Origin of the sequence: Vibrio sp. 99-8-1 (assembly GCF_013114595.1) — a bacterium.
GTDB lineage: Bacteria > Pseudomonadota > Gammaproteobacteria > Enterobacterales > Vibrionaceae > Vibrio.
The window spans coordinates 1-57,671 of sequence record NZ_VTXE01000006.1; the positions used below are offsets into that span (position 1 = coordinate 1).

A 57,671-nucleotide genomic window follows, 5' to 3' on the forward strand; every position below is an offset into this window, starting at 1 on the left:
CGGCTTCACGAGCAAATGCTTCTAGAGCTTTCTTATCCATGTTGCTTATCCTTAGCCATGACTGGCTTAATTATAAGCAGATACACAAATTAAATTACAGTCTCGGATAAAATAGCGAAAGCAGGGCTGGTAAATCAGGGTGGATATTACTAGCCCAAAGGATAAGTACTCGCTATAGACACTTTGCCGGTTTTGGTAAGCCTGCTAATTTGGTTGCTTGCTTGGCGGGTCCTTTCCGAAATAAGGTAAATAGATATTTGCTACTTCCCTTTTCTTCACCGTACTCTTTTGCCATCGCTTTTACTAACATTCTAATCGCTGGCGATGTGTTGAATTCTTGATAAAAGTTACGCACGAAGTGGATCACTTCTTTATGCGAATCTGTTACTTCTATTCCCTCTGTCTCGGCCAGTAGAGGGATCATTCCTTCGTCCCAATCATCGACATTAAGTAAATAGCCTTCAGGGTCTGTTGCTATTTGTTTGCCCTTGTACTCGAACATATAAATATCCATTGATTTTTTTCAAGAGAATATCGTGTTTTTAGCCAATAAAAAAGCCCGGTATTAAACCGGGCTTTAAAATAGCAGTAATCATTTAGTCGTCGTTCATTACACCTAAGATGCTTAGAAGACTAATGAAGATGTTATAAATAGATACATACAAGGTAATCGTTGCAGAGATGTAGTTTGTTTCTCCGCCGCGAATGATGCCTTGAGTTGTTAGCAAAATAGCGCCAGTAGAGAACAGAATAAACATTCCGCTCAATGCCAGAGACAGTACCGGCATTTGCAAGAAGATATTTGCAATCACACCAACGACCAGTACAACGAAACCAGCAAGCATCATTCCATTAAGAAATGAAAGGTCACGTTTAGTTGTTAACGCGTATGCCGACGCAGACATAAATGCTAATGCTGTACCACCTAACGCTGTTAAAATAACATCACCCATACCTGCACCGATGTACATGTTAAGGATAGGGCCGATGGTATAACCTAAGAAACCAGTAAATAGGAAAGTGAATACCAGTCCCATACCGTTATTACGGTTTTTCTCTGTCAAAAACAGTAAGCCATAAAAACCAACCAACATAATGATTAGGCCTGGGCGTGGTAGATTAAGTGCCATGGAAAATGCTGCAACAACGGCTGACCATAGTAGCGTCATTGATAGCAAGAAATAAGTGTTGCGTAATACTTTGTTTGTTTGAATCACGCTTTGTTGTGTAGACGAGCGAGAAACCATTGGACTGTTCATAATCTTCCTCAAAATGTAACTGACTAATTACTTAGTGTATATATTGGACTGAAAGTTGCATTTTTCAAGTCCTATTTATATAGGAGAATAAGTATTATCCTATATATTGAAAAGGTTAGTTGTTATTGTAGTTGTAACAAAATATTTCGTAACCCCAAAATATCATGATATTTTTGAAAACATCATATTTTTGAAAAAAGGCAGCTAAGCTGCCTCATCTCTATTGTGATGCACTTTAATCAATGACTCAAGATTTGACTCAAGAAGTTTTGAGTTCGATCCGATTGTGGATTTTCAAAGAAGTCTACAGGGTTGTTTTCTTCAATGATCTCTCCTGCATCCATAAAAATAACCCTATCTGCCACCTCTTTGGCGAAACCCATTTCATGCGTGACACATAGCATGGTCATGCCTTCCTCCGCGAGCTCAACCATAACGTCAAGCACTTCTCTCACCATTTCTGGGTCAAGTGCTGAGGTAGGCTCATCAAATAGCATGATCTGAGGGTTCATACATAGTGAGCGAGCAATAGCAACACGCTGTTGTTGACCACCTGAAAGCTGGCCGGGGAATTTTTCGGCCTGATCTGGAATTTTAACGCGTTCTAGATATTTCATAGCAATTTTTTCCGCTTCTTCCTTAGGCATTTTCTTTACCCAGATAGGTGCAAGCGTACAGTTTTCTAAAACGGTCAGATGAGGAAACAAATTAAAGTGCTGGAAACACATCCCAACCTCTTTCCTTACTGCTTCAATATTCTTAAGATCTTCCGTCAGTTCGTTATCTGCTACAACAATCTTTCCTTTTTGATGCTCTTCTAAACGGTTAATACAACGAATCATAGTTGATTTACCGGAACCAGAAGGGCCACAAATAACGATTTTTTCACCTTTCTTAACTTTTAAATTAATGTTTTTAAGCACGTGGAACTCACCGTACCACTTATTCATATCTTCTAATCGAATTACGTAATCTTGTTGCTGCGTCATAATACGTCCTTGAATTCTTAACTATCGTTTGTGACCGGTGTGGAGTTTGTTTTCTAGCCAAATCGAGTATCTCGACATACCAAAACAGAACACCCAGAACACTAACGCGACAAATACATAACTTTCTATGGCAAAACCTAACCACTCAGGGTCGGTGTTCGCCGCTTGACCTATACCTAACACGTCAAACATACCAATTATTAATACCAAACTGGTGTCTTTGAACAAACCAATAAAGGTATTTACAATCGATGGAATGGTAATTTTCAATGCTTGAGGAAGAATGATTAAACCCATTTTCTTCCAGTAGCTTAAGCCCAACGCATCGGCTGCTTCATACTGTCCTTTTGGAATAGCTTGCAAGCCACCGCGAATAACTTCTGCCATATAAGCAGCACTGAACATGACAACGCCAATTAACGCTCTAACTAATTTATCCGTTTCAGATCCTTCAGATAAGAACAGAGGCAACATAACCGATGCCATAAATAGAACGGTAATCAGAGGTACGCCACGCCATACTTCAATGTAGGTGGTACACATACTTCGAATGATTGGCATTTCAGAGCGTCTTCCTAGCGCTAATGCGACGCCGATTGGAAGGGAAACAACGATACCAACAATCGCGATAATTAAGGTTACTAGAAGGCCTCCCCATTTGTGAGTCTCGACGACTTCTAGACCAAATATGCCGCCGTATAAAAGAGCGGTAATGATAAAGGGATAAACATTAACAAAAAACAGCCAGATCCAAGTCCGCTTAGGCGTTTTTTCGTACATAAGTGCTGCGACAAATAGTGCTAATGTTGCGTAAAACAGGCGAGGGCGCCACAGTTCAGCTTCAGGATAGAAGCCATACATAAACTGATCCCATCGAACGCTAATAAATACCCAACATGCCCCGTCACGGCTACAAGCATCTCGAGTTGTACCAATCCAATCAGCGTTAACAAATGCCCAGCCAACAATAGACCAAATCATGCTGATGGCGAGGTAACCAAGTATCAGGGTAACGATGCTATTGATTGGACCGTTAAATAAATTTTTCCTAAGCCAACTCACTAAACCAACGGTATTCGAAGGGGGTGGGAGGTCAGGTTGAAATTGATGCACTTTCATCGTTATCTCTCCACTAAGGCTACTTTTCGGTTATATATATTCATCAGCGCAGAGGTAACGAGGCTGAGAGTAAGATATACCGCCATGGTCATTGCGATGATTTCAATCGCTTGACCTGTCTGGTTTAGGGTCGTTCCTGCAAATACGGAAACTAAATCTGGATAACCAATCGCCATTGCTAATGATGAGTTTTTAGTTAAGTTTAAGTATTGGCTGGTTAGTGGTGGAATAATTATGCGCAATGCTTGTGGTATGACAATGAGCTTAAGTGTTCTATTTCGAGGCAAACCTAAAGACATTGCGGCTTCTGTTTGTCCATGGTTCACGGCATTGATACCGGAACGAACTATTTCCGCGATGAAGGAGGCCGTGTATATACTTAATGCCAAAAGTAACGCTGCTAGTTCGGGTAAAATACTGATACCACCACGGAAGTTAAATCCTTTTAGTACTGGAAGTTCAGCAGAGATTGGTGAACCAGCCATGAAATAAACCACGGTTGGAAAGAGAATGCATAACAGTAGTACAACACGCCCAATTGGAAGTTGCTGTCCGGTTAGCTTTTGTCGGTTTTTTGCCCAAATATTAATAAATATTGTCGCAACAACGCCAATTAAAAATGTTGCTACAACAAAACCACTTCCTTGTTCAAACACTGGCGCCGGAAAGTAAAGACCACGTACATTGAGGAAAATAGCTTCACCTAGGCTCATACTATCTCTGGCGGAAGGGAGGGCTTGTAATACAGCAAAATACCAAAAGAATATCTGTAGTAATAATGGAATATTTCGGAAAATTTCAATATATACAGCGGCTAGACGACTTACCAACCAGTTAGAAGATAATCTCGCTATACCAACGGTAAAACCAACGACCGTGGCGAGAATAATACCTAAGAAAGATACTAAGGCGGTGTTGAGGAGGCCAATGATGAATGTTCGACCATAAGAGAATGTTTCATCATATTCTACCAGCGTTAAACCTATGCCAAACCCGGCTTCTTGACTCAAGAAATCAAAGCCTGTCGCAATACCTCGAGCTTCAAGGTTACTTAATGCATTATTTACAATGGTATAAAAAAAGTAACTTAGAGCCAGTATCGCAATAAGTTGAAAGACGACAGATCGAAACGTAGGGTTATACAGGAGGTTGGTGTTTTTGGGTACCAAAGATGTTGAATCTGGTACATTTGTATTAGTGGGTTTCATACAGCTTTAACCTCAAAAATTCATTGAATAAAGGGCGGTTTTCACCGCCCATCACTACTATCCAATTAACGAATTGGTGGAGCGTACATGAAGCCACCATTGTTCCATAAGGCATTAACGCCTCGAGAAATCTTAAGTGGAGATCCTTCACCTACAGTTGCATCAAATAGCTCACCGTAGTTACCTACTTGTTTAATTACCTGATAACCCCAGTCATCACTGATACCAAGAGCTTTACCTTTTGGTCCGTCAACGCCTAAGATACGTTTGATGTTAGGATCTTTCGACTTCAACATTTCATCCGCATTTTGTGATGAAATACCATACTCTTCAGCATTAATCATGGCTGAAAGTGTCCACTTAGCAATGTTGAACCACTGATCATCGCCTTGACGAACAACTGGGCCTAGCGGCTCTTTTGAGATGATCTCTGGTAGAACTACTGCTGAGCTTGGATCTTTCAAGTTAAGGCGAAGTGCATATAGACCAGACTGATCGGTAGTTAGCACGTCACAACGTCCTGAATCAAACCCTTTCGATGTTTGAGCTGCTGTATCGAATACAACTGGCTTATAAGACATATTATTGTTGCGGAAGTAGTCTGCTAAGTTAAGTTCAGTTGTCGTTCCTGACTGCACACATACTGATGCGCCATCAAGTTCTTTCGCACTCTTAAGACCAAGTCCTTTATTTACCATGAAGCCTTGACCATCATAATAAGTTACCCCAACAAAGTTTAATCCTAGTGCGGTATCACGATGAAGAGTCCAAGTTGTATTTCGAGAAAGAATATCAATTTCACCAGATTGAAGAGCGGTAAAGCGTTCTTTTGCGGTAAGAGGGACATACTTAACTTTCGTTTTGTCGCCAAGTACTGCAGCCGCGAGAGCCTGACAGTAGGCAACGTCAATGCCTTCCCACTCACCTTTAGAGTTAGGGTTAGAGAAGCCAGGTAGACCTGTACTCACGCCACACGTCAAGTAGTCTTTAGATTCGACTTTAGACAGCGTACCTTCAGATGATGACGCGACTGCAGCAGGAGCAGCAGTGCTAGCGCTAGATTGGCTTTTCATTTCTTCGATTTGTTTTTCAAGAGCGCTAATACGATCCTTATCAGCTTGACTACTGGTTTCTCCACATCCCGCTAATGCAAGCAGTACTGCAGACGAAATTAAACCGATTTTAATCTTAGATTGCATATAATATCCCTATCTTATGTTTGAGCTAACTTACTCTTACGGACAAAGCACCCATTTAGTATGTTGTTAGGTGCATTAAGTTAATTGCGTTAGTATTGTCTAATTTGTTGAGCGCGATTCTTAACTGACATTAGAATGACGAAATGTAGCATATTTGTAAATAGTGCAATGGTGTCACTCATAGTGCATCTCGTTGTTTAGTCTGAATATGGAGCTATTTGTAGACATATATGCTGCTTTATTGCGATAAATTAACGGGGATATCTGCAATGAAACGGAAATTTAATAGTTAATAGTTTCAAATGTAAACATTGTGTTAATTTTATGCCCGATTTTGGTGCGAAACCTTCTAGTTATGATGGAGTATTAAGAGCAAGATGCAGTATTTTCCACTTTTTTATGATTTAAATGGTAAGAATGTCTTGGTTGTTGGCGGTGGTGATGTGGCCACACGTAAAGTGGATATGCTAGTGAGGGCGGGGGCTAGAGTGACGATTGTTTCACCTCAGTTAACATCTTCTCTGCATGAACTTGTTGATTCAGGCGTTTGTCAGTGGCTAAGTCAACCTTACTCATCTGATCTGATGACGGGTTTTGTTCAAGCTTGGGCTGCGACTGATGACTCAGAACTGAATCACGAAGTGCATAAAAATGCCAAAAGTAGTGGGGTAATGGTTAATGTCGTGGATGACAAACCTTATTGTGATTTTATTACTCCATCTGTGGTGAATAGGGGGAGAATTCAAGTTGCAATTTCTAGTGGAGGCGCCTCTCCTGTACTGGTACGAAATATAAGAAAAAAGATTGAGATGCTGCTAGAGCAGAATATCTCTCTATACGCAGAATATGCTGCAAGAAAACGACAAGAGATTCAGGACGAATTTGTGACGGTTGCTGAACGGAGAGCATTTTGGGAACGATTTTTTGACGATAAATCAATAAGTTTAGTGAGCACAGAGCAAGAGCTTGATGAGATATATTATCGAGTGTTACAAGGCAAAATAAAAGAGACAGTGTCACATAATTGGATAGAGTTTGGTGAAGATGTTGAACTGATTTCTATCAAGACTTTACGAATAATGCAGCTTGCAGACATTGTCTATTACCCAACGTCGTGTCCATTTGACTTTGTTGACCTGTGTAGGCGAGATGCGGATAGAGTCGAGTATCAGGATTTGCAACAGCTTTCCGAGTTGTTGACGAAAAAATGCTCTGAGGAAATGCGACAAATATGCATATTTATCCCAAAAGGTGACTTGGATGTTGATGATCTTAAAGGTATTAACCGTTTAAATAATAACCTGTTTAAGGTTGTAGGTTAGGGAAGCGAGGCTTCCCTAGATGTGCACTTATCAACGATTTATTAGTCTCTAAAGTTGTCAAACTGGAACGGTTGGCCGAGTTCAGTTTCTTTAATTAGTGCGATTGCTGTTTGTAAGTCGTCACGTTTTTTGCCAGTGACTCGCACTTTATCACCTTGTATTGAAGCTTGAACTTTTAGTTTGGCGTCTTTTAGTGCCTTAACCAATTTCTTAGCAACCGGTGTTTCGATTCCCTGCTTGAACTGAACGTCTTGATACCAGTTTTTACCAGACTGATCTTTGTCTTTAGATTCCATTGCTGAGGCATCAACACCTCGCTTAGCGAGATTCGCACGCAAGATATCCAGCATTTGTCTTAGCTGAAAGTCATCTTGTGCCGCGAGCTTTACCGTTTCGTCTTTCAACTCAAAACTGGCTTCAACGTTACGAAAATCAAAACGAGTAGATAGCTCACGGTTTGAATTATCGACAGCATTTTTTAGTTCAACTAAATCGATTTCCGAAATAACATCAAAAGATGGCATAGTTTTACTCCTATTTATTTACGCTTTTTATCGCATCTGCCAGCTCATCGAGCATAGACACAGTATCTTGCCAGCTTAGGCAAGGATCGGTTATGGATTTTCCATAGGTTAATGAAGAGAGGTCATCCATTGGTTGATTTCCTTCTTCTATAAAGCTTTCAGCCATAATGCCAGCGATATTCTGGCTACCAGAACGAATTTGCTGACAGATATCTTTGGCGACATCCAATTGTTTACGATGCTGTTTTTCGCAATTAGCGTGACTAAAGTCGACCACTAGCCTCTCTGGCAAATTAAATTCTGCCAATCTATCGCATGCGGAACGAATGGATGATTGATCGAAATTAGGGCCCGTGTCACCGCCTCTAAGAATAACATGTCCCCATGGATTACCGCTGGTGCGATATACGGTCATACGGCCATTTTTATCTGGAGAGTAGAAATAGTGGCTAGCATGAGAAGCACGGATAGCATCTATGGCTGTTTTTACATTACCATTGGTACCGTTCTTAAATCCTACAGGACAAGAAAGAGCCGATGCCATTTCTCGGTGTATTTGAGACTCAGTCGTTCTTGCTCCAATCGCGCCCCATGTGATCAAGTCGGCAATATATTGTCCGGTGATCATATCTAAAAATTCAGTCGCTGTTGCGAGGCCAAGTTTATTGATATCTAGTAACAATTTACGGGCTCTATTTAAGCCAGTTTCTAAGGCATAGGAGCCATCTAGATTTGGGTCGGTAATGAGTCCCTTCCAACCAACAACAGTACGCGGTTTTTCAAAATAACTACGCATAACAATAAATAGTTCGTCAGAGTAGTTGTCTTGGATATCCGCTAATCGACGAGCGTAATCTAAAGCAGCATCAGTGTCGTGTATTGAGCAAGGACCAACGATCACTAACAAGCGATTGTCGTGGCCGTTTAATATTTTGTCTATTTGCTTACGAGAATATTCGATTCTTTCTGCAACATCATCGGTAATCGGGTGTTGAGCAACTAGTTCTGCTGGAGTGGGCATCGGCCCGAGTGGCTGAGTTCTCAGCTCATCAGTTTTTAATGGCATTTGTGCAACTGTATTTCTTATGGCGAAGGGCTAAAGATAACGGAAATAGAATCAGTAATAAACTATGTTTTCGAATCATTTAAAAAAAAATCTTCTTTAAGGTGTAAATATATTCATGAGACCGATAGACAAGGGATTTGGAGCGGTCGTTCTATTAAGTTTCAAGCGATAAGTAACAGGAGTGAGCGCTGTTGATGTATCTAAATAATGCATTTACACACCTTTTTGGGCGAATGGTCGTTTTCTTGAGTAATTAGTCTAATGTTTGCAGCATTTTGTTAACATTGTATTGACAATTAAAACTTTCATCGCTTTACTGGTCCAATCAGTTATTAATTTGGTGTTTATATGCTCTCTAACTTAACGAAAATGAACTTATATCTAAATCTATTTGCCTTTACTAAAGTCCCGTTAATTTGGTTGTGTCGGCCAAAAATCATTGCGATAGATGAAGAGAAAGTGGTGGTTAAAATTCCATTGCGAAGAAGAACAAAGAATCACCTCAATAGCATGTATTTCGGCGTATTGGCTGTGGGCGCAGATGTTGCCGGTGGTTTTCTCGCCATGAGCAAAGCAAAAGAGAACAATAAGAAAGTTTCTTTGGCTTTTAAAGAGGTTCAAGGGCGTTTTCTTAAACGACCTGAGGCGGATGTTGTATTCACCTGCAGTGAGGGGAAATCAATAGATACTCTTTTAGAGGAGAGTTTTCGTACTGGGGAGCGTGTTAACCGCTCTGTTAAGATTATTGCGACATGTCCATCTATTAATGGTGACGAGCCAATGGCAGAGTTTGACCTGACACTCTCAATTAAAGTTATAAACTAGGGTGTTGACCATACGAGTAATGGTTTACTGACTCGTGATAACGAATGGAAGAGAATAGGGCGTGATTGGCGCTAAGCCAAAACAGAGCTCTTCGGTGCTCGCTTCTTATTATGGATTGGGTATAATCCTCCCCTCTAATAAAGTGACGAGTATAGATAGATGATTAAAGTTGGCCAGGTAAACACCTTAGAGGTCGTTAAAGTAGAAGATTTCGGTCTGTTTTTAGACGCTGGTGATTATGGCAGTGTTATGTTACCAAAACGTTTTGTTTCACAAGAAGTAACGATTGGGCAATCTTTAAATGTCTTTTTATATTTTGATTCAGACAGCCAGTTAACGGCAACAACCGAACAACCCATCGCTCAAGTTGGTGAGTGGGGAATGATGGAAGTTGTTGGTGTCAATAACACGGGTGCCTTTGTAGACTGGGGAATTGGTAAGAAAGATCTTCTTATTCCATATAGTGAGCAACGATCTCGATTAAATGTAGGACAAAGCATTTTAGTCTATGTATATAGTGATCGTGCTTCAGGTCGTATTGTAGGCACTACCAAGTTTAATAAGATACTGGACAAAACGCCTGCTAAATATAGTCACAATCAGCGTGTTGAATTACTTATTGCAGAAAGAAGTGAACTCGGTTTTAAAGCGATCGTTGAAGGTATGCACTGGGGAATGATTTTCTCTTCAGATGTATTTGGTAAACTCTATATCGGCAAGAAACTTAACGGTTATATAAAAAATATCCGTGACGATGGAAAGATCGATCTTTCATTACAGAAGGTCGGAGTGAGTAAGATGGATGATTTAAGTGAAAAAATAATTGATCTACTCAATAAGAAAGAAGGATTTTTGCCACTGAATGATAAATCTTCACCTGAGGCGATATTTGCTCTATTTAGAACCAGTAAAGGAACATTTAAAAAGAGTATTGGTGGGCTATATAAAGCTGGCAAGATTACGATAGAGAAAGATGGCATTTATCTCACGAAATAATATCTGTTTTTTACCAAATTAAGGCTCTCAATAGGGCCTTAATTATTTGTATTATGTTTTGAATAGGCTGGTTAAAAAATTAGCGTTTTTGCCTCTGTTCAAAAAAGAGCCCAGCATTTTCAATGGCTGGGCTTAGGGGAAAGGTTCTAAACTGAGTATTTGAAGAATAGAACCTACGCTTAATTGAGTAACGCTAAACTTCCAAGTAAATTGCTATTTAATTACTATTAGTTTAGTACAGCTTTGGCGCTTTACCAGTATATACTTGGAACAGTACTCTAATTACTTAAAATAGATTAGCGTCGCGCACCAGTTCTCTGGGTAGACCATTTTTTACTCGGTTTCCTACCCACTTGCCTAACCCTATTATGTCTTGACCAAGTTTAACGATCACTTCGCCTTTTCCGCTAATATTCTCGGGGCGAATATCTCTTCCCATGTACCACTCTCTGGCGTTATCGGTAGAGACCTCAATCGCACTATGTTCTTCCCCTGTTGCCAGTGCCATTACCATTTCATGCTGCCATTTGTAGCCTTTCTTGTGAGTTTCCGCCAGCTTTATACCCATACGTGAAAAACGGATCTCGCCAATAAAATTGTCTAGCTGAGCCGGAAATAGCCATACTTCTTTATCTCTAATCCACAGATGTCCATCAGTTGGTAAAGATATGTCTAAGTCGTCTTTGAGCGATTGAATAATATCTTGTTGCTCTTTTACTGATGCTTTTGAAAATGGAAATTTTCCAAGTCTCTTGTTCACCTCTGGGGCTTCAGTACTGGCAAGTTTAACAATGCTGGCGATAAAGAAACCTTCGCTATCGAAACATTGAGGATAAACGTGCAAGAATCCTTCTTCAGTTAATGCGTCTTGGCAACCGTCGAATAAACCAGACAGAGACTCAAATTGTACCTGATCGGGAAATCGTTGCTTAAGGTGATGACAAACTTGCTGGTTCTCTTCTTCACTCAGTGTGCAAGTAGAGTAAATTAATCTGCCGCCGGGTTTGAGGGCGTGAAAGGCGCTTTCAATAAGATCCTTCTGCGTACGTGCGATGTCTAGCACAGATTCATGACTCCAGTTTTTCATGGCATCAGCGTCTTTGCGAACCGCGCCTTCGCCGGAACAGGGTGCATCTAATAATATGGCGTCAAACTGTTCAGGTAACCAGCCACCAAATACCCGGCCATCAAAGTGTGTTATAGCGATATTTCGAACGCCACAACGTTGGATGTTGGAGTGCAAAATTTTAACTCTGCTAGCGGAAAACTCGTTTGCAACCAGCAGACCTTCATTGTTCATGGCCGCGGCAATTTGTGTGGTTTTGGAACCGGGTGCTGCGGCAACATCTAGTACGGTATTCAACAGGTGTTGATTTAGATGAAACAGTGCTGTCGCAGGCATCATTGAGCTTGCTTCCTGGATATAATACAGTCCTGCCATATGTTCAGCTGTGTTACCTAATGGTGTTTCTGACGACTGGTCATAATCGATCCAAAAGCCAGTGTCACACCAAGGTACAGGCGTAAGTTTCCAGCCTTTTTTCTTTGCTCTATCAATAAATTGCTTAACAGAGATTTTAAGCGTGTTGACTCTAATGCTCTTTCTTAATGGCTGTTTACAAGAAGCGATAAACTCATCCATATCTAAGTGAGCTGGGAGTTGTTGCTCAATATGAGAGAGAAATTCGTCAGGAAGTTGTATGTTTGCGTGCACTGCAGTTACTCAGCAGATTAAATAGTGCTGGCTATTCTATCTTTATCACCAAGTTAGCTCAATTGAATTAACAGAGTAAACCTTGAGCCCCTTAGTCGGTAACAAGTACTCACTAAGGGGCAGGAGATTAGGATTGGAGCGTTATTGAGGCTTTGGAATAGCGGTACGCCACTGAGTCCACTGCTCGAGAGGTTGTTCATGGAGGAGAAAAGAGTGCTCTTTAGCCGCAGGAGGCGCTAAGTTGCTCTTTTCTGGAGTAGCAAAGGCAATGCCGCCGCGAAGTAGGCTATCGAAAGTGCCTGCTCTAATTTGAGCGCCTGAAAGGCCAATGGTCACATCAACACCGGACACGTTCCAGAAAACAGTATCTTCCCTTACTAAATACGCATACTCATTATCGATCTCTATAGTGGATATTACCCGGTCAGCAAATGTTCCAAGTTCGACTTTAGTTACTCGGCCAACTTCTATATCTCTATACAATACAGGAGTATCAATATTTATAGAGTCGCGATGCTGGCTTTGTAGGGTAAACTGAACACTGTTGGTCTTTTTAGCTTGAGCATGGAGAACAAATTGGCTGCTATTTTTGCCTTCTCCTGGAGAAACCTGAATATAACTGGCAATTAAAGAGTCTAAATTCTTGATGCCATTAAGGCCAACTTCTGGTGCTGCGACCCAAAAGTAACTGGTTTTTCGAGTTATGTTATCTGTGTATTCAGGTTTAATACGAGCAATGATCTGCGTTGATTTTTGCGCGAAGTTAGCTTTTGTCGAGATCACTTCTCCGACAATGACGCCTTGATATTTTATTGCCGTGCCTTTTTGAATACCGGTTGATTCTGTCGTGACCAGACTGATGGTCGCACCATATTTGCGTGCTTGTTCGATGCTATCGTACAACCGCCATGATTTACCGTGTTTGTTTTCTACGCCCGCAATAGAGTCAAATGCGATACCGCCTTGTAATAAGGATTTCAGTGGTGCAGTTCTTATATTAACGCCGGTTAAGCTTGCATTTACCTCGATACCTGAATGGTTCCAAAATACCGTCTCATCAGTAATTAAGTTGCGGTAGCGGTTTTCGATTTGAACATTGATGTTTACTCCCTGAGTCGTCAATGTATAACCAGATACCTTGCCCACTTGTAAATTCCTATATAAAAGAGGGCTTCCTTTACTTACTGGCGGTAATGTGTCGGCCATTAAGGTGAGTGTTTTTGAACCCGTTTGATTATAAATAGCGATTTCAGCGAGAGGGCGGTTAGCATATAACTGGTAACTATTTTTAGGCTTATCTGTACCGTCGCTAATAAAGCTGATAGAACCAGTGAGAAGTTGTTTTGCTGGTGGAATCGAGACGCTAACGCCGGATTCAGTGAGCTCGGCATTCGCACTGCCGTTTACATAAAAGCGGTTTCTCGATTTTAGTAAATAGCGATAGTCGCTATCGATTAATGCCGTGATTGATACCTTCTCATCGATAAGCTCCACATGAGAGATATAACCTACCTCTATCCCTTTATATAAAATATCTGTACCGGATGAGAGCCCATAGGATTGGTCAGAGACTAACGTTATGGCAATAGAGTGTGCGTTTCTCTTTAGTAGTTCATCTTTTCTAATCGCAATAAATTGTCGAGATTTCTCACCTTCGCCCGGGATAACAGAAAGAAAGTTACCGGTGACCAGATTAGAGAGGTTATTGATCTCGGTAATAGAAACTTTTGCTTCCTCAAGCATAAATTGTGAACCCGTATTTAACATATCGGAAAACGACGGTTGAATGGCCGCAGAGGCGATAATGTTGTTTCTACCTTCGCTAAAAGATAAGTCGGTTATTTGGCCTATTTCTAATCCACGATACATTATCGGTGCGCCGCTATGACGAATCTTATTGTCATCAGGCAGTTCAATCTTGATTGGAATACCTCGGCCAGCAGTTTTTAAGTCTCGGTATAACTTAAACTCTCTATTTTGTTCGATCGACGCGCCGCCATCAGGTGAGTCTACGGCGATAGCACCTGTTATAAGGGCGCTCAAACTTTCAAATTGGACATCAACCCCATTGAAGCCAATTTGCGCCCCAGCACCACTGACATTCCAAAAACGACTTTCGTCGGTAATAATGTGGGCATACTCGTTTTTGATAAACGCTTTAATAAGCACAGAGTCGCCATTATCATCCAATTTATAACTGTAGACTTCTCCGATAGGGATTTTACGGTAGACAATTTGAGAGCCGATAGAGAGAGAGCCTAAATCACGAGATTTTAAAGTGATGTTTAACCCTTGCGAGGCTTGTAAATCCGCCGGTCTTCCTTCAAGTGCGGTATATGTTTTAGGAATGTCGTCACCGTCATGAATCTCAGAGGCTGGCTGAATAGAAATATAGTTACCTGAAACGAGCGCATCCAGACCGGATATTCCCGAAATACTCGCGGTAGGTTTTACTAACCAAAAACGAGTGTCTGCGCCGAGGAGTTTGGTTGCTTCCGGATAAATGTCAGCATCTACATATATACTTTCTAAGTCTGGGGACAAGGAGATATCCCTTACCATTCCCACTTCTAAACCTTGATAGCGAATCGTCGTTCTTCCAGCAATCAGCCCTTGAGCATCAGAGAAATAAATTTGCACACGTTGGCCAGCTTCATTGATTGCATTCAGTACCAACCATCCTGCGAGTACTAATGTAATGATAGGCAGTATCCATAGTGGCGACACTCCGTAATCTTTTTTAACATTCGGTTTGTATATTTGAGACTCAGAATCACTCATTTAAACACTCTTATAATTATTCAGGGGTAGACCAAGGTATTTATGCCAATAAGCTAATTATGTACTAAGACAATGCGCCATTTGAATTACTGTGAAGTGGCTGACTTATCTTTATTTTTTTGATCCCAAATTAGCCGCGGATCAAAATTTTCTGTCGCTAACATGGTTAATATTACAACGACACCAAATGCAACGGCACCAAATCCAGGGGTGAAGTTTAGTATTTGACCTCTATCCACTAGGGTCATCATAATTGATATTACAAATAGATCCATTACCGACCATTTCCCAATCCATTTCACTACAAAATATATGACCATCCTCTGTTTTTTAAAACTTTTTTGGCCAAGTTGGATAGAAAGAAGTATGTAACTCATACCAATAATTTTAGCGACTGGAACGATGATACTGGCCACAAAAATGATCAGTGCGATACCATACATGTCTTTAGTAATTAGACCGGCGACGCCGGAAAAAATGGTATCTTCGATTCTCTTGCCGTTAGTAAATAAAATGGAAATCGGAATAATGTTTGCTGGAATAATAAATGCCGCAGCAGCCACCAATAGCGCCCATGTTTTTTGTACGGAATGAGGTTTACGCTTAGTTAACTTGCTACGACAGCGGAGGCATTTATTCGAGATAGGTTGAGATAAGTTGCATTGGTCGCACTGTTCTTTTATTTCGGTGAGTTGGTAACTCTCTTCTGACTGCCACGCTTCCCAGTAACGCCTGACACTGATTCGAGTAACCAGCATCAACATAAATAGCTGAAGTAAAATAATACCTAATAACCCGGGGCCAACAAAAATATCTGAGTAATCTCGTAGTTTAAAGCAAGAGATAGCCAAACTAACTAAGAATACATCTAACATCATCCACTGTTTGAGTTTTTGCATCACCATCAATGAGTAACGAAATGGTTTAAACCAACGTCTACTCAATGATAGATGGTTGATGATGACAGCAATACATACTGATAGCGGTGCGATTGAGCTGCAAAATAGGATGAGAATGCCTAAACCGACAAAACCTTCCTGCATTAAGGTAAATGTACCAGAGGGTAGCGTGGCTGGAATCATCACGCCAACCAAACGAATACTGATAAAAGGAAAAAAATGAGAAGGGATAAATAAAAGTAAGCAAGTTAGTGCCAGAGCGAGGTTGCCGATTATTGGTTGCAGCCCCCCTTTATACAACTTGGTTCCGCACCGCGGGCAGTAAGCACTTTTTCCTGCTTCAATAGCTTCAGTTGATATTGTTAGCTCACACCCTTTACATAGTCGAGCATGCGTTGGGTGATCACTGCTGTCTGCTTGTTGAGTCGTAGAGGTCATAATAAATTAGACGATAGTCCATTTGTCTAGTTAAGCCAATTAAATAATCTGCGTACGCAAAATTATTTTAGATGATATTTTTCAAGTATTCTGATGTGAAAGTTGTTTGTACGCTTACTTAATGGCCATTTGTTGGTTTCGCTTGCTTTACGAGAGTGTCACTGAGTGACATCAATTCGTTGTTAGCTTTACGCTTTAGCAGAGTAGTAAAGGTACTTCAATTTTATATGATAAATCAACTGCTCCTATTTAATAACTAACTGTTATTTGAGGTTAGATACGTTTGTGGGTATCGTGATTGCGGTCGTCTTTAAGCTATTGACCAATAATCGCTTGTAAGCACATTATGACTCATTACATTTTCTATGCTTTAATAATCCATTCAATGGACTGAATCGTGATCAGTTCCAATGAGTAGAATTTAACACTTTCAGTTAAGGTAGTTGTACCTAAAGAGTTTAAAGTGGCATCACCATTTATAGCATCTAATGCAGAAATGGCGTTATGAATCGACTTAAACTCCGGACTAATTAACTGAACCATATAAATACACTGTTAAGACATCAATATATTATGCAAATAGAGCACTACCAAACATTAACTAAACAAGCTGTCGCGTTACTCGAATCTGAATCTGATCTAATCGCTAATCTGTCTAATTTATCAGCGTTACTGAACATGTCGCTTGATGAAATCAATTGGGTTGGTTTTTATCTTGTTAAAAGTGACGAACTGGTTTTAGGCCCATTTCAAGGTTTACCTGCCTGTGTAAGAATTCCAATGGGTAAGGGCGTGTGTGGTACAGCCGCAGCAACAAATAGCGTACAACGTATAGCGGATGTGCATTCATTTGCGGGACATATTGCCTGTGATGCGCAAAGTAACTCAGAAATTGTTATCCCATTTTCTATTAACGGAAAGCTAGTTGGTGTACTGGATATTGACAGTCCAACCATCGCTAGATTTGACGAAAATGACCAGCAAGGATTGGTTTATCTTATGAAAGAAGTCGAAAAGCTGCTTAATTCGCACGCTAACGATGAATAAAATGAGTGAACATAGTGGTTTTTCATAAGCATCTCACTATAATAGCCCAAATATTTGTAAGAACGATCCGCGGATAAACCGCAAAAACCAGGAACCGACATGGAAAACACTGAAAAGTTAAAAAACAGCAAAGAAGTGATTGCGTATATTGCTGAATGTTTCCCGAACTGCTTTACTCTAGAAGGTGAAGCTAAGCCACTAAAAATTGGCATCTTTCAAGATCTTGCCGAAAGACTGGCTGAAGACGAAAAAGTAAGCAAAACTCAGCTTCGTGCTGCATTGCGACAATATACTTCATCATGGCGATACCTTCATGGTGTTAAAGCCGGCGCTGTACGTGTTGACCTAGACGGAAATGCATGTGGTGAGTTAGAAGAAGAACATGTCGAGCATGCCAAAACAGCACTTGCTGAAAGTAAGGCTAAAGTACAAGCTCGTAGAAAAGAACAAGCAAACAAAGCTCGTGAAGAAGCAAAAGCTAAAGCGAAAAAGCCTCAACAACGCCGTGCTAAGCCGACTAAACAAGCTAAACAAAATACTAAGCCTGCAGCACCTGAAACTCGTTTACTTACATCAGATGAATTAATTGTTGGATCTGACGTGAACGTGAACATGGGCAAAGGAAATATGGCTGCAACGATAGTTGAAATTAATAAGGATGATGTGCGTGTTCGCCTAACCAATGGTCTTCAAATGGTGGTTAAAGCGGAACACCTGCGCGCATAAAGGAGATAATCCTACGCATGAATTGCCGTTTAAAACTTACACTTATAGCCGCTAATATTGTTTTAGCGGCTTCTGCTCAGGCTTTAGAAAGTAAAATATCTAAAGACGAAATCCCTAATCTTAGCGCTGAAGCGCAACATACCACAGCAAGTAAAAGAGTTACTTCTCGTTTTACCACAACGCACTATAAGCGTTTTAGCCTCAATGATGACTTTTCTAAAGCGATGTTTGATCGTTATTTAGAATTGTTAGATTTCAATCGAAATATTTTCACTCAAAACGATATTGATTCATTTGCAGCTTGGTCAACAGAGTTAGACGACCAATTAAAGCAAGGAAATAATCAAATTGCGTTTGATGTCTATAATCTTGCTCTTGATAAACGCTATGACCGTTATGTTTATGCTTTGTCATTACTTGATAAAGAGATCACATTCGACAGCGATGAAAGAATTGAGCTAGATCGCTCTGAGGCGGCATGGCCAAAAGACGAAAACGAGCTAAATGAGTTGTGGCGTAAGAGGGTAAAATACGACGCGTTAAGTTTAAAGCTGACAGACAAAGAGTGGCCAGAGATTAAGGAGATGCTTGAGAAGCGATATAATAACGCTATCAAAAGGATGACCCAATCTCATAGTGAAGACGCATTTCAACTCTATATGAATGCCTTTGCTCGGCAGATCGACCCTCATACCAGTTATCTATCTCCAAGAAACGCAGAGCAGTTTCAGTCAGAGATGAATTTATCGCTAGAAGGCATTGGTGCTGTACTACAGCAGACAGATGATTATACCGTAATTCGTTCCTTAGTTGCTGGTGGCCCGGCGTCTAAGAGTAAAGAGTTAAGTGAAGGTGATCGAATTGTCGGTGTCGGTCAACAAGACGAAGATATTGTTGATGTTATCGGCTGGCGACTGGATGACGTGGTGCAATTAATAAAAGGTCCTAAGGGAACCGAAGTTAAATTGCAGATATTGCCAGAAGGTAAAAGCGCAAAAAGTCACACTGTAACAATTGTCCGAGATAAAGTGAGACTTGAAGATAGGGCGGTTAAATCCAGTATCATTGAAAAAGACGGTAAGAAAATAGGTGTGCTTGAAGTGCCTAGCTTCTACGTTGGATTATCAAAAGATACTGACAAGCTCATTCAAGAATTAAAGGCGCAATCTATCGACGGTATTATTGTTGATTTACGAAATAATGGTGGTGGGGCGTTAACGGAAGCAACGGCTCTTTCCGGTCTGTTTATTTCAAAAGGGCCGGTTGTTCAAGTTCGTGATAGCTACGGACGAGTAAACGTAAATAGTGATACGGATGGTTTGATCAGCTATCAAGGTCCTATGACTGTGCTGATAAATCGATACAGCGCGTCAGCTTCTGAGATATTTGCGGCAGCAATGCAAGATTATGGTCGGGCAATTATTTTGGGAGAACAATCTTTTGGTAAAGGAACAGTTCAGCAGCATCGTTCACTTAACCATATCTACGATTTGTTTGATAAAGAGCTGGGTTACGTCCAATACACAATTCAAAAGTTTTATCGCATTAATGGCGGTAGTACGCAGAATAAAGGTGTAGTACCTGATATCTCTTATCCTACTCCAGTTGATCCTGAAGAAACGGGCGAAAGCGTTGAAGATAATGCGCTACCGTGGGATAGCATTGATCGTGCTAACTATGGTGTTCTAAAGCAGCGCGATGAACAAATAGCGTTTCTAACGGCTAAACATCAGGCTCGTATTGCTACCGATATGGAGTTTGCGTTTATTGATCAAGATATTGAGAAATATAAAGCAGAGAAAGATGATAATAGCCTGTCGTTAAATGAGCAGGTTCGTCGTAATAAGAGTGATGAGCGTGATGATCAGCGTTTAGAGCGTGTTAATAAGCGTCAAAAAATGGCGGAAAAAGAACCGTTTAAAACGCTAGAGGATATTCCTAAAGACTACGAATCTCCTGATGCTTATTTAGATGAGTCAGTAGCCATTACTCTTGATATGATTAATGCTAAAGATTAATAGCCAATAATTCTGACAAAAAGTAAAAAGCGAGCATAATGCTCGCTTTTTTTATCTGTTAATTTTATTGTGATTTATGTCAATAATTTCGCGTTATGGGCTAACTGAACCTACTCTTATAAAAAGTGGAGAGGGTTTGAGTTATGAGATGGCTTATTATATTTCTTGCTTGTACATCGTTTTATCTATCCAGTTCCGAACTTAGTGAGAAAAGAACTGATCTTACTCAGTTCGATTATCCATTCTTGTTGGGCGATTGGTATTTAGTTAATCCATTTCCTGATGAAGCGGGTAACGACTTTGTTGTCATCCGTTTGCATATTGCTTCAAACTACTCGTTTGCCATAGAGATTCAAAAATATGATGATACCTATGAGTATTGGGCTGGCGAGTATATTGTGGATCGAGATACATTAGTATTAGGCGCGGATATCGACAACCAACAAATCTATAACTACACCGTTAGCCACAATCAATTGATGCTCAATGGCATCTATTTTTCCAAAGGCTATCATTCTGAATTAGTCGGAAACTGGACCAGCGAAGCGATACAAGGAGAGGATATTCTGGCTAGTAAAGTGAGTAAGTTAAACTTAACCTTGCAGCCTGATTTCATGTTTCTATTTATGGCGGAATCTCATGATGGCAATATGGCCGCATACCAAGGCGTTTACTACTTTGAGGGGGATAGTTTAGTGCTGATGTATGAGAAAGGTGAACAGAATTCTCGATATAGCATTGATGAAGGCCAATTGACTTTACAAAGTAATGACTTTGATATGCTCGCTGTTATGAATCGATCGGAGTGATTTATACTGTTGAGTATATTTATTACTGAGTAATTAGGTTGCTATTAAATGGATGTGTGGTCAGATATTTTTAAATATGGTTATTTTGCAAAATAACTGCTTTGGTGGGGTTGTAATTCGGCTTTGGCAACCAAAGATATAGAGACAGACGAAATTTACTTGCTTTGCCAAGCACATAAGGAACTATCATGTCTCAAGCTACCGAGAGTCAGGCTCCCGAAGCCAAATACCGTAAAGATTACCAATCTCCCGATCATACTATTTCTCATGTTGATCTTGATTTTGATCTGGATGACAACGTGACGACCGTGACGGCTACTTCAAAAGTACAACAGTTGAAAGAGAACTCGACTCTGGTTTTGCACGGAGAGCATATTGTTCTTAAATCCATTTATGTAGATGGTGTTGAGTGGGATGATTTCGCGACCCACAAAGGTGAATTGCGAATACATAACCTTCCAAAGCAGTTTGAATTGACCATAGTTAATGAAATAAACCCAAGTGAAAATAGTGCGCTTGAAGGTTTATACAAATCAGATGGTGCATTTTGTACTCAGTGCGAAGCTGAGGGATTTCGAAGAATTACTTACTACCTAGACAGACCAGATGTGCTGGCTGTTTTTACTGTAAAAGTTACTGCTGATAAAGAACAGTATCCTTACTTACTGAGTAACGGTAATAAAATTGAGCAGGGTGAACTAACCGATGGAAAACATTGGGTAAAATGGCATGACCCTCATCCAAAACCGGCTTATCTTTTTGCGCTTGTTGCTGGTGACTTTGATGTCTTGAATGACAAGTATATAACTCGATCTGGACGCGAAGTTGCGCTGCAAATTTTTGTTGATAAAGGCAACTTAGACAGAGCTAATCACGCTATGCTGTCATTGATTAATTCGATGAAATGGGATGAGCAGAGATTTGGTCTAGAGTATGACCTCGATATTTACATGATCGTTGCGGTTGATTTTTTCAACATGGGGGCGATGGAGAACAAAGGATTAAACGTCTTTAACTCCAAGTTTGTTTTAGCAAATGAGAAGACTGCCACGGATACCGATTATCTTGGTATTGAAGCGGTTATCGGTCATGAGTATTTCCACAACTGGACCGGAAATAGGGTTACCTGCCGAGATTGGTTTCAGCTTAGTTTAAAAGAGGGTTTGACCGTATTTAGAGATCAGGAGTTTTCATCTGATTTAGGATCTAGAGCGGTAAACCGAATTAATAATGTAAGAATCATTCGCGGCCCGCAATTTGCGGAGGACGCGAGTCCTATGTCTCATCCAATACGCCCAGACAAAGTTATTGAAATGAATAACTTCTATACATTGACTGTATATGAAAAGGGCAGTGAAGTAATTCGAATGATGCATACTCTACTGGGAGAAGAGAAGTTCCAACAAGGAATGCAACTCTATTTTGAACGTCATGACGGCACGGCAGCAACGTGTGATGACTTTGTTGCGGCAATGCAAGATGCCTCTAATGTTGACCTGTCACAGTTTAAGCTATGGTATAGCCAGTCAGGAACCCCAACCGTTAAAGTGATCAGTCACTATGATGAAAATCTCGCTCAATTTACCTTAACACTTGAACAGTCCACTGCTGCAACGCAAGAACAGCAAGAGAAACAAGCGTTACATATTCCTTTTGATATAGAACTATACGGGAAGAATGGCAGTGTGATTCCGTTACAGTGTGACGGGGAAGCTGTCGATAATGTTGTTAATTTTAAACAAGATAAGCAAACATTTGTTTTTGATGGTGTTAAAGAGCAACCAGTGATCTCTTTGCTGCGTGAGTTTTCTGCACCGGTTAAAATAGAGTATGACTATTCTGATCAGCAACTTATGTTTTTAATGGTTCATGCTAGAAATGATTTTGCGCGTTGGGATGCCAGCCAAATGTTATTGGCAAAATATATTCGTAGCAATGTGGCCAACCTTCAGGCTGGTAAAGCGTTTGATATTTCCAATGATGTCATTGATGCATTTCGTGGTGTGCTTCTCAATGAAGCATTAGAGCCTGCATTTATTTCCGAAGTACTTTCTCTTCCAAGTCATAATGAAGTGTCAGGTTGGTTCAAGCCAGTAGACGTTGATGCAATTGCGAAGGTCATTAAATCTCTAAAAGTGGCTCTTGCTACTGGATTAGAAGATGAACTAAGTGCTGTTTACTCTACACTAGTTCAAAAAGAGTACGATATTAGCCATGAATCTATTGGTAAACGAGCGTTACGAAACTGTTGTTTGAGTTACTTAGCTTATCTGCCTGAAGGAAATAACAGAGTAGAACAACAGTACGCATCGTCAACCAATATGACAGATACCATAGCGGCATTATCTGCCGCGAATCAGGCAGAGCTAATGTGCCGCGAAAGTTTGATGGCAGACTTTAGTAATACATGGAGCCATGACGGTCTGGTCATGGATAAATGGTTCGCACTACAAGGAACAAACCCAGCTAATAATGCGTTAGACACGGTTAGAAAAACCATGAATCACGCTACGTTTAGTTTGAAAAATCCAAATAGAATTAGAAGTTTAATCGGATCATTTTTATCGGCAAACCCAGTCAATTTCCATGGAAAAGATGGTAAGGGTTATGATTTTGCAGAAGAAATTCTGACATTGTTGAATGATAAAAATCCACAAGTTGCCTCTCGACTAATTGATCCTTTGTTGAAATATAGAAACTATGATGATCAAAGAGCAGAGCTTATGCGTGAAAAATTGGAGTCTTTATCTAAACTGGATAACTTAGCAAAAGATCTATTTGAAAAAGTGACTAAAGCGCTAGAGTCTTAGTAGACGGCGATTTATTAATTGGCTGCGACTCATGTTTGGTCGCAGCCTTTACTAAATTAACTTATCTAATATGAAACAATATACATTTCGATTAAACATCTCTTATCAACATTTTTTACAGCATTATAATGGTGTTGCCAGTCATGTTGTTGTCTATTCTGACCAAGGTTTAAAGCTGCAGATACCAGCATCTCGATTGCGTCCATTTATTAGTCAATTGGGCTTAAAAGGAAGGTTTAGATTAACAACTGACCAGACAAACAAATTTGTAAAGTTAGAATCACTATAGTTCTCTTTTTTTTCAGTCAGTTAAACCGTAAGACCTATCACAAAAATAGACATTTCATCTTATTATCCCTCTAAAGCTGTTAACTAAAATACAATATTGCTTTTACAATGTAGATACACACTAACAAAGATTGGTGTCGGTATTTTCCCCTGAATCGACTAAATTTGGAGCGTTAACATGACCGCACGAGAGCCAGTAGTACCGGTTCTACTTGAAAAAGTTTACCAATTAATTCAAGACAAAGTTGAACTTACACAGAGACCTTTGGTTACGCAGCTTGCACAATACATGTTCAATAACATTGCACAAGACGATTTGATTCATAGAAATGAGTCGGATCTATATGGAGCAATAGTTAGTTTATGGCAACATGTTTTAGAAACAAAACAGCAACAAATTTCCGTTCAGGTGTTTAACCCAACGCTTAGTCGACATGGTTGGCAGTCAACCCATACCATCGTAGAGATTGTTGTTCCAGACAGTCCATTTCTCGTTGACTCAACAAAAATGGCTCTGGATAGATTAGATCTTAATTGCCACTTTATTCTGCATGGTCCTACTCAAGTAGAACGCGATGAACAAAACGAGAAGATTGTTGGCCTTAATACCGGACAGGGCAAATACCAGTCACTCTTTCATATCGAAGTTGACCGTTTAAATGAAAAATCAGAAATGGTTGGGCTTAAACAAGAGCTTATCGATGTGTTAACAGATACCGGACTGGTGGTTTCTGACTGGAAACCGATGGCGGAAAAACTTCAGCAAGTGACGAAACAGGTAGAGAAAAGCGTCGACTCTATTCCGCTACCGCCAGAACGCTTAGGGGAGAGTTTGCAGTTTCTTCGTTGGCTCGGAGACCATAATTTTACCTTTATGGGATATAAAGAGTATGACTTGGTGGAAGTAGACGGAGAGAAACAGTTAACGCCAACCAAAGAAAAAGGGCTGGGACTATTTGCCGTAGATCGTCGTGTTAGAACGGTGAAGCTTTCCGAGTTCGCAGAGTCAGCACAAGCTGAAGCCACCAAACCTTATTTGTTGATTTTAACAAAAGGTCACGCTGCTTCACGAATTCACCGACCAGCGTATACCGATTACATCGGTATTAAGAAATTTGATAAAAATGGAAAGGTGATTGGTGAGCATAGATTTACTGGACTGTATACCTCGGTTGTCTATAACCAGAGCGTGTTTAGTATTCCGTTAGTAGGACAAAAAGTTGAACGCATACTGGCAGCTAGTGGTTACCAGATCGGTTCGTACTCTTATAAAGCACTGCACAATATTTTAGAAAACTTCCCTCGCGATGAACTTCTACAAGCTAAAGAAGAAGAATTACTTGAAGTAGGAACCGGTGTCGTTCAAATGCAAGAGCGTGATCTTGTGAGACTGTTTGTCCGGAAAGACCCGTTCGGCCGTTTTTTCAGCTGTATGGTTTATGTTACTAAAGAGCGATACAACACTGAGTTAAGAAGACAAACCCAGCGATTACTCAAACAGTACTGTCTGTCTGATAGGGACGTGGAATTCACCACTTTCTTCTCTGAGAGTTCATTAGCGAGAACACACTATATTGTTCGCGTTGACAATAACAACATTAATATAGACGTAAAAGCGATAGAGCATAATTTAATGGAAGCATCTTCTACTTGGGACGACAGACTAAAAAGTGCCATTATTGCCAACCTTGGTGAGAGTAAAGGGGTACCGATTTCAAAGAGTTTTAAACGTGCATTTCCTAATTCATACAAATCGGATGTAATGCCAGGTACCGCGGTTGCCGATATTGAGCGATTAGAAGCGTTAAGTGATGATAATAAATTAGGAATGCTGTTATATCGTCCGCAAGAAGAGGCGTCCAACTCAAAAGTAATACATTTAAAACTCTATCATCGTGATGAGCCTATTCATCTATCTGACGTGATGCCTATGTTAGAAAATTTAGGTCTGCGAGTTGTTGGAGAATCACCGTATGAGATCCGAAAAGCCAACGGCACCGTTTATTGGATCTTAGACTTCTCCATGTTGATCCGAAGTGATACTCGAATAGATCTAAGAGAAGCGCGAGATCGTTTTCAACAAGCATTTGCGGCTATTTGGGATGGTGAATTAGAGAGCGACGGCTTTAACCGGCTCATATTAGGTGCAGGATTAACCGGCCGTGAAGTGACGATATTAAGAAGTTATGCTCGTTACATGCGCCAAGTTGGTTTCCCATTTAGTCAAAACTATATCGAGGATACATTAACCTCTCATGCAGAGCTTGCTCAAGGTTTGGTTGCGCTGTTTACTAAACGTTTTGATCCGAAATTTAAAGGAAGCAAGAAAGGACAAGCCGATCTCATTGCCAAGTTAACCGATCAGTTAGATCATGTTGAGAGCTTGGATGATGATCGTATCATTCGACGTTATATTGATATGATTTCGGCGACATTAAGAACCAACTATTATCAAACTGATCAGTTCAACCGCTGCAAAACTTGGCTTTCTTTAAAGCTTAAACCTAGTGATATTCCAGAGATACCGGCGCCAGTACCCGCATTTGAGATTTTTGTTTATGCCCCGGATATTGAAGGTGTGCATCTACGTGGCGGAAAGGTTGCCAGAGGTGGCTTGCGTTGGTCTGATAGACAAGAAGATTTTAGAACAGAAATTCTTGGTTTAGTGAAAGCACAACAGGTAAAAAATACTGTTATCGTTCCAGTTGGCGCGAAAGGTGGTTTTGTCTGTAAGAAACAGCATCTTTTATCTGGCAGAGATGAAATTTTTGCTGAAGGACAACGTTGCTATAAAAAGTTCATTCGAGCACTACTTGATGTATCTGACAATATTGTCGATGGTCAGGTATCTCCGCCAATAAATGTTGTTCGTCATGATGAAGATGATGCGTATTTAGTTGTTGCCGCAGATAAAGGTACAGCGACATTTTCTGACCTAGCTAACTCAGTATCTGAAGAGTATAACTTTTGGTTAGGAGATGCATTCGCCTCCGGTGGATCAAATGGCTATGACCACAAAGCAATGGGAATTACGGCGAAAGGGGGCTGGGAATCCGTTAAGCGCCACTTTAGAGAAATGAATATTGATTGCCAGACAACCGATTTTACCGTGATTGGTATTGGTGACATGGCGGGAGATGTATTTGGTAACGGTATGCTGCTATCTAAGCATATACGTTTACAAGCCGCGTTTAACCACATGCATATCTTTATTGATCCTAATCCAGATTCGGCAAAAAGCTGGAAAGAGCGTGATAGATTGTTTGCGCTGCCACGATCCAGTTGGGAAGATTATGATGCGAAATTGATCTCTAAAGGTGGTGGTATTTTTTCTCGACGATCCAAGTCGATCAAATTAACACCTGAGATCCAAAAATTATTGGGCACACGAAAATCATCGGTAGCACCAAATGATCTCATTAAGATGATCTTGCAGATGAATGTCGATTTACTTTGGAATGGCGGCATAGGCACTTATGTTAAAGCCTCAACAGAGACAAGTGTTGATGTTGGTGACCGAGCCAATGACGGTCTGAGAATTGATGGCAAAGATGTCAATGCCAAAGTGATCGGCGAAGGGGGCAATTTAGGTTTAACTCAGATGGGGCGTATAGAGTACGCGCTTAAAGGTGGACGAGTTAATACTGACTTTGTTGATAATGTTGGTGGTGTCGATTGTTCTGATAATGAAGTAAATATTAAGATCTTCCTAAATGGCTTAGTAGCAAATGGCGATCTCACTATAAAGCAGCGCAATGAAATCTTGGTTAAGATGGAAGATGAAGTTGGTGAAATTGTTTTGGATGACGCCTACTGCCAAGCTGAATCCATTTCCGTTAGTGAATCACTTGGTGTGTCAGTCGTTAAGGAACAGATTCGATTTATTCATCATCTTGAGAAGGCTGGCCATTTAGATAGGGCACTTGAGTATATTCCTGACGATGAAACATTGCTTGAGAGAGAAAAAAGAGGCTTGGCGTTTACTCGTCCAGAATTATCTGTTCTCGTTGCTTACGGAAAAATGGTTCTTAAAGAAGAGTTGGTGTGTGACGAAATTGCTTCGGACAGTTTCCATAAGCAACTTTTGGTTAAGTACTTCCCAGAGGAGTTACGCCGTAACTATATTAAGCATGCTGATAATCATCCACTGAAATCAGAAATTGTTGCTACTGCACTTGCCAATCAAATGGTAAATGAAATGGGCTGCAACTTTGTTACCCGCTTGCAAGAAGAGACGGGAGCGACGGTTGCAAGTATCGCAAACGCCTATGCTGCGGCAAGAGAGATTTATAATTTCGAAGATACTTTAAAAGAGATTCGTAAATTAGATAATAAGGCCAATACGACAGCGCAGTATGAATTGATATTTTATGTACGAAGAACATTGCGTCGTTTGTCGCGTTGGTTGATCCGAAATCGTGTGGGTAATCCTTCGGTTAATGATCTTATTGAGCAGTATAAGGGTGATGTATTAGCGGTAACTAAAGGATTGGATCGATTCTTAGTGCCTGAAGAAGTAAAAGAGCATAATGATCTGGCACACTCTTGGGTAGAAAAGGGAGTCGATAAGACATTAGCAAACCATGTTGCTCGTCTTTCTAGCTTAAATTCAGCAATGGATATTTCTGCAGTTGCTAAAGAGAGCGGCAAATCCATAGAAGGTGCAGCAAAATTGTACTTCACTCTTGGTGATAGAATTTCTCTTCACTGGTTCCTAAAACAGATTAATGGTCAAGGTGTAGACAATAATTGGCAAGCGTTAGCAAGAGCTGCTTTTAGAGAAGATCTCGATTGGCAACAGAGACAGTTAACTGCGCAAGTTCTTAATTGTGGCTGTAATCCTGAGCAGTTCGAACCAATCAAAGCGCTTGATGAATGGATGGAGAGTAATCAAAATTCATTGCAAAGATGGGACAATATTCTTAACGAATTTAAAGTCGGTACGGTACATGAATTTGCAAAATTTTCTGTGGCACTTCGAGAACTGATGTTATTAAATTTGAATTGTTCAACAAATAAGTAAATAATACAGCCCCGTTTATACGGGGCTTTTTTCTATCGGAGGCATAAATGCTTTACCGTCTAGCCAGGACTGGCTTTTTTCAACTTGATGCCGAAAAGGCACATGATCTTGCAATTCAAAATTTTAAACGTGTTCAAGGTACACCTCTCGATCTATTTTACCGTCAGCATTTGCCTCAACGGCAAGTCACTTGTATGGGATTAACATTCAAAAATCCCGTTGGACTTGCTGCCGGTCTTGATAAAAATGGTGAGTGTATTGATGCGTTTGGTGCTATGGGCTTTGGTTTTATTGAAGTTGGTACCGTCACACCGCGACCACAATCGGGTAACGACAAACCTAGACTATTTCGATTAAAAGAAGCAGAAGGCTTGATTAATCGGATGGGCTTTAATAATGATGGTGTCGATAAGCTTGTCGAAAACATCAAGGGCGCAAATTATGATGGTGTTCTTGGTATCAATATTGGCAAAAATAAAGATACGCCTATTGAAAGCGGCAGTGAAGATTACTTAATCTGCATGGATAAGGTTTATCAATATGCTGGTTATATCGCTGTTAACATCTCTTCACCTAATACACCTGGATTACGTTCACTTCAATATGGTGAGACTTTAGATCAATTATTGTCGGATCTGAAGACTAAGCAGCTTGAGCTTGAAAAAGTCCACAATAAGTATGTGCCTCTTGCGTTAAAAATTGCGCCTGATTTAAGTGATGATGAAATCATTCAAATTTGTACCTCGTTAAAGAAACATCAGTTTGATGGGGTCATCGCAACAAATACTACATTGGATAGAAGTGTTGTGAGCGGATTAAAGCATGCAGAAGAAACGGGTGGGCTAAGTGGTCGCCCGGTACAGAAACGTAGTACTGAAGTGGTTCAAAAACTTTATCAACAATTAGCGGATGACATTCCTATTATTGGTGTAGGTGGTGTTGATAGTTATGTATCAGCAAAAGAAAAACTACTTGCTGGTGCCAAGCTTGTACAAGTTTACTCTGGGTTTATTTATCACGGCCCAGTTTTGGTAAAAGATATCGTTAAAAATTTATAGTTAAACCTGCTTTATTAATGAAAAGAGGAATTAATTTTCCTCTTTTTTTTTTCTCATCCGTTTGTAAAATTATCGAACAGTTGGTGCAGGGTAGTTATACAGCTTAGCTACTTTTAAATATTATAATTAAGAGACGGAACGATGTTAAAACCAAATGATACATGGACGTGGTTCTTCGATGAACGCGAAAGCGCTCTTATGTTGGATCTTGGCGATAATATGATGTTTAAAGTTAACTTAGCAAAAAAGTTACTGGTAGATTGTGCTTATAGCAGAAGTGATTTTACCGTTGATGACGCCTCTTCCTTCCAAACCTTTAAAGACCAAGCTGCATTGCTTGATCTCTCTGTACCTAGACAAGCAGAGTTGATACTTAACTGTGTCGCTAATAAAAGATTTCACAAACCTGTGCAGCCAAAAAGTTGGTTTTTTGAACCAAGCGGCACAGATTACGTTCCAAATGAAGGTGATATCGTACATCTACATAATAGATATGGAGAAGGCTACTTCATTGTTATCGATGTATGTGAGACAGCTAGTCTGTGTGCCTATATAGAACAAGGTGACTTTGTTCTTGATGGACGCAAAGCGCTATCATTTGGACAACCGATAAAAGTGATGCACGACCGCATGTTGTGTGCAAATCAGAATTTTGCTGACATGCCGATTGCGTTAGTTGGCTAAAATCTATATTCGTTCCTTTGTTATTTTTATATCGACCTATTTGGTCGATTTTTTTTGCCTATAAAAGGCCAATTTTCTCCAATATCTACCTCCCCATTTCCATCTTAACTCCTCATAAATCCATTAATAAAAGACATATTCATCTCTATAGGGTGAATTGCTAGTTATTACAAATGAGACATTGTGGGCAAATGACAGAAAAATTCTCATAAACTCTATCAATAGAATTACCGATTTTTATCTATTCAATCGTCAAAACTTCCTGTTTTAAGCCGTTTTGTAATTAATTTACACTGTTAATTCCTCTCTGGTCTATACCAAAACCGAAGTGAATAAGTAGTCACTTACTTGGCGGGTCATTAAACTCGTCCAGAATGAAAAGGGAGTAAATGCTCACTTCATTTTTTGCGTAAAATTAGATTTTTCGTTAACAGAAAAGGATATAGAGGGAAAATTGTTCAATTAGAACGTTCAGTACGATTAATTACGCTTTATTTTCTGAATATTGGAGATTCTCAGGTATAATCAAGCTCATTTTTTTGCCGACAAAGAACGATATGAATCAATATTTAGCGATTACTTCGAATGGATTAGAAAATCTGCTCGTAGATGAACTTATTAAATTGGGTATTAATGACCCAAAACCAGTGCAAGCAGGTGTGCGTTTTAAAGCAAGCGCAGAACAAATTTATCGTTGCTGCATTTGGAGTCGAATTGCTTCAAGGTTTGTACGAGTACTATCAGAATTTAACTGCCAAGATGATATGGACCTCTATTTGTCGGCTTCTGCTATTAACTGGCCAGCACAATTTAAAGCCAATAAAAGTCTCGTTGTAGACTTTAACGGTACAAACAGAGAAATACGCAATAGCCAGTATGGTGCGATGAAGGTGAAAGACGCCATAGTCGATAGTTTCAATAAGAAAAATCTTCAGAGACCGACGATCAGTAAAGATCAACCTGATCTTCGAGTTCATGTTCGCTTGCACCGAGATAAAGCAATACTTGGTATTGATATGGTAGGCAGCGGCTTGCATCAGCGAGGTTATAGAACTGAGGCTGGACGTGCGCCTCTACGTGAAACATTAGCAGCGGCCATCGTTATGCGCTCTGGCTGGAAGGCAAACACTCCTCTATTGGACCCTATGTGTGGTTCTGGAACGTTAATCATCGAAGCTGCTCTAATTGCGTGCAATGTTGCGCCAGGTGTTAAACGTGCTCGTTGGGGCTTTGAAGCACTAGAAGATTTCGATGCGGAATTGTGGGCTGAAGTGAAAGCAGAAGCGAATGTGCAAGGTCGAAAGGGTGTCAAAAATAATGACACTAGATTTTTCGCTTTCGATAATGACCCACGAGTATTAAAAACCGCTAAAGATAACGCTAGACGCGCAGGAGTGGAGCAGTTTATCCAGTTTGAACTTGGTGATGCTGCTCAGTTGGTTAAGCCACAAGGTTTTGATCAAGGCACTATTGTTTGTAATCCACCGTATGGTGAAAGGCTGGGGACAGAGCCGGGCCTAATTGCGTTATATACTGCTTTTGGTGCTCAAATAAAACAGCAGTTTCCAGGATGCTCGGCTTCTATTTTCTCTAGTTCTGATGAGCTATTGAGTTGTTTACGTATGAGGGCAGATAAACAGTTCAAATTGCACAACGGTGCGTTACAGTGTCACCAAAAAAATTATTCGGTTTCTGAACGAAGAACAGATCAATCAAGTAATGACAACGAGCAACAGCTTGCGGTTATTGCCCCTGACTTCTCAAATCGACTTAAGAAAAATCGTGCAAAATTGGCTAAATGGGCAAGAAAACAACAACTTGATTGCTACAGGGTCTACGATGCAGATTTGCCTGAATATAATGTTGCAATTGACGTCTATTTAGATCAAATAGTGATTCAAGAGTATGCCGCGCCTAAAGACATTCCTGAAGAGAAAGCGAAACGACGCCTAACGGATGTTATTAGAGCGACGATTCAAGTCATGGGTGTCGATGCCAATAACGTGGTATTAAAAACCCGTGAGAAGAAGAAAGGCTCGTCTCAGTATCAGAAGTTAAACCAAGGCTCGAGTAATTTTGCTGTAGAAGAATACGGCGTAAAGCTGTTGGTTAATCTGCATGATTACTTGGACACGGGCTTATTTTTAGATCATAAAATTACACGACGAAAACTATCAGAGATGGCGAAAGGGAAAGACTTCCTTAATTTGTTCGCCTATACCGGCTCTGCTACGGTTCATGCAGCTTGTGGTGGCGCTAAATCAACCACAACAGTCGATATGTCAAAAACTTATCTAGATTGGGCGAAAGATAATCTTAAGCTAAACGGTCAAGTAGGTAAGCAGCATAAATTTGAACAAGCAGATTGCCTTCAGTGGATATCCTCTTCGGATGAGCAGTACGATGTTATCTTTATTGATCCTCCTACGTTTTCAAATTCTAAACGCATGGAGGCAACATTTGATGTGCAGCGTGACCATGTCGAATTAATGAAGAGTTTAAAACAACGACTACGTGCAGACGGGACCATCGTATTTTCAAATAATAAACGTCATTTCAAAATGGATTTAGAAGGGCTGAAAGCACTTGGCTTATCTGCAAATAATATCTCTTCGCAGACCCTTCCTTTGGATTTCCAAAGAAACAAGCAAATACATAACTGTTGGTTGATTACATATGCCAGCGAATAATATTATTTTATATAGTACCGAAGGGTGCCATTTATGTGAGTCTGCAAACGCTCTGCTAATTCAGTGTGGTATTAAAGCAGATATTACCGATATTGCGTTTGATGATAATCTGTTTTTTCGTTACGGGGTAACAATACCTGTGGTGAGATATAACGACTCCGAACTATTTTGGCCTTTCGAATTACAACAACTTCAACAGTGGTTAGAGAATAATGGCATTACTTACCATACATAATGGTCAATTGGCTTTTGGTGATCACCCTTTGCTGGATAAGTCTGACTTTGCACTACAGACGAATGAACGGGTCTGTTTAGTCGGGCGCAATGGCGCCGGTAAATCTACCTTAATGAAAGTGCTTGCCGGAGAAGTCATTATGGATGACGGCAAGATGAAAGTGACTCAAGACGTTGTTGTTTCACGTCTAGAACAAGATCCACCAAGAAACCAGTCTGGGACGGTATTGGATTATGTGGCTAGCGGGTTAGAAGAGACAGGAAAGCAGCTGAAGATCTATAAAGATCAACTGGATCTTGTTGCCAATGACCCTAGTGAAAGCAACATTAATAAATTGGCCAAGATTCAAGAGCAGCTAGAGCACTCCGGAGCTTGGCGATTTGAAGATAGAATTAAAAACGTTCTTACCGCCCTCAGTTTGGACGGTCAGGTCGAACTGACCTCATTATCAGGGGGATGGCAGCGAAAAGCGGCATTAGCAAAAGCTCTTGTTTGTGATCCTGATGTGCTGCTACTCGACGAGCCAACCAACCATTTAGACGTTACAACCATTGAATGGCTAGAGACATTTTTAAAGGATTTTCGTGGTTCTATTATCTTTATTTCTCACGATAGGGCATTTATTAAGTCGATGGCGACGCGCATTGTGGATCTTGATCGAGGAAAGCTGAGTTCATTTCCTGGTGACTATGACAATTACTTAATTGAAAAAGAAGAAGCGCTTCGCGTTGAAGAGATGCAGAATGCCGAGTTTGATAAAAAACTCGCTCAAGAAGAAGTTTGGATTAGGCAAGGTATTAAGGCTAGACGTACCCGAAATGAAGGTCGTGTAAGGGCTCTAAAGCAGTTAAGGCGAGAGAGACAAGAGCGGATAGAGGTTCAAGGTAAAGCTAACTTGCAGATCGATACGTCGGCGCGTTCAGGTAAAATCGTTTTTGAAGCAGACAAAATCGGCTTTAAGTATGACGGTAAACCAATTGTCACAGATTTTAGTTTTAATATAATGCGCGGTGACCGAATAGCGTTGATTGGGCCAAATGGCTGTGGGAAGAGCACCGTACTTAAGTTGTTACTGGATCAGCTACAACCTCAAACGGGTAAATTGCGGTGCGGTACAAAGTTAGAAGTTGCCTATTTTGACCAATACCGAGAGAAGCTGGATCCAGAGAAGTCCGTAATCGATAACTTAGCTGATGGTAAGCAAGAAGTAATGGTTGGCGGCCGCCAAAGGCATGCATTAAGCTATTTGCAAGATTTTTTGTTTCCACCAAAGAGAGCTAGAACACCGGTGAAAGCGTTATCCGGTGGTGAAAAAAATAGGCTATTGCTGGCTCGAATCTTCCTTAAAGCAAACAATTTGCTGGTCTTAGATGAACCAACGAATGATTTAGATATCGAAACTTTGGAACTTTTAGAAGATTTGCTTGCCAATTATGAGGGCACTTTACTTCTTGTTAGTCACGATCGTCAATTTGTAGACAATACTGTGACCACAAGTTGGATTTTCGAAGGTAATGGCATTATAGAAGAGTTCGTTGGTGGCTATCACGATGCACAGCAACAACGAAAGCAAGCTATTGCTGCTAGAACAGATCAATCGCAAGAGAAAACGAAAAAAGCAGCAAAGGCAGCTCAAAGTAACAAACCTGATGGAAATCGAAGTAAGCCTAAAAAACTCTCTTATAAATTGCAGAGAGAGTTAGAGTCATTGCCACAGTTGTTGGAAGAGTTAGAAGAGCAGATAGATTTATTACAACAACAGGTAAATCAGCCAGACTTCTTTTCAAAGTCTGTCGACGTGACACAACCAGTTTTAGACAAGCTTTCAGCTAAAGAACAGCAATTAGAAGCCTCTTTTGAACGATGGGAAGAGCTGGAAGCGATGCAACAGGAATATAATAGTTAACATGCGTAATGATATTTTTAAATTATCCACATTAGCCGCTCTCGTTTTAGCATCAACCAGTGCCAATGCTGCGATATATCGGGTTGTTGAAGTAGATTCTTATGAAAACTTGATACCAGATAGTGTGAGAATTAATAATCCTCAGTATCAGGGGACTTATGGAAGGGCTATAGCAGAAGATACTACAACGGTATTCCCTCTCCCTAGTGATAGTTGTTTTACCGTGGATTGTGGTGATGGTGCTAACAGCGTACTTGCTGGTGAAGCCATTAAAGGCCCTAAGGGGTACAACTATAGACAAGAAGCGCCATTTGGTATTGATAATGGTTTTGTCTATGACACGTTAGCAGAGTTAGAAACCTATTGTAATAATGAGTTTAAATTTGCGACTTGTGGTAACTGGGCAACGAGAACTTGGTCAGGAATAACAGATAAGGGTGTAGGCGGTCTTGAAAGAGAGTTAAATGCATGGGGAGGTGGATATCCCTCTAATGCTTCTGCATTTGTTGAAACAACCTTGCCAGCTATTATCTCGCCAAAAGAGTCCAGCGTTTATGTAGTGGGAGAGCGAACTGCTGATAGCGTAAATACGGTGATTAACGCAATGAATGGTGCCAACGCCATCGGTAATACCAGTAGCGGTATATATAACAAAGCAAGTAACGAAAGAATATATAGAAACCGTGGTTTTTATAGTAATAATATCCAGTTACTGCCGCGACAGGGTGCGACTAGTATAGTAGAGAAAATGGGTCGAACCACTGCGTTTGACTCATTTTCTCATGGTCTCAATACTTATGTTGTTGGTTCTGCTGCTGTGGCTCCATATGATACAAGTGAACGTATTGCGAAAAACACATGCATAGCGGACGCTACTCCTTATAAGCTTAGTGAGTGTCAAGATTTTGCTTTTGCAATGAAACCTTATATTTGGCAAGTAAATGGTGCTGCTGGTGATGTTGTTGGTAAAGTTGTTTCTCCATGGACCGGTATAGGAGATGCTGCTGGTGCTGATACTCAGGCAAATTCGAACAGTAATAAGTTGTCTGGCATGGGGAGTGTTAAAGGCGCAGTAAAAGCTGTTGGTGGCATTTACGATGGTTTGCCAGTTTTGGTTGGATATAATACCGAAAATGTAAGTGGTTACCCAAAAATGCAGGCTGCTGTGTTTATACCTAAAATACCATTTGACATAACTAGAGACAATGAATGGGAAACCAAGTTTGTTACTAATGCTACCTATAACGTAGGTGGTTCTGCTGTACACAGTAACTCTATAGCTAAAGATATTAATGATGATCTTATTGTTATTGGTGAAGCAAAACGACTAGGATCTGTTCCAGAAAATGGTTCAGCTAATAATCGTTTATTTGTTGCTGATGCGAGCTCTGGTGCGCCAGTAGCGAACTTCTTAACTGGTGGTATTTTCTTTAGTGGCGCCGGTGGTGAAGCGAATGCCATTAACAACGACAATATCATTGTTGGTCAAATTGATGCTGAGACTAGCCGTGAAGTTGATGGTAAAAAACGACGTCGCAGAGGGTTTGTTTATCCATACACAGGTTCTAGCGTGAGTGGCACTTTTAATAATAAAGCGTGGTGGATTGACGATCTGACCAATGGTGGCACATATAGCTCTAATAACAATAAGTATCGTATTATCAACGCATCAGACATAAATGAAGCAGGGGTTATTGCAGCTACTGCTATAAAATGTACAACTTCGTTAACCAGCGATGTAGCCGTTGAATATGAATCGACAGCGCACAATGCCTATTGTGGAGCTGATGCTTCGGGTATTGAGAAAATTGTGTCTGTTAAACTTGTTCCACTTCCAGACGGTCAACGTTCTATTAGTACTCGAAGTACAGCTAAACCTCAGGTCTCCAGAAAAGGAGCCGGTTTTGGTTTGCTGACTTTGACCGCTTTAGCGCTAATAAGTTTCAGAAGAAGAAAATAATTTTTACTTCAATAAGGCACAGGTTCAAGTTTTTGAGCCTGTGCTTTTTTTGTGCTTGAGAAATAACGCTGATTCACTCATTCTTATTGGTGGAGTAACACTCACTCCGAGTAATAGTAGTAAGTTAGTAAAATCTCAAGGTACGAGGAACTGCACTATGAAAAGACAGAAACGTGATCGCCTAGAACGAGCACAGTCTCAAGGCTATAAAGCGGGTCTAAATGGAAGATCGATGGACGATTGTCCATATCAACAAACAGATGCTAGGTCTTTTTGGCTAGGTGGATGGCGTGATGCTAGAGATGACAAACAAACGGGTCTCTATAAATAATAAATAAGTCATTATTATAACCCCTTTTTAGGGGTTATATAAGTCAATCTAACGCACTATAACTAAATATCTAGATAAGAAAAAAACAGCAAATCGCTGCTTTTCTCTTAAACTTAAAAGCTAGAAGTGTCTTGGAACAAACCTACTTTTAAATCTTTCGCGACATAAATTTCTTTACCGTCAACAAGTACACGGCCATCAGCCAAACCCATAACAAGCCTGCGATTTACAACACGCTTCATGTTTATTTGATAGGTTACTTTCTTAGCTGTAGGTAAAATCTGACCTGTGAATTTGACTTCGCCAACACCCAACGCACGTCCTTTACCTTTGCCTCCAACCCAACCAAGGAAGAAGCCCACGAGTTGCCACATAGCGTCAAGTCCAAGACAACCGGGCATTACTGGATCACCAGGGAAGTGGCAGTCGAAAAACCATAGGTCAGGAGAGATATCTAACTCAGCTTCAATATAGCCTTTGCCAAACTCTCCACCATCTTCGGTCATTAATGTCACTCTATCCATCATCAGCATATTAGGTGCTGGTAACTGAGGATAGCCAGGGCCAAATAGTTCCCCGCGGCTAGAAGCTAAAAGATCGTCACGGTTATATGAACTGCGCTTGTTTTGCATATTGTCTACTCCAATAATTCGTACCAGCATCTTAGTGAACACGTGTACGCTAATCAAGTCCGATCAGTTAGTTAGTAGCTTGTTTTTTAGTCGTTGAAACAAACTTGGTCGAATTTCTCCTCGATTAAACAGATCTATTCGCTGAGAAATTCTGTCGAGAATGGTATCTTCGTGTTCGCCTCTGAATACTTTATTAGTTACCAGTGCTATCGCTTCGTCTACATTTTCTACTGACCAGATATGAAACTGGCTATTTTTAATACTTTCTACAACGTCTTTGTGAAGCGATAGATGTTTTAGATTTGATTTAGGTAAGATAACACCTTGTTGTCCGGTGAAGCCTTGGTGCTCACAAACACGGTAAAAACCTTCTATTTTCTCATTAAGTCCACCCACGGCTTGAACTCTTCCGAACTGATCAATAGCACCAGTTACTGCAATTTGCTGGTTTATTGGGCACTCAGATAACGCACTAACTAAGCTGCACAGCTCGGCTAATGACGCACTATCACCATCGACTTCGCAGTATGACTGCTCAAAAACGACCGACGCAGCAAAGGGGAGTGGCTCATCAAGATCCAAGGCCGAGCTTAACAGCGCTTGCATGATCATCATACCTTTGGCGTGCAGGTTGCCACCTAGCTCTGCTTTACGTTCAACGTCCGATACATCACCATCACCGAAGTGGATGACACAGGAGATCCTAGCAGGCTCTCCGTATGAGACTGGATGACCCGGAACATCGACTACGGTTAATCCATTGACCTGACCAACTTGTTCTCCATCTGTTTCGATTATTACTTGTCCTTCCAAAATATCGTCTAACGCTCGCTTAGGAAGATAAGACTCTCGATAGTATTTTTTTTCTAACGCTTGGTCGATGTCACCAGCAGTAATACTTTTACCATCGCTTTCTAATGCGGCTTCTGAGAGTAAAGAGTTGTGCCATTGCAGACACAAAGGGACAGCGTGTTGGTCTTCTGTTTCTCTTGTTCCGGCTAGCAATAGTCGTTCAACACCACAATTTGATAGATTAGGTAAGGAGAATTGATTGATTAAACCCTTAACATAAGCGAGATAGGGAGAAATCAGTTTATCATTAATTTTCGTTTCAAGTTCTATTTCGCTAAAAATACAGAATCCGGAGTGAATATCTGAGTCAAAGTAATCTAATTCGCTCATTTGCTCTCTATCGCCAATAACAATCAGTTTTACATCAAACTTTTCGCTCGGGGGATTTACTGCTAAATGTTTTTGATCGGCACTTACTGGAGAGACCACTTCACCAAGTAGTGCTGATTTTAATATCATCCAACTCGATGGATTTGCCATTATGAGGTTTGCAGATACAACCAGGTAGCCACCATTGGCCTTAGACAGTAAGCCTTGAGAAGTACTATCTACATTGCCATTTTTCGCCTTATACTCACCTAAGATCGACTTGATCTCTAATGTTTCAGCTTTTACTACCACTCTATCATCAGGAACTAAATGAGCTTGACGAATAGCATCAATGACCGCATTTCGGTAAATCGCATTATCTGGGGAATTAATAAGCAGTACTTTCGTCCAGTTTTTTAACTGTTCAAACTGGATAAGAGCCGCTTTCAGTCTTGGTTGTAGATCCAAAAAGGATAGGGGAGTAATAGAGTCATAATTAGCTATAACGCTACTATATTGATCTATATTTGGTACGACTGAGCGCCAATCTTCTTGATTCATGGTGTCTAGCTGTTAGAAAAAGGACGTTGATTATATATAAATTAATGTAAGGCGTGTACTGATATAAACAAACTATTTAGACGTATTTATCTAAACAGGGAATAAAGTTATTCTAGTTAACAGATTTTTATATTAGCAATAAAAAATAATTGTACGCACCTAGATGATGGGTTACGCTGTCACCATGTTGAGCTATGGAAAATAGTATGAAATACCAACAACTTGAAAACTTAGAGTGTGGCTGGAAATGGCAATACTTAATTAAAAAATGGAAAGACGGTGAACAGATCACCAAGTATATTGATAGCAGTGATATCGAACTGGCTGTCGCGCAATTAGTCGAAATTGAGTATGAACCAGTTAAAGTTATTGATTGGATTGAACATAATATGGCTCCCGAGCTTGAAAACAAGCTTAAACAAGCCATTAGAGCCAAAAGAAAAAGGCATTTTAACGCTGAACAAGTTCATACAAAAAAGAAATCTATCGATCTAGATTATCGAGTATGGGAAAAGTTATCTAATCAGGCCAATGAGTTAGGATGTACACTTTCTGATGCTATCGAGTATTTATTAAGTGAAGCATCTCGTACAGAAAAGGCAGCAAAAAGAGTCAGCAGCTTAAAACAAGATTTAAGTAAGTTACTTGGCGAGTAACCAAAAGGAGAAGCTTTATGATGTATGTAATTATTGCGGGTGCTCTAGTTGTATTTTGGCTGGTTGCAGTAGATAGGCCTATCTTAAAAATGGATTTTAAGGATGGTGAGTTAATTAAGCATAAAGGTAATCTACCACATGGCTTTGGCCATAACTGTCGTGAAATAGCACATAAAACGCCATTTTCAGGAACTGTAAAGGTCTACATGACGCGTTCAGGAGCAAAAATAAAGTTTTCTAAGTCAGTTCCTCATAAAACGCAGCAAAGAATCCGAAACGTGTTTCCTCATCAAGGTTTTTCAAGTAAAGGCAATAAGAAAGCTCATTAGGATTACAGAACAATTAACAAACAAAGCCCACAGTTGTGGGTTTTTTAGTGTCTAGATTTAGTGGAGCGTACGAATCTAGATTGGTATTTTAGTTCAGATATCGTTAAATTGTTCTCCTACCTACAAGTTCGCATTAGGTATATTATGTTAAATAGGATTTGTGACGGGATGTGATTGCCTCGCCCCTCTATCAGTCTTGAATCAACCCTTTGATTTTGCGTTGTAAATAACATTACCTCTGATTTGAGTTTTTAGCCTGCTCTTGCAGGTCTACTGCTCAAAATCATCAAATTTAATGGGGCTTGTTTTTTCTTCTGAGTTTTGTGAATCTTCGCGCTTTTTTACCAGCAGCACTGAGTTTCTTTCTCATGGCTGCAGCAAACTTCTTGTTTGTTTTCCATTTGCGTTTGGTCGCGTTCCCGCCTTTTCGCTCTGCTTGTTTTGCGGACCTGCCTATTTAATTTTTAATTAGTTTGATTAAAAGCGCACTGACGATAACCACAAAAACTACTGTTGCCATGCTGCGATCGAGTTTTAGTTCCAAGGGCTGGAATGCCGATACGGAGTAAAACATGGCTGTATATTGATATAAATTAATACCAACTATGCTTGCTACCCTGTCTTTTTGATAACATTTATCTACTTTGCATTCTATACGCTAATTGCGTACACTTGTCCTATGAAAAGTGTATTTGTTGAATCAACCATATTTGAAAAGTACCGAAATGAGTACCTTAGTGATGAGGAGTTTCGGCTGTTTCAAGCGGAACTTATGTCCAACCCTAAACAAGGTGATGTGATTCAAGGTACAGGTGGTTTGCGTAAGATTCGAGTCGCAAGTAAAGGTAAGGGAAAACGCGGTGGATCTCGTGTTATCTATTACTTCCTTGATGAGAATAGACGTTTCTATTTACTTACTATATACGGTAAAACTGAAATGTCGGATCTAACGACAGACCAAAAGAAGCAGTTAAAAGGTTTTATGGAGGCGTGGCGTTATGAGCAATCGTGACTTATTTTCAGAATTAAGCTCAGCTCTTGTAGAAGCAAAAGAGCACTCAGAGGGAAAACTTACTCTGAAAACCCACCAAGTTAGTGAAACAAGCGCTCTTGATATTTCACCTGATGAAATCGTTAATATCCGAGAGCAGTTCAATATGTCTCGCGGTGTATTTGCTCGTTTACTTCATACATCATCAAGAACGTTAGAAAACTGGGAACAAGGGCGTAGCGCACCTAATGGACAAGCTGTGACGCTTTTAAAATTAGTACAACGTCACCCTGAAACTCTAACCCACATCGCTGAGCTGTAATTTAGAAAACCGTCTGTGGTGGGCTTTAAACAAACATGATTCGCATTGTTTGACTAAGTATCAAAAACCATAAAAGTTAGTCTGCCAAGACGTTCCATTTGTTTTTTTCTTTAAGTCTGCATTTAACATGTCCTCTATCTTTCCACCATCCCCATAGTCAAATCTCGGTAACGTTGTCCTATCTGAAAGGATTTTTTCTTCATATATATTATGAGAGGCTGTAATTTTGTCGCTTTTTATATTCATTTTTGCGACGGCATTGATAATTCGTGTTTCATCATATATTGAACCGTTGGAAGTAACACACCTTATTTGATTTGTAACATAGAAGCCGGGTTTAATTGAATGAAAAATAACGTAAGAATTAACTTTATTGGGCTGAAATCCAAGGATAATTGGTTCGTCACTAAATCCTCCTCCTGCTATCATTTCTTTCACTGTTATTTCAACGTTTTGACAATTATATAAATTTGTTTCTGTTCTTGGCTCTAACCCGATGACGAGTGCTCCTTCACCAGTAGGTTCAGGAAGATCATGTATAGAGTAAGTTGCATTATCTACTGCAACATATTGTGGTTTATTAGCACATGCTTGTAATAGACTCACTGCACAAAGGCATAGTAGTGTTTTCTTCATGTTTATGTGTCTCAAAATGGTAATTTTGAGCCTTAGATATGGCCTTTAAAAAAACTAAGGTGACAACGTAAGGTTTATATCAAGTAATGAATCCCTTACCTTTTGATTTTTTGGTGCCGGAAGTACTTCAACTTGTTCTATTGCAATAACTGATTGTTCGCATAGTTCATGATCACCAGATATTACTTTAATACTTTCAACAACATTCTCTTTTTCATTCTCAGATTTTGAGAGAGTAATTTTAATTCTACATTCTTTACCAACAAACTTTTCAGGACTCCTATCGAACCACTTCTCTTGTTCTTAATATGACTGTTCTATGTTGCTCTAGTGCTTTACGGAATTATTTACTATTAGGGAAGAAATAGAATTACAACTTTTGGATTTACGAAAGGAAGAGCTGCTTGTGAGCATGTAGTGACATAATCTCTTAATGTAGCTCACTATGCGTATCTGGATTGAGAAATAGCAAGGGAATGATAAGCTTCATTCCCTATCTCTATAAGTTAATCACTACACGAGTTATTTTTTTCTGCGTTTTGGCGGCTCTGGAAGTTCATCTTCTGTGATATAACCGTCCCCGTTTTTGTCAATGCGGTTGAAATCATTTTTCAGTGGTCCTTGCACTTCAGACTTTGATAGTTTGCCGTCGCCATTTCTATCCATATTGATCATCGGATTACCACGCTGGTCTTGCGGTTTTAGGCGTTCCGAGTCACCAAATTCTTTGACGGCAGGCTTCATTCCGCCCTGCACTTTCATATCCATGCCCGCTTCTGTTCCATCCAGTACATACTGTTTACTATCACGTTCAATTTGACTTGGGTTTTCGATAAATTGAGTATTGCTATCCGTCACGCAACGCACATAGTTTTTATAACGAACAGCATCACCTTGCGGACCATGGCCTTGTGGATAATCTTGCCCTGCATAGGTTTTAGGGTCACTTCGCTGCGCTCCCGCCCCATGAACATCTACCCATTGGTTATTCATGTAACCAAGTGAACGGCCAAAAGCGATATACGACGCATTCTTGCTGTTTTTGAGGTTTTGATGAGTGGTGCTACTCCAATAGTTGGGATAATCAATTTTTTCGCCTTCATTGATTATGCTCGTCACCGAAAAACTCGAATCTATGGCTGCACTATTGCTGGTATCCGGTGATTTAGTGTAATCAACGATGGACTGCAGTTCTTTTGCATTCGGTAAACGCCAGTCATTGCTGCCAGCTAATTCTAAGTTTTCACAATATTCCAGAGCAGAAAACCACTCCATACCGTGTTCACTATCACCTTGCTGCCATGTCAATCCTGTTGCTTTATCATTAACGGTTTTATTACCATTATCAACAAATTGGTTAATGCCATAATCTGTGTTGCCCCGAACAGTTAATAGGTAAAACGTCTTATCACCACCACGAGGAGAGGTAGCGCCATACCCTTTAATTCGGCCATCAATAAAATTAACCCCAAAAATGGTCTCATCTCCATTCATGGTGGTTGAAACATATTTGGTGCTGCTTAGATATTGGGAATCAATCAGTCGTTCACCGGCATCTAAATCTCCTGACTCAAACGCAAACATAGAGTGATCGATGAAAGGTCGGATCGTGTACGTCCCTGCTCCATTAATGCCACTAGGATCTTCGCCATCAAACATCATCAATGAATAGAGTTCTTTGATCGTAGGAACACGCCAATCGCTATGGCCACCAAGTTCTAGGGACGCGGCATACAGTTGTCCTTCATTATAACTCACCTTATCAGCAGCAGTTATATTGCCATCACCGTTAATATCTGTTGTTTGTGCCCATTGTAGCCCAGTGTTGTTGTCGAGCACTGTTCCGTCATTATTTAAGGTGTAGCTTGGGGAATAGCCTTGATATTGAGCATCTTGACCTGCGCCCTGCTTACCCGCCATAGCGCATTGATTTAGAACATTTGAGGTGTCTGAGCACTGTGTCTGATTTGTATCAACTATGGTGTAACGGTAAGGGGATTCTGTCGCAGAAACCCCACTGCCCCACATTAAAGCCATAACTGATGCAAGTATTGAAAAGCGCGGTAATGAATGTTGGGTGTTTGAATTTATAGTATGACTCATAGTTTTCCTCGTTATAGGATATCTTTTGTTCTGTTAACTATGAGCTGAAAATGTGTAGCTAATATGGAGAAAATAAGGAGGTGCAATTAGGATAACTGAATCTTTGTATGCCAAATCGCTTTTACTTTATCTCAAACCGTTTTTACTCTATTTCAAACCGATAACCGACACCGTAAACCGATTTAATCCAGTCGTATTGCTCATTCACACTAAGGATTTTTTTGCGAAGATTTTTAATATGGCTATCTATTGTTCGGTCGGTGACAACTCGGCCATCGTTATAGATCTGATCCATTAGCTGATCACGGCTAAACACTTGTCCAGCATGATTATAAAAATACCCTAGTAATTGAAATTCAGCAGGCGTGAGTGGTAAAGGACTCTCATCAATCCAAGCCTGCATTTTCAGGTCATCTACTTTTATCGGATGAGCAGAACATTCTTGGTTAAAGGGGAGCTGTTCTGCGTTTTGAAAACGACGTAGTACGTTTTTTACTCTTGCAACTAACTCTCTTGGACTGTATGGCTTACAGACATAATCATCCGCTCCAAGCTCTAACCCTAATAAACGATCAATTTCATCAACTTTAGCGGTTGCCATTATTACTGGCACATTACTGAACGTTCTTAGTTCACGATAAATATCGAGTCCATCTCGATTCGGTAACATCAAGTCGAGCAAAATGAGTGCCGGGGAGTTTTCCTTGACCCAATCGATAACTTTCGCACCATCATCAATAATGAAAGTTTGGTATCCATTGTGAGTCAAGTAATCAGACACTAGCTGAGACAATGACGGTTCATCTTCAACAATCAGTATCATTGCTTTCCTTATATGCATTTAATTTTGGTATGTTTATCATTACGTTAAAGGTAATTGTATTGTAACTTTAAGGCCACCTAACTGAGACTTCTCAACTTGCGCTGTTCCAGCATGTGCTTGGATAATTCCTAGGCAAATCGAAAGCCCTAAACCAGAGCCACCAAATTCTCGGCTACGGGACTGATCTACACGATATAATCGTTCAAACAGCTTCGGCAGCGCTTCATTAGGTACACCAGGTGCACTATCTTCAACAATAATCAAAACGTTATTGTCGTATTGGGAAGTGTGGATATGCACTTCTCCTCCCTCATCCGTATAACGATAGCTGTTTTCTAATAGATTGTTCAGAACTTGGGTCAATTTTTGCTTATCTCCCTGAATAAAAGCGTCACAAGAGTGTAAATCACAGCTCAGGTCAAGGTTCTTACTTTCAAAGCGGTTAATGTGACTGGCAAGGGCGTTCTCAACGACATCTTTAATACTGACCTTCTGAAGGTTTATCTGTAACTGAATTTCCGCCTTGCTTGCTGAACGCAAATCCTCAACTAACTGAATAAGAGTGAGAACCTGTTGATGAAGGGATTCTATGTAAGTTGGCTCTGGTTTTCTAATACCATCTTGCAGTGCTTCTAACTCCCCTCGCAATACTGCTAAAGGGGTACGAAGTTCATGTGAAATATCAGAGAGCCAACGTTCACGCAGTTCTTCTTGGTTTTTTAGTGATTTAACCAGTAGGTTGAATGCGCTTATTACATCAGCTATCTCATCGTTATTTCGATGCTCAATCTGATAATCTAAGTTACCGTCCCGGACAGCATTTGCGCCTTGGTGTAATGCCCGCAAAGGTGTTAATAAATATCGAACACAAACAACGGCGAACAGCAGACTTAACATAATGGTGGCAAAACTGATGGTGATAATATGTTTAGTTTGCGAATGAAGAAAACTCTCTGCCAATGAGTTGGTAAGAGATTCACTCTGAACAACGGTTACATAGCCTATAACCTGTCCATTTTTAGTAATATCCAGCGTAACACTGTTCATGCCATCGATAGAACTGAGATTATCAGGTGGCCCGAGTAGTACGTTTCCATCGGCATCCAATAAGTTAAGTCGTACACTCAATGGTGCCATTATGGATTGTTTTGGTAGTAACGCTCCTGTAGGGCGCCGCTTATCTCTCGGAGGAGGAACTTCGCCAAGTTGTTGTAGTAATCCTGCCCAAATATGGGGGGCCACTTCTAGTCGATGCCAGCCGTATGTTTCAGAATAATAATCACTTACCCGAGCAGCCAACGTTTTCGCCTTGGTTAGCTCTTCTTGGTTAAGATATTGCTGAAACCCCTCTTTAAAACTCGAGTTAACCAGTACCGCCATGGTAGCAATAACCAGTGTGCTACTGAGTAACAAAGCTACAAATAACTTTTGAAACAGTGAGATACGCATAGAGGCCTTTTAATTGTTATCTACTTCTTCATTTTACACCTATAAATGTATAGGGATACGGACTTAACATTATTTCGTTACCACAATCTATGTTGCTACGATAATCCACGTGGTCAAAATTATAGCGGCTACGACATAACGATGATAATTGAGACGTCTTGTTTCCCGCTAAAAAAGAGTGGATATTTTTAACGGGTTATCTTTCTTATAGAACTATGGAAATTTAAATAGCTCGACTGACTTTAAATTGTCCCATTAACGAACGTAAATCTTCGGCTAAATTAGCCAAGTGTTCACTCGATTGAGCAGTAAGAGTTGAACCACCAAGTACCTCTAGCCCGGATTGGCTGATACTCACGATACTTTGGTTTATTTCTTCTGCTGTCGCAGCTTGTTGCTCACAAGCGGTAGCAATTTCCATGTTCATACAGTTAACATCATCCACTGATTTATCAATAATATTTAGAGAGCCGCTCGCCTTTTTGGCATTATCAGCACTGCTATCGACCATATGCCTACTTTGATCTATCGCTTGCACAGCTTGTGTCGCTTTGTCCTGAAGATCAGCGATTAAACGATGAATATCGGAAGTTGTCGCTTGAGTCCGCTGAGAAAGATTTCTTACCTCTTCCGCCACAACTGAAAATCCTCGTCCTGCTTCGCCAGCTCTAGCAGCCTCAATTGCGGCATTAAGGGCAAGCAAATTTGTTTGGTCTGCGATTTCACTGATGCTTTTCACAAACCCACTAATAGCATTGCTTTCGTTACTAACAGATTGAACTTTATTTGAAGAGAACTGAATTTGGGAAACCAGCGTATTTATCTCATTTGAATTTGACGAAACAACGTCGCTGCCTAACGAAACTTCACGCTTAGCTAATCCCGCAGTAGTTGATGCTTGTATAGTGCTGTCGGCAACCTGTTGAACGGTTGTTGTCATCTCCATCATAGCGGAAGCGACACCATCGGTATTAATTTGTTGAGACTGAATGGCTTGATTCGTTTGTTCAGTAGCCGCCGCAATATCTTGTGCGACGCTAGTTATCTGTTCACTTGAGAACAGTACTTTACTAATGGTAGCGTCTAATCTTCTGGCCATAACGTTGATGTTCTCTAACAGAACACCAATTTCGTCTTTACTATTACTATGGATTGAAACATTGAAATCACCGTTGGCGACTTGCTTCGCTGCGTCTACAGCAACATGTAAAGAACGTACGATTCGTCGAGCGAAGAGGCCCCCAAGTAAAACTCCGATGATAATACTAACCACGCCAACGATGACCATACCTTTTACCGCTGCGATTTCATGCGCTTCTGTTTGCAGCAAAGCGTTTTTGGTTAGACTTTCAATGCTCACCAGAAAGTTTTCAAGGTGAGTATTAAACAGTTGTTGATTATGTTCGATCGTTTTGAGTTGTTCTTCCGCCGCTTCCACGTTACCTAGGTCAATATTAACTAATAAGCTTTCAGCAATAGAGTGATAACTACTGTGTTCATTCTTTAATTGCTCTAACCCACTTTCCAATGCTTGGATTTCATTTAACAACTCGACTGTATTGGCGTTTTCTCTCGCATGTTTAAGTATGCTTGCCACTTCGTCCAGTTCTTGTTCAATTTCCGTACTAAGTTGAGTGAACTGTTTATGATAGGTCGTCTTATCCTCTGAACTTCCTTTCAAACCAGCAACTCTCATTGATTTTTCAAGTATTATTGCACCCTCTAACTGCTTGGTTGTCATGGTTGTAGTTAGCTCTGTCAACGGAATATCATCTTCAACAATACCGTGAAGCTCAGTCTTAATTTTCTGCATTTGATAATAAGCAAAAAACGCCACAACGAGCGTAAGCGATAACATTATAGAAACGATTACCGTCATTTTGGTTTTAATACTCTGATTGTTGAAATAACTCATCATTATCGATATTTCCAGCATATTGAGGACGTTTTATCGTCTTGGTTATAGATAGATTCAGCATGTGAATATTTATAACAGCAAATTATGGAGAAATTATGGAGTGGAGAATATTTGATAGGATATTTTAGAATGCGGCCTGGCTTGAAAAAATGAGAAAAGAGCCTTCATATAAAGGCTCTTCTACATGACACTCACTTAAACTTTAAAATATTTTAAATGATTGCTGAGATCAGATGAAGTTTGTACCAATATCTGACTTTGTTCTGCTAAGTTTGTTGCCGCACAACTCATCTCGTTAGCGGAGGTGTTGATGATGGTTACATTTTCATTGATTTCGTTAGATACAACACCTTGCTCTTCGGCAGATGAGGCAATTTGAGTCACCATATCATTAGCTTGATTCAGTTGTTCTACCATGCGGGCTAACTCTTCGCGTGTTTCTTCTGAACTGGATACACAGTTTTGAACTTTTTCACGGCTTAATAACACCGCTTTCGACGCATCTAGAGCGCTTTTGGTCAGTGTATCTATAGAGTTTTGAATCTGTTCAGTGGATTCGTTAGTACTCGAAGCCAAATTTCTTACTTCATCGGCGACCACTGCAAACCCTCTACCTTGCTCCCCTGCTCTAGCCGCTTCAATTGCCGCATTCAATGCGAGTAAGTTAGTCTGTTCAGATATATTTTGGATGACATTAACCACTTCGGAAATACTCATCACCCCTGTTTTAAGCTGCTCGACCAGCTCTGATGTTAAAGCCATCTGTTGATCGGCACTTTCTATATTCTCCACCGTTTTCTCCATATCTTCACTGCTACTTTTGGCTTGTGTAGCAACAGAATCGGTAGTATTAGAGGCTTGTTCGGCGTTTCTAGAGACTTCTATTGTTGCCGCCGTCATCTGATTCATAGCGGTAGATAATAAGTCTAACTGAGAATATTGGGATTGAATGCTAACCGCACTTTGCTCACTCGATGACGCAATATTACTGACAAGGTCAGTGGATTGGTTGGCGGAATCATTAGCAAGATTAAACGCGGTTTGAAGCTTTTCCAACATGGTGTTCATATCTCTGCAGATATCACCAATTTCATCTTTTCTTGATGTTTTAAGCCTAATGGTTAAGTCACCGTCAGAAATTTGATGCACCTTGCCAAGTAATTTCTCTATTGGCATCACGATATTGCGGCCTAACATAAAGCTAAAAAAGGCCAGCACGATTAAAGCCACGCCAATAGCAAAACTGGCGATAATCAAATCAGAAATAAACGTTTGATTAATATCGCTGACTAACAACCCGGTACCAATGATCCAGTTCCATTCTGGCATTAAAGATACGAACGAAATTTTATCAAGAATTTGCTGATCAGGCGCTTTCCAAGAGTAGGCGAGAAAGCCCTGCCCTTGCGTTTTACCAATGGTTGCCATTTCTCGCCAGTGGTATTTTCCAGAGCCATCTTGAAAACCAGAGGCATCTTTTCCTGTCAGCTCAGTTTTGATTGGATGCATAACAACAACATTATTTGGGCTGGTAATCCAAAAATAGTTGTTCCCTTCATAACGTAACGATTTTATAGCAGAAATTGCCTGTTTCTTTGCTTCTTCTTCTCCTAACACATTGGATTGCTTGTAGTAGTGTTCAGCTAGACTCATTGCCGATTCTACTTGAGCTTGTAACTTGGTCTTGCGCTCTTCAAGCGAACTTTTTTTCTGTTCTAGTAGTTGAAACAAGCTAACGGAAATGATGATAGCAACGGACACCAAAACCAGAACATGCAGTTTTTTTCGAATAGATAGATTCCCTAGCCAATCCATAAATTTTTCTCCAACGACGTATAACTAAAATTTTATTTTTATTTGAGTATTTAGCGTAGCGTATATGTAGGAATTTTGTAATCAACTGGTGAATAGATTGAATTAGATCAAGTTTATCCAAGTATCGGGTTATGAAAATGTTAATTTCGTCTATTTATCAATATGTTCCTATGTTCGTTATCCCGTTCAAATTTGATGGTTATGGGGGTTGAAAGCGCCATGATTTTCAAATAATCGTTACCACGTTCTGTTTTAGCATTCCCGTCTTCCACCGATACTGTGACGTCTTTATCTAGAGTAACCAAATAAGTAAACGCATTGTCAGATTGATTAAGCCGCTCTAATAGATAGTTTCTGTTTCCCATAGCAAAATGACAGTCTTCAGGCAAATAACATTTTGTATTTATTTGTGAATAACTTATCGTTCTCCAAGTAAAGGCACTTATCAATATCACTAACATAACCAAGAGTTGTATTAGTCTTGCTTTGGTTAATTTTTCTGCAGCCATTTATCTGTCTCCTGCAACAAACTTCAAAGTTTTAGAATTAAATCTTCCCAGTTATCAAAAATGTAGGTTAATTCGTTGTCATTAAAATGTTAAATCCATTATTATGTCCGATGAAAATACCATTCCAAACAGTACATTGATAGGATTTTCCCATTAAAGGGCCGGTTTTGTTAGTCTGAGGAATGTATTACGACGTAAAGTCGAAAATTAGAAATAAAGTCGTCATTAAGAAAATTGGAAGCATAAAAAATGAGCCAAGTACAACAGCTTGAGCACAACTATAACTATACTGTCGTCCGTCAATTCACCTTAGTTACTATTCTATGGGGTATTGTTGGTATGGCCGTTGGGGTATTGATTGCTGCTCAGTTAGTTTGGCCACAGCTTAACTTTGATACGCCGTGGTTAACCTATAGTCGATTACGCCCGCTACATACCAACGCAGTTATTTTTGCGTTTGGAACAAGCGCCCTTTTTGCAACATCTTATTATGTAGTTCAACGTACATGCCAAACAAGATTGTTTGGTGGAGCCTTAGTACCCTTCACATTTTGGGGATGGCAAGCAATTATATTGTCCGCTGCTATTTCTCTTCCTTTAGGGTATACAACAAGTAAAGAATACGCAGAGTTAGAGTGGCCAATTGATATTGCTATTGCAGTTGTTTGGGTTGCTTACGCTGTGGTGTTTTTTGGAACCTTAGTAAAACGTAAAACCTCCCATATATATGTGGCAAACTGGTTCTTCGGTGCATTTATACTTACCGTTGCCGTGCTTCATATTATGAATAGTCTTGCGATTCCTGTTTCTATGGGTAAATCGTACTCTGTCTATGCTGGAGCCGTTGATGCAATGGTTCAATGGTGGTACGGACACAATGCCGTAGGATTCCTGTTAACAGCTGGGTTCTTAGGTATGATGTACTACTTTGTACCAAAACAGGCTGAACGTCCGGTATATTCTTACCGCTTATCTATTGTTCACTTTTGGGCATTGATTGCACTGTATATTTGGGCGGGTCCTCACCACCTACATTACACTGCTCTACCTGATTGGACTCAGTCTCTTGGCATGGTTATGTCGCTTGTGTTATTTGCACCTTCTTGGGGTGGCATGATTAACGGTATCATGACGCTATCAGGCGCGTGGCATAAACTTCGTTACGACCCTATTCTACGTTTCTTAATTGTTTCTCTATCTTTCTATGGTATGTCTACCTTCGAAGGCCCGATGATGTCAATTAAGACAGTTAACGCCCTTTCTCACTACACTGACTGGACTATCGGTCACGTTCACTCTGGTGCGTTAGGTTGGGTTGCTATGGTGTCAATTGGTTCGGTTTATCACCTAATTCCTAAACTGTTTAACCAAGAAAGAATGTACTCAGTTAGCTTGATCAATGTTCACTTCTGGTTAGCAACTATTGGTACCGTTCTGTATATCGTCGCTATGTGGATTTCTGGTGTAATGCAAGGTTTGATGTGGAGAGCAGTTAACGCTGACGGCACATTAACATACAGCTTTGTTGAGTCAGTACAAGCGTCATACCCGTTCTACACTGTTCGTTTTATTGGTGGCTTTATCTTCCTTTCAGGTATGTTCCTGATGGCTTATAACGCTTACAAAACGATTTCTGCACCTAACGATAGCCTAAAAGCTATCGAGCAACCGGCATAGGAGGTTGATGAATGAGTTCTAATTCAAATAATCGCCACGAACTGGTTGAACGTAATGTTGGTTTGTTGGCAATTCTAATCGTCTGTGTAATCAGCCTTGGTGCGTTAGTTGAGATCGTTCCACTAATGTTCCAGAAACAAACAAACGAACCAGTAGATAATCTTCGTCCTTACACTGCTCTGCAAATGGAAGGTCGAGATATTTATATTCGTGAAGGCTGTAATGTTTGTCACAGCCAAATGATACGTCCATTCCGTGCCGAAACTGAACGTTATGGTCACTACTCTGTTGCTGGTGAAAGTGTATGGGAACACCCATTCTTATGGGGTTCTAAGCGAACTGGTCCTGATTTGGCTCGTGTTGGTGGTCGTTATTCTGATGATTGGCATAGAGCACACCTTTTAGACCCTAGAGCTTTGGTTCCTGAGTCCAATATGCCTGCTTTTCCTTGGTTAGCTGAAAATGTTCTTGATGGTGAACTCATCGAGAAAAAGCTAACGGTATTCCGCGATCAATTTGGTGTTCCATATACCGATGAACAGATTGCAAATGCAGAAGGTGAAGTTAAAGGTAAAACAGAGATGGAAGCATTGATTGCTTACCTTCAATCTCTCGGTCATGCAATGAAATAAGGAGGATAGAAATGAATATTGCTACGTTTCATTCCATCTTAACTGTTGCGGTTTTTGTAAGCTTCTTAGGCGTGTTTTGGTGGGCATTTAGTAAAAGCCGAAAATCACGCTTTGAAGAAGACGCAAATCTAGTTTTTGCTGATGAGCAAGACTCTTCGACCAAGACAGATAAAGGAGTAAGTAACTAATGACGTCTTTTTGGAGTATATGGATAATTGTAATCACATTCGCGACACTTATCGGATGTGCAGTGATGCTTGCTTGGTGCTTAAAAGATAAAATGGGCGTCGAGGAAGGCGAAGATATGGGACACGAATACGATGGTATTCGTGAACTCAATAACCCACTACCTAAATGGTGGAGTTATCTGTTTATCAGTACCTTTGTTTTTGCCGCGATTTATCTAGCCCTTTTCCCAGGTTTAGGTAATTTTAAAGGCTTCTTAGGCTGGACTAGTTCTGACCAAACGGTCATGAATATTGACGAGTCACGTAAGTCGATTGAAAACTCGCAGCAAAACAAACTGCTAGATGAGTATGCGAAAGAGTTGGACGATGCAAACACCTATTTTGGTGAAGCATTTAACCGCTTAGCCTACAAAGACGGCGGCAGTGAGCTACGCTCAATCCCTGAAATTGCAGCGGACCCTGAAGCGCTGAAAGTTGGGCAACGCCTATTCTTGCAAAACTGTTCACAATGTCATGGTTCTGATGCAAGGGGTCAAATTGGCTTCCCTAACCTAGCGGACAACGCATGGTTATATGGCGGTGAACCTCAAGCTATCGTAAATACCATCATGCATGGTCGTATTGGTGCTATGCCAGCTTGGAATGATGTTTTAGGCGAAGATGGTGTAAAAGAGGTTGTTACTTATACCCTTAGCCTTTCTGGACGTAGTGTAAACGCCAGAGAAGCTGCGGCAGGTAAAACTCGCTTTGTGGTATGTACAGCTTGTCACGGTACAGATGGTAAAGGTAACCCCGCTGTTGGTGCACCGGATCTAACCGATAATATTTGGTTATTTGGTGATACAAGAGCAGATGTTACGGCTACAGTCGCAAATGGTCGTCAAGGTGTTATGCCAGCATGGAAAGACATCCTAGGTGAAGAAAAAGTTCAGCTAGTATCCTCCTATGTATGGAGCCTAAGTAACTCCGAGCAATAACTCAAACCTAGATCTAGCCCCAGTTCCTGGGGCTTTTCTTATTCTAAAATTACCCAATCTAAACTAGTCGAGATCTTTTATGATTAAGCCTTGGTATAAGCAGTTTTGGCCGTGGTTTCTTATTTTTCTGCCGTTAAGTGTTGTAGTAGCAAGTTTCACTACCCTATTTATCTTCTCAAATAACTCCGTCTCTTTAGTCGCTGAAGATTACTACAAGAAAGGCAAAGCGATTAATATCGACCTTTCAAAGATAGAAGCGGCGAATGCCTTGGGAGTCTCTGCAGCGGTTAGGTCGAAAAACAATGTCATCACGGTGATTTTTGATAAGGGCCAGTTAGATGTTTATCCTGCCCTAACTATCACCTTTAGCCACCGAACGTTAGCAGATAAAGACTTTATTCAAACAGTAAGTTCTGACGCTCAAGGACGTTACAGCATAACGTTGTCAGATGATATGGTCGGCCCTTGGTTTGTAAAGGTAGAACCTTTTACTAAACAATGGCTTATTCAAGGAAAGGTTACTTTCCCGTCTGTGGAACCTACCATTTTAGTTAATTAAACGCTGGACTCGTTAATGATCAAAACGTGTTATCACTGTGGTGAAGATGTACCAGAAAACACGAACTTTACCGTGGAAATTTTCAAGAAGCAGCGGGATATGTGTTGTCCCGGTTGCCAAGCTGTCGCACAAACTATCGTCGATAGTGGGCTGGTTAGTTACTATCAATATAGAACAGAAACGGCCGAAAAAGCTGAGTTAGTTCCTGAGCAGCTAATGTCACTGTTGAATTACGATGATGATGATGTGCAATCAGAGTTCGTCCGCAAAAGTGAATCAAGTTCAGAAGTTACTCTTTCCCTTGAAGGCGTAACGTGCGCCGCTTGTGCGTGGTTGATTGAAAAACAGATCAACGGCCAATCTGGTGTGAACCAAATCCGAGTAAACACCACAACAAACAGAGCCATTCTTAATTGGGATAGCCGTAAAACTAAGTTAAGCGATCTGCTATCAACCATACACAAGCTCGGATACAAAGCTGCCCCATTCGAAGCTGATGCCCATGAAGCGACCTATCATGAATCCATGAAACAGTATCTGTATCGATTGGGGATCGCAGGCATTGCCACCATGCAGGTGATGATGTTAGCGGTAGCGTTATACTTTGAAATATTTGGCGATCTTGACGCTGAGTTTAAACAATATCTACGTATTGTGAGTCTGATTTTCGCGACACCAGTATTGGTTTATTCTGCCCTTCCTTTCTATATCAACGCTTGGAGAAGCTTAAAAGGCAAAACCTTGGGTATGGACGTCCCTGTGTCCATTGCTCTGATTTTTGCATATGTGGCTAGTGTTGTCGCCACGGTACAAGAAAAAGGCGAAGTATTTTTTGAATCTGTTTCAATGTTTACTTTCTTCTTATTACTTGGCCGTTTCCTAGAGATGAGAGCACGACGTAAAGCGGCGGCAGCGAGTGCCAACCTTCTAAAACTCATCCCTACAATGGCGACAAAGTTAGATGGAAGCCAAATACCCGTTCGTAATTTGAAACCCGGTGACAGAGTAAGAGTGCTTCCCGGTGAACACATTCCTGCGGATGGCGTGATTATTGCTGGTCGAATCCACGTTGACGAGTCAATGCTCACGGGAGAGTCAATCCCTGTAGTTAAAGCGGTTAATGAAATGGTTTATGCAGGAAGCATAAATACTGACGAATCCTTTGATCTCGAGGTTACCTCAAGTAAAGCCGAGTCCATGTTAGCAAATATAGTCCGGCTGCAAGACGAAGCTCAAATGACCAAACCTAAGATTGCACAGTTGGCCGATGTGGTTGCTCGTTATTTCGTAGCCGTGATACTGATTACAGCGTCTGCCACATGGCTTTATTGGCAGCAACATCAACCAGACGATGCATTTTGGATAATGCTCTCTGTTTTGGTTGCAACTTGCCCTTGCGCTCTATCTTTAGCAACACCGACAGCTATTACTTGCTCAACCTCTAAAATGGGAGATCTTGGCTTACTACTAAGAAAATCGCATGTGTTTGAGACGCTGTGTAAAGTTAATCACCTTATTATCGATAAAACTGGAACCCTAACTCAGGGAGCCATTAAGTTGGATGCTGTAGAAACTCACTCAGATTTGACGGCTGAGATCTGTCTAGCGATTGCGGCTTCGTTAGAACGTCATGCCAATCACCCCATTGCTAAAGCGTTTGAAGGAAAAGGATCCAGCGATGTTGTCGTAACCGATGTACGAAACGTTATTGGTTCAGGAATAGAGGGACAATGGCAAGGGCAACCTTGCAAAATTGGTAACGCCTTGTTTGTATGTGGTACGAGCGCTCTTTCCGGCAACAACGCTATT

48 protein-coding genes (1 of these 48 running past the window's edge) are annotated in these 57,671 nt (G+C 40.5%); 27 read left to right on the forward strand and 21 right to left on the reverse strand.

Translation table 11 applies throughout. The annotated features are described in order from the left end of the window. Window positions 1–172 precede the first annotated feature (172 nt). The 6 genes from F0227_RS04175 to F0227_RS04200 all read right to left on the reverse strand — a co-directional run bounded on the left by F0227_RS04175 (window position 173) and on the right by F0227_RS04200 (window position 5,648). Entirely contained in the window at window positions 173–502 is a 330-nt protein-coding gene (locus F0227_RS04175) for a TusE/DsrC/DsvC family sulfur relay protein (RefSeq protein WP_171751923.1), read from the reverse strand. 94 nt (window positions 503–596) lie between these two features. Next, window positions 597–1,259 carry a Bax inhibitor-1 family protein gene (locus F0227_RS04180; RefSeq protein WP_171751924.1) on the reverse strand — a complete coding sequence of 221 codons (663 nt, stop codon included), beginning with the start codon at window positions 1,257–1,259 and terminating at the stop codon, window positions 597–599. Window positions 1,260–1,498: 239 nt separating this feature from the next. Further along, complete coding sequence (locus F0227_RS04185) at window positions 1,499–2,248, reverse strand: amino acid ABC transporter ATP-binding protein (RefSeq protein WP_171751925.1); 750 nt, start codon at window positions 2,246–2,248, stop codon at window positions 1,499–1,501. Between the two features lie 21 nt (window positions 2,249–2,269). Further along, on the reverse strand, window positions 2,270–3,367 hold the full coding sequence (locus tag F0227_RS04190; RefSeq protein WP_171751926.1) for an amino acid ABC transporter permease: 1,098 nt from the start codon (window positions 3,365–3,367) through the stop codon (window positions 2,270–2,272). Between the two features lie 2 nt (window positions 3,368–3,369). After that, window positions 3,370–4,575, reverse strand: coding sequence for an amino acid ABC transporter permease (locus tag F0227_RS04195; protein WP_171751927.1), 1,206 nt, complete (start codon window positions 4,573–4,575; stop codon window positions 3,370–3,372). Between the two features lie 65 nt (window positions 4,576–4,640). After that, complete coding sequence (locus tag F0227_RS04200) at window positions 4,641–5,648, reverse strand: amino acid ABC transporter substrate-binding protein (protein ID WP_171752059.1); 1,008 nt, start codon at window positions 5,646–5,648, stop codon at window positions 4,641–4,643. 503 nt (window positions 5,649–6,151) lie between these two features. Here F0227_RS04200 and F0227_RS04205 point away from each other — a divergent pair. After that, on the forward strand, window positions 6,152–7,096 hold the full coding sequence (locus tag F0227_RS04205; RefSeq protein ID WP_171751928.1) for a bifunctional precorrin-2 dehydrogenase/sirohydrochlorin ferrochelatase: 945 nt from the start codon (window positions 6,152–6,154) through the stop codon (window positions 7,094–7,096). A gap of 41 nt (window positions 7,097–7,137) precedes the next feature. On the opposite strand, the gene F0227_RS04210 is transcribed toward F0227_RS04205, so the two are convergent. Both F0227_RS04210 and F0227_RS04215 read right to left on the reverse strand, forming a co-directional pair. Continuing rightward, complete coding sequence (locus tag F0227_RS04210; protein WP_171751929.1) at window positions 7,138–7,620, reverse strand: YajQ family cyclic di-GMP-binding protein; 483 nt, start codon at window positions 7,618–7,620, stop codon at window positions 7,138–7,140. Window positions 7,621–7,630: 10 nt separating this feature from the next. Then, window positions 7,631–8,686: a 3-deoxy-7-phosphoheptulonate synthase gene (locus tag F0227_RS04215; RefSeq protein ID WP_171751930.1), complete on the reverse strand. Its 1,056-nt coding sequence runs from the start codon at window positions 8,684–8,686 to the stop codon at window positions 7,631–7,633. A 348-nt stretch (window positions 8,687–9,034) separates the two neighbouring features. Between F0227_RS04215 and F0227_RS04220 the strand changes: the two genes are divergently transcribed. Together F0227_RS04220 and F0227_RS04225 are read left to right on the forward strand one after the other, a co-directional pair. Beyond that, window positions 9,035–9,511 (forward strand): DUF4442 domain-containing protein, encoded by a 477-nt coding sequence (locus tag F0227_RS04220; protein WP_171751931.1) that lies wholly within the window; start codon window positions 9,035–9,037, stop codon window positions 9,509–9,511. A gap of 159 nt (window positions 9,512–9,670) precedes the next feature. Further along, window positions 9,671–10,507: a S1-like domain-containing RNA-binding protein gene (locus F0227_RS04225; protein WP_171751932.1), complete on the forward strand. Its 837-nt coding sequence runs from the start codon at window positions 9,671–9,673 to the stop codon at window positions 10,505–10,507. A 286-nt stretch (window positions 10,508–10,793) separates the two neighbouring features. Here the strand turns inward: F0227_RS04225 and rsmF are convergent, their stop codons facing one another. The 4 genes from rsmF to F0227_RS04245 all read right to left on the reverse strand — a co-directional run bounded on the left by rsmF (window position 10,794) and on the right by F0227_RS04245 (window position 16,882). Continuing rightward, window positions 10,794–12,221, reverse strand: coding sequence for a 16S rRNA (cytosine(1407)-C(5))-methyltransferase RsmF (gene rsmF / locus F0227_RS04230; protein WP_171751933.1), 1,428 nt, complete (start codon window positions 12,219–12,221; stop codon window positions 10,794–10,796). 141 nt (window positions 12,222–12,362) lie between these two features. Next, complete coding sequence (locus F0227_RS04235) at window positions 12,363–15,002, reverse strand: MlaD family protein (protein ID WP_171751934.1); 2,640 nt, start codon at window positions 15,000–15,002, stop codon at window positions 12,363–12,365. Window positions 15,003–15,088: 86 nt separating this feature from the next. Beyond that, window positions 15,089–16,339 (reverse strand): paraquat-inducible protein A, encoded by a 1,251-nt coding sequence (locus F0227_RS04240; RefSeq protein WP_171751935.1) that lies wholly within the window; start codon window positions 16,337–16,339, stop codon window positions 15,089–15,091. Window positions 16,340–16,702: 363 nt separating this feature from the next. Continuing rightward, window positions 16,703–16,882, reverse strand: coding sequence for a hypothetical protein (locus tag F0227_RS04245; RefSeq protein WP_171751936.1), 180 nt, complete (start codon window positions 16,880–16,882; stop codon window positions 16,703–16,705). Window positions 16,883–16,912: 30 nt separating this feature from the next. On the opposite strand from F0227_RS04245, the gene F0227_RS04250 reads away from it, so the two are divergent. From F0227_RS04250 to rmf, 14 genes are all read left to right on the forward strand, one after another. Next, entirely contained in the window at window positions 16,913–17,386 is a 474-nt protein-coding gene (locus F0227_RS04250) for a GAF domain-containing protein (RefSeq protein WP_171751937.1), read from the forward strand. Window positions 17,387–17,485: 99 nt separating this feature from the next. Beyond that, on the forward strand, window positions 17,486–18,112 hold the full coding sequence (proQ, locus tag F0227_RS04255) for an RNA chaperone ProQ (RefSeq protein ID WP_171751938.1): 627 nt from the start codon (window positions 17,486–17,488) through the stop codon (window positions 18,110–18,112). A gap of 17 nt (window positions 18,113–18,129) precedes the next feature. Further along, window positions 18,130–20,130: a carboxy terminal-processing peptidase gene (gene prc / locus F0227_RS04260; protein WP_171751939.1), complete on the forward strand. Its 2,001-nt coding sequence runs from the start codon at window positions 18,130–18,132 to the stop codon at window positions 20,128–20,130. A 143-nt stretch (window positions 20,131–20,273) separates the two neighbouring features. Next, window positions 20,274–20,939 carry a hypothetical protein gene (locus F0227_RS04265; protein WP_171751940.1) on the forward strand — a complete coding sequence of 222 codons (666 nt, stop codon included), beginning with the start codon at window positions 20,274–20,276 and terminating at the stop codon, window positions 20,937–20,939. Between the two features lie 188 nt (window positions 20,940–21,127). Then, on the forward strand, window positions 21,128–23,749 hold the full coding sequence (gene pepN, locus F0227_RS04270) for an aminopeptidase N (RefSeq protein ID WP_171751941.1): 2,622 nt from the start codon (window positions 21,128–21,130) through the stop codon (window positions 23,747–23,749). Window positions 23,750–23,819: 70 nt separating this feature from the next. Beyond that, window positions 23,820–24,038: a DUF2835 domain-containing protein gene (locus F0227_RS04275; RefSeq protein WP_171751942.1), complete on the forward strand. Its 219-nt coding sequence runs from the start codon at window positions 23,820–23,822 to the stop codon at window positions 24,036–24,038. 177 nt (window positions 24,039–24,215) lie between these two features. Then, on the forward strand, window positions 24,216–29,060 hold the full coding sequence (locus F0227_RS04280; protein WP_171751943.1) for an NAD-glutamate dehydrogenase: 4,845 nt from the start codon (window positions 24,216–24,218) through the stop codon (window positions 29,058–29,060). A 47-nt stretch (window positions 29,061–29,107) separates the two neighbouring features. Further along, on the forward strand, window positions 29,108–30,118 hold the full coding sequence (pyrD, locus tag F0227_RS04285) for a quinone-dependent dihydroorotate dehydrogenase (RefSeq protein WP_171751944.1): 1,011 nt from the start codon (window positions 29,108–29,110) through the stop codon (window positions 30,116–30,118). A 141-nt stretch (window positions 30,119–30,259) separates the two neighbouring features. Further along, window positions 30,260–30,802, forward strand: coding sequence for a cell division protein ZapC (locus F0227_RS04290; protein WP_171751945.1), 543 nt, complete (start codon window positions 30,260–30,262; stop codon window positions 30,800–30,802). 557 nt (window positions 30,803–31,359) lie between these two features. Beyond that, entirely contained in the window at window positions 31,360–33,492 is a 2,133-nt protein-coding gene (gene rlmKL, locus F0227_RS04295; RefSeq protein WP_171751946.1) for a bifunctional 23S rRNA (guanine(2069)-N(7))-methyltransferase RlmK/23S rRNA (guanine(2445)-N(2))-methyltransferase RlmL, read from the forward strand. Next, window positions 33,479–33,727, forward strand: a complete 249-nt coding sequence (locus F0227_RS04300) for a glutaredoxin family protein (RefSeq protein ID WP_171751947.1) — start codon at window positions 33,479–33,481, stop codon at window positions 33,725–33,727. Before rlmKL ends, F0227_RS04300 begins: the two co-directional genes overlap by 14 nt. Further along, complete coding sequence (locus tag F0227_RS04305; protein WP_171751948.1) at window positions 33,705–35,633, forward strand: ABC transporter ATP-binding protein; 1,929 nt, start codon at window positions 33,705–33,707, stop codon at window positions 35,631–35,633. The genes F0227_RS04300 and F0227_RS04305 overlap by 23 nt, the downstream gene beginning before the upstream one ends. 1 nt (window position 35,634) lies before the next feature. Beyond that, a complete protein-coding gene (locus tag F0227_RS04310) occupies window positions 35,635–37,593 on the forward strand; it encodes a DUF3466 family protein (RefSeq protein WP_171751949.1) in 1,959 nt (652 codons plus the stop codon). 157 nt (window positions 37,594–37,750) lie between these two features. Next, window positions 37,751–37,924 carry a ribosome modulation factor gene (gene rmf, locus F0227_RS04315; protein ID WP_171751950.1) on the forward strand — a complete coding sequence of 58 codons (174 nt, stop codon included), beginning with the start codon at window positions 37,751–37,753 and terminating at the stop codon, window positions 37,922–37,924. A 113-nt stretch (window positions 37,925–38,037) separates the two neighbouring features. Here the strand turns inward: rmf and fabA are convergent, their stop codons facing one another. After that, complete coding sequence (fabA, locus tag F0227_RS04320; protein ID WP_171751951.1) at window positions 38,038–38,556, reverse strand: bifunctional 3-hydroxydecanoyl-ACP dehydratase/trans-2-decenoyl-ACP isomerase; 519 nt, start codon at window positions 38,554–38,556, stop codon at window positions 38,038–38,040. 63 nt (window positions 38,557–38,619) lie between these two features. Continuing rightward, a complete protein-coding gene (locus F0227_RS04325) occupies window positions 38,620–40,278 on the reverse strand; it encodes a Lon protease family protein (protein WP_171751952.1) in 1,659 nt (552 codons plus the stop codon). 206 nt (window positions 40,279–40,484) lie between these two features. Between F0227_RS04325 and matP the strand changes: the two genes are divergently transcribed. The 4 genes from matP (at window position 40,485) to F0227_RS04345 (ending at window position 42,576) form a co-directional block, all read left to right on the forward strand. Further along, window positions 40,485–40,934, forward strand: coding sequence for a macrodomain Ter protein MatP (gene matP / locus F0227_RS04330; RefSeq protein ID WP_171751953.1), 450 nt, complete (start codon window positions 40,485–40,487; stop codon window positions 40,932–40,934). A 17-nt stretch (window positions 40,935–40,951) separates the two neighbouring features. Next, the gene (locus F0227_RS04335; protein WP_171751954.1) at window positions 40,952–41,263 is read left to right on the forward strand and encodes a DUF3634 family protein; all 312 of its coding nucleotides are present in this window, start codon (window positions 40,952–40,954) and stop codon (window positions 41,261–41,263) included. A gap of 679 nt (window positions 41,264–41,942) precedes the next feature. Continuing rightward, the gene (locus F0227_RS04340; RefSeq protein ID WP_171751955.1) at window positions 41,943–42,275 is read left to right on the forward strand and encodes a type II toxin-antitoxin system RelE/ParE family toxin; all 333 of its coding nucleotides are present in this window, start codon (window positions 41,943–41,945) and stop codon (window positions 42,273–42,275) included. Beyond that, window positions 42,262–42,576 carry a type II toxin-antitoxin system MqsA family antitoxin gene (locus tag F0227_RS04345; RefSeq protein ID WP_171751956.1) on the forward strand — a complete coding sequence of 105 codons (315 nt, stop codon included), beginning with the start codon at window positions 42,262–42,264 and terminating at the stop codon, window positions 42,574–42,576. The genes F0227_RS04340 and F0227_RS04345 overlap by 14 nt, the downstream gene beginning before the upstream one ends. Before the next feature lie 60 nt (window positions 42,577–42,636). Here F0227_RS04345 and F0227_RS04350 read toward each other — a convergent pair whose 3' ends face one another. From F0227_RS04350 to F0227_RS04385, 7 genes are all read right to left on the reverse strand, one after another. Beyond that, window positions 42,637–43,212: a hypothetical protein gene (locus F0227_RS04350; protein WP_171751957.1), complete on the reverse strand. Its 576-nt coding sequence runs from the start codon at window positions 43,210–43,212 to the stop codon at window positions 42,637–42,639. Between the two features lie 522 nt (window positions 43,213–43,734). Further along, entirely contained in the window at window positions 43,735–45,315 is a 1,581-nt protein-coding gene (locus F0227_RS04360; RefSeq protein ID WP_253822036.1) for a DUF1566 domain-containing protein, read from the reverse strand. A gap of 142 nt (window positions 45,316–45,457) precedes the next feature. Next, the gene (locus F0227_RS04365; RefSeq protein ID WP_171751958.1) at window positions 45,458–46,138 is read right to left on the reverse strand and encodes a response regulator; all 681 of its coding nucleotides are present in this window, start codon (window positions 46,136–46,138) and stop codon (window positions 45,458–45,460) included. A gap of 39 nt (window positions 46,139–46,177) precedes the next feature. After that, window positions 46,178–47,587, reverse strand: coding sequence for an ATP-binding protein (locus F0227_RS04370; protein ID WP_171751959.1), 1,410 nt, complete (start codon window positions 47,585–47,587; stop codon window positions 46,178–46,180). 223 nt (window positions 47,588–47,810) lie between these two features. Beyond that, window positions 47,811–49,505, reverse strand: a complete 1,695-nt coding sequence (locus F0227_RS04375; protein WP_171751960.1) for a methyl-accepting chemotaxis protein — start codon at window positions 49,503–49,505, stop codon at window positions 47,811–47,813. A gap of 195 nt (window positions 49,506–49,700) precedes the next feature. Further along, window positions 49,701–51,320: a methyl-accepting chemotaxis protein gene (locus F0227_RS04380; protein ID WP_171751961.1), complete on the reverse strand. Its 1,620-nt coding sequence runs from the start codon at window positions 51,318–51,320 to the stop codon at window positions 49,701–49,703. A 140-nt stretch (window positions 51,321–51,460) separates the two neighbouring features. Beyond that, window positions 51,461–51,829 carry a hypothetical protein gene (locus tag F0227_RS04385; protein ID WP_171751922.1) on the reverse strand — a complete coding sequence of 123 codons (369 nt, stop codon included), beginning with the start codon at window positions 51,827–51,829 and terminating at the stop codon, window positions 51,461–51,463. Between the two features lie 249 nt (window positions 51,830–52,078). Between F0227_RS04385 and ccoN the strand changes: the two genes are divergently transcribed. The 6 genes from ccoN to F0227_RS04415 form a co-directional block, all read left to right on the forward strand. Then, on the forward strand, window positions 52,079–53,506 hold the full coding sequence (gene ccoN, locus F0227_RS04390) for a cytochrome-c oxidase, cbb3-type subunit I (protein ID WP_171751962.1): 1,428 nt from the start codon (window positions 52,079–52,081) through the stop codon (window positions 53,504–53,506). Window positions 53,507–53,517: 11 nt separating this feature from the next. After that, window positions 53,518–54,138 (forward strand): cytochrome-c oxidase, cbb3-type subunit II, encoded by a 621-nt coding sequence (gene ccoO, locus F0227_RS04395; protein WP_171751963.1) that lies wholly within the window; start codon window positions 53,518–53,520, stop codon window positions 54,136–54,138. Between the two features lie 11 nt (window positions 54,139–54,149). Next, window positions 54,150–54,326, forward strand: a complete 177-nt coding sequence (locus F0227_RS04400; RefSeq protein WP_171751964.1) for a CcoQ/FixQ family Cbb3-type cytochrome c oxidase assembly chaperone — start codon at window positions 54,150–54,152, stop codon at window positions 54,324–54,326. After that, entirely contained in the window at window positions 54,326–55,303 is a 978-nt protein-coding gene (gene ccoP / locus F0227_RS04405; protein WP_171751965.1) for a cytochrome-c oxidase, cbb3-type subunit III, read from the forward strand. Before F0227_RS04400 ends, ccoP begins: the two co-directional genes overlap by 1 nt. Before the next feature lie 79 nt (window positions 55,304–55,382). Continuing rightward, complete coding sequence (locus F0227_RS04410; RefSeq protein WP_171751966.1) at window positions 55,383–55,862, forward strand: FixH family protein; 480 nt, start codon at window positions 55,383–55,385, stop codon at window positions 55,860–55,862. A gap of 15 nt (window positions 55,863–55,877) precedes the next feature. After that, on the forward strand, window positions 55,878–57,671 hold the 5' portion of the coding sequence (locus F0227_RS04415) for a heavy metal translocating P-type ATPase (protein ID WP_171751967.1). The gene runs 576 nt beyond the window's last position; the window shows 1,794 of its 2,370 coding nt (coding positions 1–1,794); its start codon is at window positions 55,878–55,880; the stop codon falls past the right edge of the window.

Excerpts from the sequence above, each read along its gene's own strand:
- F0227_RS04175 (WP_171751923.1), bottom strand. The coding sequence starts at position 502 with ATGTTCGAGTACAAGGGCAAACAAATAGCAACAGACCCTGAAGGCTAT.
- F0227_RS04180 (WP_171751924.1), bottom strand. The coding sequence starts at position 1,259 with ATGAACAGTCCAATGGTTTCTCGCTCGTCTACACAACAAAGCGTGATT.
- F0227_RS04185 (WP_171751925.1), bottom strand. The coding sequence starts at position 2,248 with ATGACGCAGCAACAAGATTACGTAATTCGATTAGAAGATATGAATAAG.
- F0227_RS04190 (WP_171751926.1), bottom strand. The coding sequence starts at position 3,367 with ATGAAAGTGCATCAATTTCAACCTGACCTCCCACCCCCTTCGAATACC.
- F0227_RS04195 (WP_171751927.1), bottom strand. The coding sequence starts at position 4,575 with ATGAAACCCACTAATACAAATGTACCAGATTCAACATCTTTGGTACCC.
- F0227_RS04200 (WP_171752059.1), bottom strand. The coding sequence starts at position 5,648 with ATGAAAAGCCAATCTAGCGCTAGCACTGCTGCTCCTGCTGCAGTCGCG.
- F0227_RS04205 (WP_171751928.1), top strand. The coding sequence starts at position 6,152 with ATGCAGTATTTTCCACTTTTTTATGATTTAAATGGTAAGAATGTCTTG.
- F0227_RS04210 (WP_171751929.1), bottom strand. The coding sequence starts at position 7,620 with ATGCCATCTTTTGATGTTATTTCGGAAATCGATTTAGTTGAACTAAAA.
- F0227_RS04215 (WP_171751930.1), bottom strand. The coding sequence starts at position 8,686 with ATGCCATTAAAAACTGATGAGCTGAGAACTCAGCCACTCGGGCCGATG.
- F0227_RS04220 (WP_171751931.1), top strand. The coding sequence starts at position 9,035 with ATGCTCTCTAACTTAACGAAAATGAACTTATATCTAAATCTATTTGCC.
- F0227_RS04225 (WP_171751932.1), top strand. The coding sequence starts at position 9,671 with ATGATTAAAGTTGGCCAGGTAAACACCTTAGAGGTCGTTAAAGTAGAA.
- F0227_RS04235 (WP_171751934.1), bottom strand. The coding sequence starts at position 15,002 with ATGAGTGATTCTGAGTCTCAAATATACAAACCGAATGTTAAAAAAGAT.
- F0227_RS04240 (WP_171751935.1), bottom strand. The coding sequence starts at position 16,339 with ATGACCTCTACGACTCAACAAGCAGACAGCAGTGATCACCCAACGCAT.
- F0227_RS04245 (WP_171751936.1), bottom strand. The coding sequence starts at position 16,882 with ATGGTTCAGTTAATTAGTCCGGAGTTTAAGTCGATTCATAACGCCATT.
- F0227_RS04250 (WP_171751937.1), top strand. The coding sequence starts at position 16,913 with ATGCAAATAGAGCACTACCAAACATTAACTAAACAAGCTGTCGCGTTA.
- proQ (WP_171751938.1), top strand. The coding sequence starts at position 17,486 with ATGGAAAACACTGAAAAGTTAAAAAACAGCAAAGAAGTGATTGCGTAT.
- prc (WP_171751939.1), top strand. The coding sequence starts at position 18,130 with ATGAATTGCCGTTTAAAACTTACACTTATAGCCGCTAATATTGTTTTA.
- F0227_RS04265 (WP_171751940.1), top strand. The coding sequence starts at position 20,274 with ATGAGATGGCTTATTATATTTCTTGCTTGTACATCGTTTTATCTATCC.
- pepN (WP_171751941.1), top strand. The coding sequence starts at position 21,128 with ATGTCTCAAGCTACCGAGAGTCAGGCTCCCGAAGCCAAATACCGTAAA.
- F0227_RS04275 (WP_171751942.1), top strand. The coding sequence starts at position 23,820 with ATGAAACAATATACATTTCGATTAAACATCTCTTATCAACATTTTTTA.
- F0227_RS04280 (WP_171751943.1), top strand. The coding sequence starts at position 24,216 with ATGACCGCACGAGAGCCAGTAGTACCGGTTCTACTTGAAAAAGTTTAC.
- pyrD (WP_171751944.1), top strand. The coding sequence starts at position 29,108 with ATGCTTTACCGTCTAGCCAGGACTGGCTTTTTTCAACTTGATGCCGAA.
- F0227_RS04290 (WP_171751945.1), top strand. The coding sequence starts at position 30,260 with ATGTTAAAACCAAATGATACATGGACGTGGTTCTTCGATGAACGCGAA.
- rlmKL (WP_171751946.1), top strand. The coding sequence starts at position 31,360 with ATGAATCAATATTTAGCGATTACTTCGAATGGATTAGAAAATCTGCTC.
- F0227_RS04300 (WP_171751947.1), top strand. The coding sequence starts at position 33,479 with ATGCCAGCGAATAATATTATTTTATATAGTACCGAAGGGTGCCATTTA.
- F0227_RS04305 (WP_171751948.1), top strand. The coding sequence starts at position 33,705 with ATGGCATTACTTACCATACATAATGGTCAATTGGCTTTTGGTGATCAC.
- F0227_RS04310 (WP_171751949.1), top strand. The coding sequence starts at position 35,635 with ATGCGTAATGATATTTTTAAATTATCCACATTAGCCGCTCTCGTTTTA.
- rmf (WP_171751950.1), top strand. The coding sequence starts at position 37,751 with ATGAAAAGACAGAAACGTGATCGCCTAGAACGAGCACAGTCTCAAGGC.
- fabA (WP_171751951.1), bottom strand. The coding sequence starts at position 38,556 with ATGCAAAACAAGCGCAGTTCATATAACCGTGACGATCTTTTAGCTTCT.
- F0227_RS04325 (WP_171751952.1), bottom strand. The coding sequence starts at position 40,278 with ATGAATCAAGAAGATTGGCGCTCAGTCGTACCAAATATAGATCAATAT.
- matP (WP_171751953.1), top strand. The coding sequence starts at position 40,485 with ATGAAATACCAACAACTTGAAAACTTAGAGTGTGGCTGGAAATGGCAA.
- F0227_RS04335 (WP_171751954.1), top strand. The coding sequence starts at position 40,952 with ATGATGTATGTAATTATTGCGGGTGCTCTAGTTGTATTTTGGCTGGTT.
- F0227_RS04340 (WP_171751955.1), top strand. The coding sequence starts at position 41,943 with ATGAAAAGTGTATTTGTTGAATCAACCATATTTGAAAAGTACCGAAAT.
- F0227_RS04345 (WP_171751956.1), top strand. The coding sequence starts at position 42,262 with ATGAGCAATCGTGACTTATTTTCAGAATTAAGCTCAGCTCTTGTAGAA.
- F0227_RS04350 (WP_171751957.1), bottom strand. The coding sequence starts at position 43,212 with ATGAAGAAAACACTACTATGCCTTTGTGCAGTGAGTCTATTACAAGCA.
- F0227_RS04360 (WP_253822036.1), bottom strand. The coding sequence starts at position 45,315 with ATGAGTCATACTATAAATTCAAACACCCAACATTCATTACCGCGCTTT.
- F0227_RS04365 (WP_171751958.1), bottom strand. The coding sequence starts at position 46,138 with ATGATACTGATTGTTGAAGATGAACCGTCATTGTCTCAGCTAGTGTCT.
- F0227_RS04370 (WP_171751959.1), bottom strand. The coding sequence starts at position 47,587 with ATGCGTATCTCACTGTTTCAAAAGTTATTTGTAGCTTTGTTACTCAGT.
- F0227_RS04375 (WP_171751960.1), bottom strand. The coding sequence starts at position 49,505 with ATGATGAGTTATTTCAACAATCAGAGTATTAAAACCAAAATGACGGTA.
- F0227_RS04380 (WP_171751961.1), bottom strand. The coding sequence starts at position 51,320 with ATGGATTGGCTAGGGAATCTATCTATTCGAAAAAAACTGCATGTTCTG.
- F0227_RS04385 (WP_171751922.1), bottom strand. The coding sequence starts at position 51,829 with ATGGCTGCAGAAAAATTAACCAAAGCAAGACTAATACAACTCTTGGTT.
- ccoN (WP_171751962.1), top strand. The coding sequence starts at position 52,079 with ATGAGCCAAGTACAACAGCTTGAGCACAACTATAACTATACTGTCGTC.
- ccoO (WP_171751963.1), top strand. The coding sequence starts at position 53,518 with ATGAGTTCTAATTCAAATAATCGCCACGAACTGGTTGAACGTAATGTT.
- F0227_RS04400 (WP_171751964.1), top strand. The coding sequence starts at position 54,150 with ATGAATATTGCTACGTTTCATTCCATCTTAACTGTTGCGGTTTTTGTA.
- ccoP (WP_171751965.1), top strand. The coding sequence starts at position 54,326 with ATGACGTCTTTTTGGAGTATATGGATAATTGTAATCACATTCGCGACA.
- F0227_RS04410 (WP_171751966.1), top strand. The coding sequence starts at position 55,383 with ATGATTAAGCCTTGGTATAAGCAGTTTTGGCCGTGGTTTCTTATTTTT.